General features: G+C 70.0%; 60 protein-coding genes and 1 tRNA gene (1 of these 61 only partly in view). 31 read left to right on the top strand and 30 right to left on the bottom strand.

Going from position 1 to position 54,924, the window contains the following annotated elements; translation table 11 throughout:
* The first annotated feature begins 7 nt into the window (after positions 1-7).
* Positions 8-736, top strand: a complete 729-nt coding sequence (locus FK268_RS14805; protein WP_146435356.1) for a lytic transglycosylase domain-containing protein — start codon at positions 8-10, stop codon at positions 734-736.
* 3 nt (positions 737-739) lie between these two features.
* Here FK268_RS14805 and FK268_RS14800 read toward each other — a convergent pair whose 3' ends face one another.
* From FK268_RS14800 to FK268_RS24255, 5 genes are all read right to left on the bottom strand, one after another.
* On the bottom strand, positions 740-1,039 hold the full coding sequence (locus FK268_RS14800; RefSeq protein ID WP_146435354.1) for a MerR family transcriptional regulator: 300 nt from the start codon (positions 1,037-1,039) through the stop codon (positions 740-742).
* A 143-nt stretch (positions 1,040-1,182) separates the two neighbouring features.
* Positions 1,183-1,521 (bottom strand): hypothetical protein, encoded by a 339-nt coding sequence (locus FK268_RS14795; RefSeq protein ID WP_146435352.1) that lies wholly within the window; start codon positions 1,519-1,521, stop codon positions 1,183-1,185.
* A gap of 57 nt (positions 1,522-1,578) precedes the next feature.
* Positions 1,579-2,475 carry a DoxX family membrane protein gene (locus FK268_RS14790; protein ID WP_146435350.1) on the bottom strand — a complete coding sequence of 299 codons (897 nt, stop codon included), beginning with the start codon at positions 2,473-2,475 and terminating at the stop codon, positions 1,579-1,581.
* 35 nt (positions 2,476-2,510) lie between these two features.
* Positions 2,511-2,720 carry a CsbD family protein gene (locus FK268_RS14785; RefSeq protein WP_068524371.1) on the bottom strand — a complete coding sequence of 70 codons (210 nt, stop codon included), beginning with the start codon at positions 2,718-2,720 and terminating at the stop codon, positions 2,511-2,513.
* A 54-nt stretch (positions 2,721-2,774) separates the two neighbouring features.
* Entirely contained in the window at positions 2,775-2,948 is a 174-nt protein-coding gene (locus tag FK268_RS24255) for a hypothetical protein (protein WP_158636124.1), read from the bottom strand.
* 287 nt (positions 2,949-3,235) lie between these two features.
* Here FK268_RS24255 and FK268_RS14780 point away from each other — a divergent pair, with 287 nt between their 5' ends.
* The 4 genes from FK268_RS14780 to FK268_RS14765 all read left to right on the top strand — a co-directional run bounded on the left by FK268_RS14780 (position 3,236) and on the right by FK268_RS14765 (position 5,769).
* Positions 3,236-3,451 carry a hypothetical protein gene (locus FK268_RS14780; RefSeq protein ID WP_146435348.1) on the top strand — a complete coding sequence of 72 codons (216 nt, stop codon included), beginning with the start codon at positions 3,236-3,238 and terminating at the stop codon, positions 3,449-3,451.
* A gap of 110 nt (positions 3,452-3,561) precedes the next feature.
* Positions 3,562-4,005, top strand: coding sequence for a pyrimidine dimer DNA glycosylase/endonuclease V (locus tag FK268_RS14775; protein WP_146435346.1), 444 nt, complete (start codon positions 3,562-3,564; stop codon positions 4,003-4,005).
* Between the two features lie 132 nt (positions 4,006-4,137).
* On the top strand, positions 4,138-4,524 hold the full coding sequence (locus tag FK268_RS14770) for a hypothetical protein (RefSeq protein ID WP_146435344.1): 387 nt from the start codon (positions 4,138-4,140) through the stop codon (positions 4,522-4,524).
* A gap of 339 nt (positions 4,525-4,863) precedes the next feature.
* A complete protein-coding gene (locus FK268_RS14765) occupies positions 4,864-5,769 on the top strand; it encodes a DUF1254 domain-containing protein (protein ID WP_438695996.1) in 906 nt (301 codons plus the stop codon).
* A gap of 18 nt (positions 5,770-5,787) precedes the next feature.
* Here the strand turns inward: FK268_RS14765 and FK268_RS14760 are convergent.
* A tRNA-Gln gene (locus FK268_RS14760) sits at positions 5,788-5,859 on the bottom strand.
* Positions 5,860-5,987: 128 nt separating this feature from the next.
* Between FK268_RS14760 and glmU the strand changes: the two genes are divergently transcribed.
* The 5 genes from glmU to FK268_RS14735 all read left to right on the top strand — a co-directional run bounded on the left by glmU (position 5,988) and on the right by FK268_RS14735 (position 11,038).
* The gene (gene glmU, locus FK268_RS14755) at positions 5,988-7,439 is read left to right on the top strand and encodes a bifunctional UDP-N-acetylglucosamine diphosphorylase/glucosamine-1-phosphate N-acetyltransferase GlmU (RefSeq protein WP_146435340.1); all 1,452 of its coding nucleotides are present in this window, start codon (positions 5,988-5,990) and stop codon (positions 7,437-7,439) included.
* Positions 7,436-8,413: a ribose-phosphate diphosphokinase gene (locus FK268_RS14750; RefSeq protein WP_146435338.1), complete on the top strand. Its 978-nt coding sequence runs from the start codon at positions 7,436-7,438 to the stop codon at positions 8,411-8,413. The genes glmU and FK268_RS14750 overlap by 4 nt, the downstream gene beginning before the upstream one ends.
* A gap of 74 nt (positions 8,414-8,487) precedes the next feature.
* Positions 8,488-8,829, top strand: coding sequence for an arsenate reductase (glutaredoxin) (gene arsC, locus FK268_RS14745; RefSeq protein ID WP_146435336.1), 342 nt, complete (start codon positions 8,488-8,490; stop codon positions 8,827-8,829).
* A gap of 9 nt (positions 8,830-8,838) precedes the next feature.
* Complete coding sequence (locus FK268_RS14740) at positions 8,839-9,726, top strand: LysR family transcriptional regulator (RefSeq protein ID WP_146435334.1); 888 nt, start codon at positions 8,839-8,841, stop codon at positions 9,724-9,726.
* A gap of 133 nt (positions 9,727-9,859) precedes the next feature.
* A complete protein-coding gene (locus FK268_RS14735) occupies positions 9,860-11,038 on the top strand; it encodes an NAD-dependent formate dehydrogenase (protein WP_146435332.1) in 1,179 nt (392 codons plus the stop codon).
* 33 nt (positions 11,039-11,071) lie between these two features.
* On the opposite strand, the gene FK268_RS14730 is transcribed toward FK268_RS14735, so the two are convergent.
* Both FK268_RS14730 and FK268_RS14725 read right to left on the bottom strand, forming a co-directional pair.
* Complete coding sequence (locus tag FK268_RS14730; protein WP_146435870.1) at positions 11,072-12,100, bottom strand: FUSC family protein; 1,029 nt, start codon at positions 12,098-12,100, stop codon at positions 11,072-11,074.
* Positions 12,101-12,124: 24 nt separating this feature from the next.
* Complete coding sequence (locus FK268_RS14725; protein ID WP_146435331.1) at positions 12,125-12,316, bottom strand: hypothetical protein; 192 nt, start codon at positions 12,314-12,316, stop codon at positions 12,125-12,127.
* Positions 12,317-12,472: 156 nt separating this feature from the next.
* Between FK268_RS14725 and FK268_RS14720 the strand changes: the two genes are divergently transcribed.
* The 4 genes from FK268_RS14720 to FK268_RS24250 all read left to right on the top strand — a co-directional run bounded on the left by FK268_RS14720 (position 12,473) and on the right by FK268_RS24250 (position 17,130).
* A complete protein-coding gene (locus FK268_RS14720; protein ID WP_438695995.1) occupies positions 12,473-13,489 on the top strand; it encodes a Dyp-type peroxidase in 1,017 nt (338 codons plus the stop codon).
* 3 nt (positions 13,490-13,492) lie between these two features.
* Positions 13,493-14,287 (top strand): family 1 encapsulin nanocompartment shell protein, encoded by a 795-nt coding sequence (locus FK268_RS14715; RefSeq protein WP_146435329.1) that lies wholly within the window; start codon positions 13,493-13,495, stop codon positions 14,285-14,287.
* Between the two features lie 46 nt (positions 14,288-14,333).
* Positions 14,334-16,871 carry an ATP-dependent Clp protease ATP-binding subunit gene (locus tag FK268_RS14710; protein WP_146435327.1) on the top strand — a complete coding sequence of 846 codons (2,538 nt, stop codon included), beginning with the start codon at positions 14,334-14,336 and terminating at the stop codon, positions 16,869-16,871.
* Between the two features lie 97 nt (positions 16,872-16,968).
* Positions 16,969-17,130, top strand: a complete 162-nt coding sequence (locus FK268_RS24250) for a hypothetical protein (RefSeq protein ID WP_158636123.1) — start codon at positions 16,969-16,971, stop codon at positions 17,128-17,130.
* On the opposite strand, the gene FK268_RS14705 is transcribed toward FK268_RS24250, so the two are convergent.
* The 4 genes from FK268_RS14705 to FK268_RS14690 all read right to left on the bottom strand — a co-directional run bounded on the left by FK268_RS14705 (position 17,127) and on the right by FK268_RS14690 (position 20,692).
* A complete protein-coding gene (locus FK268_RS14705) occupies positions 17,127-18,329 on the bottom strand; it encodes a GGDEF domain-containing protein (RefSeq protein ID WP_146435325.1) in 1,203 nt (400 codons plus the stop codon). The genes FK268_RS24250 and FK268_RS14705 overlap by 4 nt on opposite strands.
* A 128-nt stretch (positions 18,330-18,457) precedes the next feature.
* Entirely contained in the window at positions 18,458-19,291 is an 834-nt protein-coding gene (locus FK268_RS14700) for a dienelactone hydrolase family protein (protein ID WP_231707089.1), read from the bottom strand.
* A 62-nt stretch (positions 19,292-19,353) separates the two neighbouring features.
* A complete protein-coding gene (locus tag FK268_RS14695; protein ID WP_146435321.1) occupies positions 19,354-20,172 on the bottom strand; it encodes an LLM class F420-dependent oxidoreductase in 819 nt (272 codons plus the stop codon).
* A gap of 37 nt (positions 20,173-20,209) precedes the next feature.
* Positions 20,210-20,692, bottom strand: coding sequence for a limonene-1,2-epoxide hydrolase family protein (locus tag FK268_RS14690; protein WP_158636122.1), 483 nt, complete (start codon positions 20,690-20,692; stop codon positions 20,210-20,212).
* A 200-nt stretch (positions 20,693-20,892) separates the two neighbouring features.
* Here FK268_RS14690 and FK268_RS14685 point away from each other — a divergent pair, with 200 nt between their 5' ends.
* From FK268_RS14685 to FK268_RS14670, 4 genes are read left to right on the top strand one after another with little or no spacing between them, the layout of a single operon-like run.
* Entirely contained in the window at positions 20,893-21,489 is a 597-nt protein-coding gene (locus tag FK268_RS14685; RefSeq protein ID WP_146435317.1) for a 50S ribosomal protein L25/general stress protein Ctc, read from the top strand.
* 4 nt (positions 21,490-21,493) lie between these two features.
* Positions 21,494-22,072, top strand: a complete 579-nt coding sequence (gene pth / locus FK268_RS14680) for an aminoacyl-tRNA hydrolase (protein WP_146435316.1) — start codon at positions 21,494-21,496, stop codon at positions 22,070-22,072.
* Positions 22,069-22,611, top strand: coding sequence for a GNAT family N-acetyltransferase (locus tag FK268_RS14675; RefSeq protein WP_146435314.1), 543 nt, complete (start codon positions 22,069-22,071; stop codon positions 22,609-22,611). Before pth ends, FK268_RS14675 begins: the two co-directional genes overlap by 4 nt.
* 43 nt (positions 22,612-22,654) lie before the next feature.
* Entirely contained in the window at positions 22,655-24,259 is a 1,605-nt protein-coding gene (locus FK268_RS14670; protein ID WP_231707088.1) for a peptide chain release factor 3, read from the top strand.
* A 30-nt stretch (positions 24,260-24,289) separates the two neighbouring features.
* On the opposite strand, the gene FK268_RS14665 is transcribed toward FK268_RS14670, so the two are convergent.
* The 3 genes from FK268_RS14665 to FK268_RS14655 form a co-directional block, all read right to left on the bottom strand.
* Positions 24,290-24,622 carry a hypothetical protein gene (locus FK268_RS14665; protein ID WP_146435312.1) on the bottom strand — a complete coding sequence of 111 codons (333 nt, stop codon included), beginning with the start codon at positions 24,620-24,622 and terminating at the stop codon, positions 24,290-24,292.
* Positions 24,623-24,736: 114 nt separating this feature from the next.
* The gene (locus FK268_RS14660; protein WP_146435309.1) at positions 24,737-25,327 is read right to left on the bottom strand and encodes an HD domain-containing protein; all 591 of its coding nucleotides are present in this window, start codon (positions 25,325-25,327) and stop codon (positions 24,737-24,739) included.
* Between the two features lie 131 nt (positions 25,328-25,458).
* A complete protein-coding gene (locus FK268_RS14655) occupies positions 25,459-26,070 on the bottom strand; it encodes a TetR/AcrR family transcriptional regulator (protein ID WP_146435308.1) in 612 nt (203 codons plus the stop codon).
* 50 nt (positions 26,071-26,120) lie between these two features.
* Here FK268_RS14655 and FK268_RS14650 point away from each other — a divergent pair, with 50 nt between their 5' ends.
* Entirely contained in the window at positions 26,121-26,564 is a 444-nt protein-coding gene (locus FK268_RS14650; RefSeq protein WP_231707087.1) for a PaaI family thioesterase, read from the top strand.
* 12 nt (positions 26,565-26,576) lie between these two features.
* Here the strand turns inward: FK268_RS14650 and FK268_RS14645 are convergent, their stop codons facing one another.
* From FK268_RS14645 to FK268_RS14635, 3 genes are all read right to left on the bottom strand, one after another.
* Positions 26,577-27,221 carry a LysE family translocator gene (locus FK268_RS14645; RefSeq protein WP_205124491.1) on the bottom strand — a complete coding sequence of 215 codons (645 nt, stop codon included), beginning with the start codon at positions 27,219-27,221 and terminating at the stop codon, positions 26,577-26,579.
* A 151-nt stretch (positions 27,222-27,372) separates the two neighbouring features.
* Entirely contained in the window at positions 27,373-27,678 is a 306-nt protein-coding gene (locus FK268_RS14640) for a hypothetical protein (protein ID WP_166443484.1), read from the bottom strand.
* Positions 27,679-27,680: 2 nt separating this feature from the next.
* The gene (locus FK268_RS14635) at positions 27,681-28,208 is read right to left on the bottom strand and encodes a DUF6790 family protein (RefSeq protein WP_146435304.1); all 528 of its coding nucleotides are present in this window, start codon (positions 28,206-28,208) and stop codon (positions 27,681-27,683) included.
* A gap of 55 nt (positions 28,209-28,263) precedes the next feature.
* Here FK268_RS14635 and FK268_RS14630 point away from each other — a divergent pair, with 55 nt between their 5' ends.
* Positions 28,264-28,701, top strand: coding sequence for a MarR family winged helix-turn-helix transcriptional regulator (locus tag FK268_RS14630; RefSeq protein ID WP_146435303.1), 438 nt, complete (start codon positions 28,264-28,266; stop codon positions 28,699-28,701).
* Between the two features lie 126 nt (positions 28,702-28,827).
* Here FK268_RS14630 and FK268_RS14625 read toward each other — a convergent pair whose 3' ends face one another.
* On the bottom strand, positions 28,828-29,829 hold the full coding sequence (locus FK268_RS14625; RefSeq protein WP_146435301.1) for an enoyl-CoA hydratase/isomerase family protein: 1,002 nt from the start codon (positions 29,827-29,829) through the stop codon (positions 28,828-28,830).
* A 74-nt stretch (positions 29,830-29,903) separates the two neighbouring features.
* Between FK268_RS14625 and FK268_RS14620 the strand changes: the two genes are divergently transcribed.
* On the top strand, positions 29,904-31,706 hold the full coding sequence (locus FK268_RS14620) for an ABC-F family ATP-binding cassette domain-containing protein (protein WP_146435299.1): 1,803 nt from the start codon (positions 29,904-29,906) through the stop codon (positions 31,704-31,706).
* Positions 31,707-31,766: 60 nt separating this feature from the next.
* Here the strand turns inward: FK268_RS14620 and FK268_RS14615 are convergent, their stop codons facing one another.
* From FK268_RS14615 to FK268_RS14605, 3 genes are all read right to left on the bottom strand, one after another.
* Complete coding sequence (locus FK268_RS14615) at positions 31,767-32,534, bottom strand: MIP/aquaporin family protein (RefSeq protein WP_146435297.1); 768 nt, start codon at positions 32,532-32,534, stop codon at positions 31,767-31,769.
* A gap of 161 nt (positions 32,535-32,695) precedes the next feature.
* Positions 32,696-35,152, bottom strand: coding sequence for a heavy metal translocating P-type ATPase (locus FK268_RS14610; protein WP_158636121.1), 2,457 nt, complete (start codon positions 35,150-35,152; stop codon positions 32,696-32,698).
* A 28-nt stretch (positions 35,153-35,180) separates the two neighbouring features.
* Positions 35,181-36,131, bottom strand: a complete 951-nt coding sequence (locus FK268_RS14605) for a DUF8832 domain-containing protein (protein WP_438695994.1) — start codon at positions 36,129-36,131, stop codon at positions 35,181-35,183.
* 422 nt (positions 36,132-36,553) lie between these two features.
* Here FK268_RS14605 and FK268_RS14600 point away from each other — a divergent pair, with 422 nt between their 5' ends.
* Positions 36,554-36,988, top strand: coding sequence for a hypothetical protein (locus FK268_RS14600; protein ID WP_146435293.1), 435 nt, complete (start codon positions 36,554-36,556; stop codon positions 36,986-36,988).
* 17 nt (positions 36,989-37,005) lie between these two features.
* Here FK268_RS14600 and FK268_RS14595 read toward each other — a convergent pair whose 3' ends face one another.
* The 4 genes from FK268_RS14595 to FK268_RS14580 all read right to left on the bottom strand — a co-directional run bounded on the left by FK268_RS14595 (position 37,006) and on the right by FK268_RS14580 (position 41,277).
* The gene (locus tag FK268_RS14595; protein ID WP_146435291.1) at positions 37,006-37,920 is read right to left on the bottom strand and encodes a 4-(cytidine 5'-diphospho)-2-C-methyl-D-erythritol kinase; all 915 of its coding nucleotides are present in this window, start codon (positions 37,918-37,920) and stop codon (positions 37,006-37,008) included.
* Between the two features lie 10 nt (positions 37,921-37,930).
* Positions 37,931-38,824, bottom strand: a complete 894-nt coding sequence (gene rsmA, locus FK268_RS14590) for a 16S rRNA (adenine(1518)-N(6)/adenine(1519)-N(6))-dimethyltransferase RsmA (protein WP_146435289.1) — start codon at positions 38,822-38,824, stop codon at positions 37,931-37,933.
* Between the two features lie 18 nt (positions 38,825-38,842).
* Entirely contained in the window at positions 38,843-40,321 is a 1,479-nt protein-coding gene (locus FK268_RS25225; RefSeq protein ID WP_146435287.1) for a resuscitation-promoting factor, read from the bottom strand.
* A 107-nt stretch (positions 40,322-40,428) separates the two neighbouring features.
* Positions 40,429-41,277, bottom strand: a complete 849-nt coding sequence (locus FK268_RS14580; RefSeq protein ID WP_146435285.1) for a TatD family hydrolase — start codon at positions 41,275-41,277, stop codon at positions 40,429-40,431.
* A gap of 118 nt (positions 41,278-41,395) precedes the next feature.
* Here FK268_RS14580 and FK268_RS14575 point away from each other — a divergent pair, with 118 nt between their 5' ends.
* Both FK268_RS14575 and FK268_RS14570 read left to right on the top strand, forming a co-directional pair.
* A complete protein-coding gene (locus FK268_RS14575; RefSeq protein WP_146435283.1) occupies positions 41,396-42,571 on the top strand; it encodes a DUF7373 family lipoprotein in 1,176 nt (391 codons plus the stop codon).
* Positions 42,572-42,585: 14 nt separating this feature from the next.
* Positions 42,586-43,728, top strand: coding sequence for a DUF7373 family lipoprotein (locus FK268_RS14570; protein WP_146435281.1), 1,143 nt, complete (start codon positions 42,586-42,588; stop codon positions 43,726-43,728).
* A 26-nt stretch (positions 43,729-43,754) separates the two neighbouring features.
* Here FK268_RS14570 and metG read toward each other — a convergent pair whose 3' ends face one another.
* Positions 43,755-45,308 carry a methionine--tRNA ligase gene (metG, locus tag FK268_RS14565; protein WP_146435279.1) on the bottom strand — a complete coding sequence of 518 codons (1,554 nt, stop codon included), beginning with the start codon at positions 45,306-45,308 and terminating at the stop codon, positions 43,755-43,757.
* 185 nt (positions 45,309-45,493) lie between these two features.
* Here metG and FK268_RS14560 point away from each other — a divergent pair, with 185 nt between their 5' ends.
* The gene (locus tag FK268_RS14560) at positions 45,494-46,132 is read left to right on the top strand and encodes a rhomboid family intramembrane serine protease (RefSeq protein WP_146435277.1); all 639 of its coding nucleotides are present in this window, start codon (positions 45,494-45,496) and stop codon (positions 46,130-46,132) included.
* Here the strand turns inward: FK268_RS14560 and FK268_RS14555 are convergent.
* A complete protein-coding gene (locus tag FK268_RS14555; RefSeq protein ID WP_146435275.1) occupies positions 46,089-46,361 on the bottom strand; it encodes a hypothetical protein in 273 nt (90 codons plus the stop codon). The genes FK268_RS14560 and FK268_RS14555 overlap by 44 nt on opposite strands.
* Positions 46,362-46,526: 165 nt before the next feature.
* On the opposite strand from FK268_RS14555, the gene FK268_RS14550 reads away from it, so the two are divergent.
* Both FK268_RS14550 and FK268_RS24775 read left to right on the top strand, forming a co-directional pair.
* On the top strand, positions 46,527-47,645 hold the full coding sequence (locus FK268_RS14550) for an aminodeoxychorismate synthase component I (protein ID WP_146435273.1): 1,119 nt from the start codon (positions 46,527-46,529) through the stop codon (positions 47,643-47,645).
* Between the two features lie 35 nt (positions 47,646-47,680).
* The gene (locus tag FK268_RS24775) at positions 47,681-48,175 is read left to right on the top strand and encodes a hypothetical protein (protein WP_193560287.1); all 495 of its coding nucleotides are present in this window, start codon (positions 47,681-47,683) and stop codon (positions 48,173-48,175) included.
* Here FK268_RS24775 and rsmI read toward each other — a convergent pair.
* Complete coding sequence (gene rsmI / locus FK268_RS14540) at positions 48,148-48,990, bottom strand: 16S rRNA (cytidine(1402)-2'-O)-methyltransferase (RefSeq protein ID WP_269434230.1); 843 nt, start codon at positions 48,988-48,990, stop codon at positions 48,148-48,150. The two genes, FK268_RS24775 and rsmI, sit on opposite strands and share 28 nt — an antisense overlap.
* Positions 48,991-49,005: 15 nt before the next feature.
* Between rsmI and FK268_RS14535 the strand changes: the two genes are divergently transcribed.
* A complete protein-coding gene (locus FK268_RS14535; RefSeq protein WP_146435272.1) occupies positions 49,006-50,607 on the top strand; it encodes a dolichyl-phosphate-mannose--protein mannosyltransferase in 1,602 nt (533 codons plus the stop codon).
* A 15-nt stretch (positions 50,608-50,622) separates the two neighbouring features.
* Here the strand turns inward: FK268_RS14535 and FK268_RS14530 are convergent, their stop codons facing one another.
* Entirely contained in the window at positions 50,623-51,837 is a 1,215-nt protein-coding gene (locus FK268_RS14530; protein WP_146435270.1) for an MFS transporter, read from the bottom strand.
* Between the two features lie 92 nt (positions 51,838-51,929).
* Here FK268_RS14530 and FK268_RS14525 point away from each other — a divergent pair, with 92 nt between their 5' ends.
* The 3 genes in view from FK268_RS14525 to kdpB are tightly spaced (each overlapping or abutting the next) and all read left to right on the top strand, a layout consistent with a single transcriptional unit that may run on beyond the window.
* On the top strand, positions 51,930-52,019 hold the full coding sequence (locus FK268_RS14525) for a potassium-transporting ATPase subunit F (protein ID WP_074850389.1): 90 nt from the start codon (positions 51,930-51,932) through the stop codon (positions 52,017-52,019).
* Positions 52,019-53,677 carry a potassium-transporting ATPase subunit KdpA gene (gene kdpA / locus FK268_RS14520; protein WP_146435268.1) on the top strand — a complete coding sequence of 553 codons (1,659 nt, stop codon included), beginning with the start codon at positions 52,019-52,021 and terminating at the stop codon, positions 53,675-53,677. The genes FK268_RS14525 and kdpA overlap by 1 nt, the downstream gene beginning before the upstream one ends.
* A protein-coding gene (kdpB, locus tag FK268_RS14515) for a potassium-transporting ATPase subunit KdpB (RefSeq protein WP_205124483.1) crosses the window boundary here: on the top strand, positions 53,674-54,924 show its 5' portion. The gene runs 864 nt beyond the window's last position; only the first 1,251 of its 2,115 coding nucleotides appear in the window; it begins with the start codon at positions 53,674-53,676; the stop codon falls past the right edge of the window. The genes kdpA and kdpB overlap by 4 nt, the downstream gene beginning before the upstream one ends.

Here is a 54,924-nt window from a genome sequence, read left to right as displayed (position 1 = left end):
CACGATCATGGTCAGTTCCCGCCTGCGCACCGTAGTCGCCGTCGGCATCGCGTCGACGGTGCTCGCGGGTTGCGGTGCGCTCGAACCGCGCCCCGAGATCCCGCAGGGCATCCCACCCGGCGCGGGCGCGCCCGTGCCCTTGATCAACGTGAACGGCCCCGGCCGCACCGCGGATCTGCTGCGCGATTGGGCCACGCCGATCAGCGTGGCGACCGGCATCCCGGTGATCTCCCTCGAGGCCTACGGCAACGCTGCTGAGGCGCTGCGCCAGCGCACACCCGAGTGCGGCATCACCTGGACCACACTGGCGGGGATCGCCTTCATCGAGAGCAAGCACGGCACCTATCACGGCGCGACGGTCGCCCCGAACGGCAAGGTCTCCCCGCCCATTCGTGGCGTACCGCTGGACGGGACGAACGGGAACCAGGAGATCCTGGCGACCGGCACCGATCCGCACCGGCCCAACGCCAAGTACGACGCCGCGATGGGCCCCTTCCAGTTCATCCCCGAGACCTGGCAACGGTTCGGCGTGGACGCCAACGGCGACGGCCAGGCGGACCCGGACAACATCGACGACGCCGCGATGACGGCGGCGCGCTACCTCTGCGTCTCGGGCAAGGACCTGACGACGGCGAAGGGCTGGGAGAAGGCCGTCATGGTCTACAACCAGTCCCGCAAATACGTCCTGGACGTGCGCGACGCGGCGGCCGCGTACTCGGTGAACGTTCAGCCCTGACGACTACTCGCCGTTCCGGCAGAGCTCCAGCTGCTTCCGCAGGTCGGCGCATTCGTCCTCGAGCGCGAGGATCCGCTCGACGCCCGGCAGGTTGATCCCGGTGGCGACGAGCTCGGTGATCCGGCGGATGCGGTCGATGTCGTTCTCGCTGTAACGACGGGTACCACCGGCGGTGCGCTGCGGCCGGATCAGGTTCCGACGCTCGTAGAGCCGGAGCGTCTGCAATCCGACCTGCGACAGTTCGGATGCGACGGAGATGCTGTAGACGCCGAGGTCGGAGCGTACGCGATGCACCTGAGTCATCGCACTCCTCCTTCTCGCATCGGGTCGGACACCGTCGCCTGTGCCGACAAGGGGTGAAAACCTGCTCTTCCCACTATAGATCCTCGGAGCTCGGCGACGTCCCAACCCCGCCGCCCCCACGGAACGGATCCGCGGGGACGGCGTCAGCTGTGCGGGACCTCGGTCACCGGCGGAAGGTCCGCGACCGCGGCGTCATAGGCGTCGATCAGCCATGCCGCCGACCGGTCCGCGATCAACACGGACGCGCCGTCGTCCATCGCGCCGTCGAAGAACCTGACCCGCCACGGAGCGCCGGCGTCGTCGTCGGCGAGACCGGTCACCGAGTCGGTATTCGTCGCCAACAGGTACCGCCCGAGCTCGAAATCGACCCGCAACGCGTACTGCCCGTTGATGTTCTCGACCCGCGCCGAGCGCTCCGTCGACACCTCCAGCGCATGCAGGGCATCGGTGTACCGCCCGGTGAACTCTGGCCTACGGGGCACGGGCGACTCGCTTCTCTCGACCTGCCACGGCCGGGGTCTCGGCCGGGCGTTCCAAGATTACGTGACCGCCCTCTTGCCCTCCGCGGCCGCGGCGTTCGCGGCCGCGCGTGCGCGCTCGGCGAACACGGGCGCCTTGCGCCGGACCGTGCGGGCGGCCGCGGTGGCATCGTCAGCCGCCTCCGCGCCGAACGCCTGCAGCCGTTCGCTCGCGGCGCTCAACTGATCGGAGCCCTTCTCGGCCGCGTCGGCCAGAACCGGGCGCGCCCGATCAGCGGCCTCGCTCAGCACCGGCGTGACCTTCTCCACCACGTCGTTGATGGCCGGCGCCGCCTTGTCGACCGCACCCGCGACGGCGGGCTTCGCCTTATCGACGGCACCTGCGATCGCCGGCTTCGCCCTGTCGACCGCGGCGGCGCCGTACTCGTGAGCGGCATGCGCGCGGTCCTGCCACGTGGGCGCATCGTCGTGCGAACCGATCGCCGAGGTGACCTCGGTGACGCGGTCGGACGCCCGCTCAGCGGCGCGACGGGCGCGCCAGGTGAGGCCCGGCCGCCCCTCCGTATCGAAGCCCGCGATGAGCAGACCGCCGAGTAGCGAGAGGTTCTTCACGAAGTGCAGCTGCTGCTCGCGCCGCACGTCGGGGTCGCTCTGCTCCCAGAACGGGTGATCGAGGACCGTCGTCGGCACGAGCGTCCCGGCGAGCGCGAGCGATGCCGCGCGGGGAACGCGACCCGCGGCGAGCAGCAGACCGCCCCCGAGCTGGATGCCGGAGGTGATCCGCACCCAGGTCCGGGCGCTCGTCGGCACCACCGCTGAATCCGGCAGCGCCTCGGTCGCCTTGTGCACCAGTGGTGCGACGGTGTCCGCCTTACGCCCCGGGTCGCTCGTCAGACCGGTGTACCCGGTGTAGACGAAGACCGATCCGAGTAGGGGTCGTGCGATACGTCGAATCATGTCCAGTTCCCATCGTCGTCGAGGTCGGAGATCGATCAGTTGCCCGAGAGCTTGTCCTTCACCTCGTCGACGCCTTCCTTGACCTTGTCGGCGGCGCCGGCGATCTTGTCCTTGATCGAGGCCTCGGCCTGGTCGCCGCGCCCCTCCTCCTTGAGCTGCGGGTCGTCGAAGGCGGTGCCGACGGTCTCCTTGGCCCGGCCCTTGATGTCCTGTGCCTTGTTCTTGGCGTCATCGGTGAAGCTCATCGTGCTCTCCTTCGAGTCGGGGATTGCAGTGCGTTGCTCGACGGCCGATTCGCATCAGCCGATCGGGGCGGTCGCCAGGTGCATGAGGAGCGGAACCATGAGGCCCAGCATCAGCACCAGCAGCGCCACGATCACGACACCACCGCGAGGGTGGAGGACAAGCGGCGGAGCCGCGTCCACGGAACGAGGAGGAACCCTGGTCATCGAGGTGACTCGGTCATCGTTCATCTCTTGCTCCGATCCGAAAATCTATGTCGCTTCGAACAGATTTCACGTTATGAGTGAGAATGATTCCTGTCAACAGCTGGGACAGAAAAGATGCCCAACAGACCGTGACACCATGGATGACCTGGCGGTTCCCGGCACTGTGGGCGTCGTCACATACGATTCCGGCGTCGCACATCACAACGTCGCCGGAAGAACACGGCCCTCGCAAGGGCGCCCGCCACCACGCCCGCAGCGAACCGGCATCGCGCTGACATCGGATCCCCAGGTTCCCGGCGCATCGTCGAACCATGAACATCAGCCGAAAGACTCTCGCCACAGCCGCATTCCTCGCCGCGACCACCTTCGCCTTCACTCCGGCCATCGCAGCCGCGGACGTCCCGTCGATGTACGACTCGTGCAGTTCCACCCAGGAGGGACAACGCATCACCACGCCCAACGGAGACACCCTCGAATGCGTGGGGGTGGACACGGGCACGGGCTACGACTGGGAGGCACCGAACTAGAGACCTGATCGCCTCGCTTCCTCCGCGGCGCGATCCTGCCGAGGCGCGGGCCGTCGGAACATCGCGGCGGCCCGCGCCTGCCGCCCGGCGCAGCGGGATAGCCTGGAGCCATGCGCATCTGGTCGGTACACCCCCGCTACCTGGACCGGCAAGCGCTGATCGCGTGCTGGCGGGAGACGCTCCTCGCGCAGGCCGTCCTCGCCGGGCGGACGAAGGGGTACACGCAGCACCCTCAGCTCGAGCGGTTCCGCGCGACGCCGGAGCCCCTCGCCGCTGTGGGCGCGTACCTCGCCGCACTCGCCGACGAGGCGGACGCGCGCGGCTACACGTTCGACCGCACGCGCATCGACGAGCCGGACGCGGCCGTCGCCCGGATCGACGTCGCCGACGGGCAACTCGACCTCGAGTGGGCGCACCTCACCGCCAAACTCACGGCCCGCAGCCCCGATGTCGCGGAGCGATGGCGCGCCGTCGAGCGGCCCGAACCGCATACGAGTTTCCGGACCGTTCCCGGTCCGGTGGCCTCATGGGAGCGCGCGCAACCGCTGCCATGACTGCGGCGGGGCGATTCGCGACCGTCACAGCGCCGCTTCGGTTCACGACTGGGACACGATGACGATATTCGCTCGGCATCGTCGTCGGTGTTGCACAGATCGTGCGACCGACCAACGACGAGGAGTCACATCATGCGATCGAGTTTCACGCGACGGAATCGGATCATGACGGGGATCGCGGGTTCCGCGGTCGCCGCAGGCGCCCTGCTCGGTGGATTCGCCGCCGCGGGTGCCGCGAGCGCCGACCCCGGCTTCGACCCCGCCAACGCGCCGAGCTGCCTCGAGCTCGTCAACAGGGACGGTTCGACGAACAAGGCACTCGAGCAGAGCGATCGGTTCAAGAACGGCTGCAAGCCGGTCGACATCTACGCGCCAGGGATGACGCTCGCCCAGCGCAAGGCCTTCGTGAACCAGGAATCGCCGAACTACGCGCGGATCATCGCCGACCTCAACGCCAAGTTCGATGCCGCCGGCAACCCGAAGAGCGGCGGCTACCCCGTGCAGGCGTGGGACAAGTGAACACACGTGCCGATCAGTGAGCGGTACGCCGCGCACTGACCGCCGGGCGGGGTGTCGGGAAGTGGTCCGATACCCCGTTCGGCTTCTTCTCGCCATTGCGACACCCGATCGGCGGAACACGGAGTAGCGTCCGGCAACATGACTAAGCGCTTAGTTTCCCAGCTCGCTCGTGTGGGTGCCCTCGCTCTCAGTGCGATGCTGATCGCGAGCGGATGCTCCACCGAACCCTCGTCCTCGGCCCCAGGCGCCACGTCTGCGACGGCGAGTACCACGCGGTACCCACTGGGCACGCCGATCGTCGTCACTCCACACAACTTCGCTCGCGCGGAGACCGATCGCATGTTCGCCCGGCTGTCCAGCCGCCAGGGGATCGGGGCCATCGAGCATTCCCGCTCCCTGACCTCGATCGACAAGCAGGACGTCATCCGGATGAACCGGGACACGCTCTACTCGAACGCGGTCGTCGATCTCGATGCGGGACCGGCCACCGTGCGACTGCCGGATCCGGGGGGACGATTCATGTCCATGGCGGTGATCGACGAGGACCACTACATCCCGATCCCGCTGGCGTACGGCGCCGGCGAATACACCATCAGCCGCGACCGGGTGAGCACCCGCTATGCCGCGATCATCGTGCGGATCTTCGTCGACCCCAACAGTCCCGACGATCAGAAGGCCGCGAACCAGCTCCAGGATCGGATCTCGCTGGAGCAGAAGTCGCGCGGGGTGTTCGAGGCTCCCCAGTGGGACAAGGCGTCACAGGACAGGGTGCGCACGGCCCTCCTCGGCCTCGCCGCCACGATCACGGACACCCGGAAGATGTTCGGTCCGCGGAACGAGGTCGATGAACTCGACCATCTCCTCGGCGTCGCCGCGGGGTGGGGCGGCAACCCCGCGAAGGACGCGACCTACTTCCGCGTCGCCGTGCCCGATGACTCGGGGCGCACTGCGTACCGGATGCGACTCGCGAAGGAGGTGCCCGCCGACGCCTTCTGGTCGGTGAGCGTCTACAACGCTCAGGGGTACTTCGACAAGAATCCCCGCGATGCGTACACGATCAACAACGTCACCGCCGCGCGCAACCCCGATGGATCGGTCGACGTCCAGTACGGCGCCTGCGAGAACGGCGCACCCAACTGCCTCCCGATCGGTCCGGGATGGAACGTGACCCTGCGCCTGTACCGGCCGCGCGAGAGCGCCCTCGACGGGGCGTGGCGCCCGCCGTCTCTCGAACCGCTCGGCTGACGGCGCCCGTCGTATCTGCTCTCCCGCCAGGACTCGAACCTGAAATGTCTGAACCAAAATCAGAAGTGTTGCCGATTACACCACGGGAGACCGGGCCCGAACCGTCCGGAACCGTCGCCCAGCATTGTGCCACGGACTCCCCGGCGGGGTGGCTCTCGTAGGATTGCGCCGACGCTCGACGCGAACGCACGACACGGCACGAGACCTCAGGAGCAGCGATGGCGAACGGTACAGCGGTGGTGATCCTCGCCGCAGGCGCGGGAACGCGAATGCGATCGAAGACCCCGAAGGTGCTGCACGCGATCGCGGGACGCACCCTGCTGGCCCACGCGCTGCACGCCGCAGCGGGCACGAAGCCCGATCACCTGGTGGTCGTGGTGGGCCACGACCGGGACCGGGTGTCCGAGGCCGCCCTCGCCACGGCGAGCGTGCTCGATCACGAGATCCTCGTGGCCGTGCAGGAGGAACAGCGTGGCACCGGCGACGCCGTGCAGGCGGGCCTGCGCGTACTCCCGGACGACTTCGCCGGCACCGTCGTCGTGACCGCCGCGGACGTCCCGCTCCTGGACACCCCGTCGCTGACCGCGCTGCTGGCGACGCACACCGCCGGCGAGGGCGCCGCCGTCACCGTGCTGACCACCGCCGTCACCGATCCGACCGGGTACGGCCGCGTGCTGCGCACGCAGGACGGCCAGGTCACGCAGATCGTCGAGCAGAAGGACGCGACGCCGGAGCAGCTCGCCATCACGGAGATCAACTCCGGCGTCTACGCCTTCGACCACGCGCAGCTCGTCGCCGCGCTCGCGCAGCTGCGCCCCGACAACTCGCAGGGCGAGCTGTATCTCACCGACGTCATCGGCATCGCCCGGGCGGCGGGCCAGCTGGTGCGTGGCGATCACGTGGACGACGAGATGCTCGTGGCCGGCTGCAACGACCGCATCCAGCTCTCCCAGCTCGGCCGCGAGCTGAACCGGCGCATCGTCGAGCGGCACCAGCTGGGCGGCGTCACCGTCGTCGATCCGGAGAGCACCTACATCGACGCCGATGTCGAGATCGCCCCCGACGTCGTGATCCACCCGGGCACGCACCTGCGCGGCGCCACCGTGATCGCCGAGGACGCGGTGATCGGGCCGGACACGACCCTCGTCGACACCGAGGTCGGCACCGGCGCGACGGTCCTGCGCAGCGAGGTGCACCTCTCGGTGATCCGCGAGAACGCCACCGTCGGGCCCTTCAGCTACCTGCGGCCGAACACGGACCTCGGACCGAAGGGGAAGATCGGCGCGTTCGCCGAGACGAAGAACGCGCAGATCGGGGCGGGCAGCAAGATCCCGCACCTGAGCTACATCGGCGACGCGACCATCGGCGAGGGCAGCAACATCGGGTGCGCCACCGTGACCGTGAATTACGACGGGGTGAACAAACATCGAACGGTGATCGGCGACCACGTGCGCATCGGATCCGACACGATGCTCATCGCGCCGGTGGAGGTCGGCGACGGCGCGTACAGCGGAGCGGGTACCGTGATCAAGCGCGACGTGCCGCCGGGAGCCCTGGCGGTCTCCGCCGCGGATCAGCGGAACATCGAGGAATGGGTCCTGCACCGGCGTCCGGGCACGAGCTCGGCCGAGGCGGCCCAGCAGGCTATCGCGAGGATTGACGAGCAGTGAGCAACTGGATCGATAACCAGAAGAACCTGATGCTGTTCTCGGGGCGTGCCCACCCCGAGCTGGCGCAGCAGGTCGCCGACGAGCTCGGTGTGCAGGTCACCCCGCAGACGGCACGCGATTTCGCCAACGGCGAGATCTTCGTGCGCTTCGAGGAGTCCGTGCGCGGCAGTGACGCCTTCGTCCTGCAGAGCGCGCCCTATCCGGTCAATCAGTGGATCATGGAGACGCTGATCATGATCGACGCGCTCAAGCGCGGCTCGGCGAAGCGGATCACGGCGATCCTGCCGTTCTACCCGTACGCGCGGCAGGACAAGAAGCACCGCGGCCGCGAGCCGATCTCGGCCCGCCTGGTCGCGGACCTGTTCAAGACCGCGGGCGCCGACCGCATCATCACCGTCGATCTGCACACCGACCAGATCCAGGGCTTCTTCGACGGTCCCGTCGATCACATGCACGCACAGACGATCCTCACCGACTACGTGCGCGAGCACTACGGCACCGAGAACATGGTGGTCGTCTCCCCGGACGCCGGCCGCGTCAAGGTGGGCGAGAAGTGGGCCGACGCCCTCGACGGTGCGCCGCTGGCCTTCGTCCACAAGACCCGCGACCCGAACGTCGCGAACCAGGTCAAGAGCAACCGCGTCGTCGGTGACGTCGCCGGCCGCACCTGCGTCCTGATCGACGACATGATCGACACCGGCGGCACCATCGCCGGCGCCGTGGGCGTGCTCAAGGAGGCCGGCGCGAAGGACGTGATCATCGCGACCACGCACGGCGTCTTCTCCGAGCCCGCCACCGAGCGCTTGGCCAACTGCGGCGCGCGCGAGGTGATCGCCACCAACACGCTGCCGATCCCCCCGGAGAAGCACTTCGAGAACCTCACCGTGCTGCCGATCGCGCCGCTGCTGGCCCGCACCATCCGCGAGGTCTTCGAGAACGGCTCCGTGACGAGCCTGTTCAACGGCAACGCCTAGAACCGCACGAAGGGCGGCGGCGACGGGGCCTCCCGTCGCCGCCGCCTTCGTCGTTCCGGACTAGATTGGCGGGTATGGACGCGACGATCTACCACAACCCGAAGTGCAGCAAGTCCCGTCAGGCGCTCGGCCGCCTGCAGGACGCGGGTGCGACGGTGACGGTGGTCAAGTACCTCGACCAGGTCCCGTCGAAGGCCGAGCTGAAGAAGCTGATCGACGACGCCGGGCTCACCGTCCGGCAGGCCGTCCGGACGCGTGAGGCGGAGTACAAGGAGCTCGGCCTCGCCGACGTATCGGACGACGCCCTGCTCGACGCGATGGTCGCGCACCCGCGGCTCATCGAGCGCCCCTTCGTGGTCACGGCCAAGGGCACCCGCATGGCCCGCCCCACCGAGGCGATCGACGAGATCCTGTAGCGGTCGCCGATGCTCTTCCGGCAGCTCGAGTACTTCGTCGCCCTCGCGCGCGAGCAGCACTTCGCGCGGGCCGCGAGCGCCTGCTACGTCTCGCAGCCGGCGCTGTCCGAGGCGATCCGCAAGCTCGAGCACGAGCTCAAGGTGCCGCTCGTGCTGCGCGGTGGCTCGTTCGAGGGCCTGACGCCCGAGGGCGAACGCCTCGTGCCCTGGGCGCGGCGCATCCTCGCCGATCGCGACGCCCTCGAGCACGAGGTCACCGCCCTGCGCACCGGTCTCACCGGGGAGCTGAACCTCGGCGTCATCCCGGCCGCGGCCACCTCCGCCGCACTCCTCACCGACCCGTTCTGCACCGCCCACCCACTCGTCCGCATCCGGGTGTGGGCTGGACTGCGCTCCGCCGACGTGGTCTCACGGATCCGCCGCTTCGAGCTCGACGCCGGCATCGTCTACCCCGACGGCGTCGACGTCGACGGGCTGTCCGTGACGCCGCTCTACACCGACCGGCTCGCACTCATCGCCCGCGAGGACCTGCTGCCCGACGGTGACGGCCCCGTCACCTGGGCGGACGCCGCGCAGCTGCCGATGTGCCTGCTGCACGAGGGCATGCACGGGCGGGACCTCGTCGACACGGCGGCCCGCGCGCACGGGGTGCGGCTCTCGCCCCGGCTGGAGGCGGACTCCGTCGCGACGCTCCTCGCGATGGTCGGCGCCGGACGATGGGCGTCGATCGTGCCGCGCGCGTGGATCGCGACGTACCGCGCACCGTCGGGCACGCGGACCGTGGAGTTGGAAGGAACTGAGGAACTCGCCACCTCCGTGGCCCTGGTGCGCGGCGCAGGCGAGCCGGAATCGGTCCTCGCACGCGCCCTCGCGGAGAGCGCGCGGCGCCCCGACTGAGCCCCGGCCTGCGGTGATCGGCGCCGCCTATCGGGCGAGCGGAGACCCGTATTGGACGTGACTCCCGGAACGCGCGAAGGTGGATACCGAGGGACGAAATCCATTCTCCCCCTCGCCCATTCAAGGAGTGATCATGGCGAAGATCCTGTGTGTCCTGTACCCCGACCCGGTGACGGGCTACCCGCCCGAGTACGCCCGCGACTCCATCCCGCTGATCGAGGCCTACCCCGGCGGCCAGAGCATCCCCTCCCCCGCAGCCATCGACTTCACGCCCGGCGAGCTGCTCGGTTGCGTGTCCGGTGAGCTGGGGCTGCGGAAGTACCTGGAAGCCGCCGGCCACGAGCTCGTCGTCACGTCCGAGAAGGACGGCCCCGAGTTCGAGCGGCACCTGGCCGAGGCCGAGGTGGTCATCTCGCAGCCCTTCTGGCCCGCGTACCTCTCCGCCGAGCGGATCGCGAAGGCCCCCAACCTCAAGCTCGCGCTCACCGCCGGCATCGGCTCGGACCACGTCGATCTGGACGCCGCCATCAAGGCCGGGATCACCGTCGCCGAGGTCACCTACAGCAACTCGATCAGCGTCGCCGAGCACGCCGTGATGCAGATCCTCACGCTGGTCCGCAACTTCGTGCCCTCCTACAAGTGGGTCATCGAGGGCGGGTGGAACATCGCCGACTGCGTCGAGCGCGCCTACGATCTCGAGGGTATGGATGTCGGCATCATCGCCGCGGGCCGCATCGGCCAGGCCGTGATGCGCCGCCTCGCGCCCTTCGGCGTGCGGCTGCACTACTTCGACACCCGCCGCCTGCCGCTGGAGCTCGAACAGGAGCTGAATCTGACCTACCACGACTCGGTCGAGTCGCTGGTGCGCTCGGTGGACGTGGTCGACATCCACGCGCCGCTGCACCCGAAGACCTATCACATGTTCGACGCCGAGCTGCTGGCCACGATGCGCCGCGGCAGCTACATCGTCAACACCGCGCGCGCCGAGATCGTGGTCCGCGACGACGTCGTCGCCGCGCTCGAGTCGGGGCGGCTCGCGGGCTACGCCGGCGACGTGTGGTTCCCGCAGCCGCCGGCCGTCGACCACCCGTGGCGCACCATGCCGCACCACGCGATGACCCCGCACGTCTCCGGCACCACGCTCTCCGCGCAGGCCCGGTACGCCGCGGGTACCCGCGAGATCCTCGAGGACTTCTTCGCGGGCTCCCCGATCCGCGACGAGTACCTCATCGTGGACGGCGGGGCGCTGGCGGGCGTGGGCGCCAGCTCCTACACGGCCGACGGTTCCGCCAGCCCGGGCGCGCAGGCCTGATCGCCGACGGTGCGGTCCCGGCCCGGCGTCGGCTCAGCCGCGCCGCTCGGCCGGGCTCCGCACCAGGAGCGCGACGGCCACGCCCACGACCACGCCGATCACCGTGTCGACGCCGCGGTAGAGCAGCAACCGCATCGGATCGGTCGGCGCGGCCAACTCCGTCATCAGCATGATCAGCGGGGTGAAGAAGCCGATCGCGACGGCGTAGTGCCGCGCCATGTACAGCTCGGTCGGGAACAGCAGCGCGATCGCCACGAGCGCCAGCGCCGTGGGCCCGGGGTCGAGCGCCAACAGCGCAGCGGCCACCGCGAGCCCGACGAAGGTCCCGATGGTGCGGTGGGTCGCGCGGGTGATCACCAGGCCCGCCTCCGCGTCGGAGGGCCGGCCCGCGTCGATCACCGCGAGCGGGACGGCGGCGGCAGCCATCGCCCAGTTCGCGTGATCGACGCCGATCAGCACGCCGGCGCCGCCCGCGAGGCCGACGGCGAGGGCGTAGCGCAGTGCGTGGATCCCGACGCCCGGCGCGGGGCGGCGCAGGACCATCGCGATGCCGTCCCACCAGGGCCTGCCCCGGAACGGGTCGGGCCTGCCGATCGCGCCGACCACGATCGCGAAGACCACCGTCGCGGCGCAGATCGCGAGCGCCTGCCAGGGCGGAGCGAGCCCCGCGGGCAGCGTGGCGGTGGCGCCCATCGCGAACAGGAAGAAGAACGGCCCGGCGGGGCGCAGCCGCACCGCATCGGACAGGACGGAGCAAACGGTGGCGAAGACGACGCCGACGGCGACGAGCACCCAGGGCGGCGCCTGATGGTGCGCGAGCGTGATGCCGAGGGCCTCACCCGCGATCAACAGGCCACCGGCCTGCACCTGGTGCACGATCCGCGGCCGACCCGACTCGCCGCGCCCGTACATGCCCGCGAAGGCGCCGAACTCGGCGTACACCAGCAGCTCCGGACGACCCCACGCGATCAGCGCCAGGCCGGGAACGAGGAGTGCGATCGCGACTCTGAGCGCGTGCCCGCTGTCGCGCAGGTCGGGTCGGTACCGATCGGGGACGCGCATCCGCTCCGGACGGCCCACGCGGGATTATGCGTACGCGGCGAGCACTGCGCCGAGGACGGCGCAGACGGCGGCGCCGCTGACGGCACCGGCCGCCAGGAGTGCGTTGGTCGTGTAGGTGGCGTCCGAGGCGGGGCGGCGCGGCGTCGAGATCACGCACGCGGCGGCCACGCCCGCCAGCGCTGCCAGTGCCAGTACCACCACTGCGATCCACGTCATGGTCGACTCCCTCCGGTCCCGTGAACAACGCCCATTACCGTCGAACCGGTATCGACGTCCTGTGCTCGGACCATCATCGCACGCGCGGCATTTCGAGTCCCGATGCACCGATCGTTCTTACTCCGTCACACCGTCCAGACCTGAGTTAGGGTGAAAATCGTGGTCCCGAATCAAGTTGTGATCTCGCCGTTGACCCACGCCGCGATGTTCGTCGTGGTGACGATCGAACAGGGCCGGGAGAGCGACGTCCACGACGCTCTCGACAACCTCTCCGGTCTCACCCGATCAGTCGGCTTCCGCTACCCCGAGAAGCATCTGTCGCTGACGACCTCCTTCGGCTCCGATGCCTGGGACCGGTTGTTCTCCGGCCCCAAGCCGCGGGGTCTGCACCCGTTCGTCGCGCTCGACGGTCCGCGGCACAGCGCACCGTCGACCCCGGGCGACGTGCTGTTCCACGTCAAGGCGAGCACCCTCGACATGTGTTTCGAACTGTCCTGGCGGATCCTCGACTCACTCGGGGACGCGGTCACCGTTGTCGACGAGGTGCACGGCTTCCGCTTCTTCGACAACCGCGACCTGCTCGGTTTCGTCGACGGCACCGAGAACCCCGAGGGCGCCGCCGCGGTGACCGCCACCGCGGTGGGCGACGAGGATCCCGATTTCGCCGGCGGCAGTTACGTGCACGTGCAGAAGTACCTGCACGACATGTCCGCCTGGCGCGCGCTCTCCGTGGAGGAGCAGGAGCGCGTGATCGGTCGTACCAAACTCGAGGACATCGAGATGGACGACGATGTGAAGCCCCCGAATTCGCACATCGCGCTCAATGTCATCGAAGACGAGAACGGTGAGCAGCTGCAGATCCTGCGGCAGAACATGCCCTTCGGCGAACTCGGCACGAGCGAGTTCGGTACCTACTTCATCGGCTACTCCCGCGACCCCGGCGTCACGGAGCAGATGCTGCGCAACATGTTCCTCGGCGATCCGGCGGGCAACACCGACCGGATCCTCGACTTCTCCACGGCGCACACGGGCTGCCTGTTCTTCACCCCGACGGGCGACTGGCTCGACGCACCGCCCGATCTCCCGACCGCCGCGCCGGCGGAAACGACCGGAACGACCCCCTCCGCCCCCGCCGACGGCTCGCTCGGCATCGGCGGCCTCAAAGAAGGGTAAGCCATGAACAACCTGCACCGTCACCTCGCGCCGGTCACCCCCGAGGCCTGGAAGGAGATCGAGACCGAGGCCTCCCGCACCTTCAAGCGGAACATCGCCGGCCGCCGCGTGGTCGACGTCTCCGGCCCCGACGGCCCCGAAGCCGCCGCGGTCGGCACCGGCCGCCTGCTCCCCGTCGACGGGCCCGCGGCGGGCGTGCAGGCGCGGCTGCGCGAGAGCCGTCCGCTCGTGCGCCTGCGGGTTCCCTTCACCGTCTCGCGGGACGCGATCGACTCCGTGGAGCGCGGCGCGCAGGACGCCGATTGGGATCCGGTGAAGGAGGCGGCCAAGCAGCTCGCCTACGCGGAGGACCGGGCCGTCTTCGAGGGCTACGCCGCCGCCTCGATCGAGGGGCTGCGCGCCTCGTCGTCGAACAAGGCGATCGCCCTCCCGACCGATCCGGTCGATGTGCCGGACGCCGTGGCCAGCGCGCTCGAGGACCTGCGCCTGGCGGGCGTCGACGGCCCGTACTCCGTCCTGCTCTCCGCCGAGGTGTACACCTCGATCAGCGAGACCACCGACCACGGCTACCCGATCCGCGAACAGCTCAAGCGCCTGGTGGACGGCGAGATCATCTGGGCACCGGCCATCGACGGCGGCTTCGTGCTCACCACCCGCGGCGGCGATTACGAGCTGCGCCTGGGCACCGACGTCGAGATCGGCTACCTCAGCCACGACCCCGACACCGTGCAGCTGTACCTGCAGGAGACCTTCACGTTCCTCTCCTACACCGCGGAGGCATCCGTCCCGCTGTCCTGAGGCCGCACCCGCGGCCACCTTCCGAGAACCGGAGAAAGGCAATCCCATGAGTGAACTCGACGGCGTCTTCGACGACATCTTCCAGCGGTTCTTCGGAAACTCGGTGGGCCGACCCGCGACCGCCCGGGTGGACCTCAACCGCCTCCTCAACGAACAGGCGAAGAGCCTGCTCGCCGAGGCGCAGGTGGCCGCGTCCGACTGGGACAACCCGGAGATCACCCCCGAGCACCTGCTGTACGCCGCGGCGATGAACGAGCCCACCCGCGACGTGATAGCCCGGCTCAAACTGGATCCGGACACGGTGGCCGCCGCGATGCGGGCCGCCGCGCAGGCGAGCTCGAACCCGGCCGCGATGGACGGCGCGCCCTCGCTCAGTCCCGCCTCGCGGCGCGCCCTGCGGGTGGCCCAGCAGCACGCCGCGCAGAACGGCCAGTCCTACGTCGGCCCCGAGCACATCCTGCTCGGCATCGCCGACAATCCCGACACGGTTGCCGCGCAGGCGCTCTCCGGTGGCGGCATCGCCGCCGGCCAGACCCCGGGCAAGGCGGGGAAGGCCGGCAAGGCGGGCGCAGCGGGCCAGGCCCCGCAGCAGGAGAGCTCGACGCCGACGCTCGACGAGTACGGCCGTGACCTCACCGCCGAGGCGCGCGCCGGGAAGGTCGACCCGGTCGTGGGCCGTGCCGAGGAGATCGAGCAGACCATCGAGATCCTCTCCCGCCGCCGCAAGAACAACCCCGTCCTCATCGGTGACCCCGGCGTCGGCAAGACCGCGATCGTCGAGGGCCTGGCGCAGCGGATCGTCAACGACGACGTGCCGAAGACACTCGCCGGTCGCCGCGTCGTGGCACTGGACGTGAGCTCCATGGTCGCGGGCAGCAAGTACCGCGGCGAGTTCGAGGAACGCCTGACCAAGGTGCTCGACGAGGTGCGCGAGCACTCGGACGAGCTGGTGGTCTTCATCGACGAGTTGCACACGATCATCGGCGCGGGCGGTGGCGGCGAGGGATCCATGGACGCCGGCAACATGCTCAAGCCCGCACTGGCGCGCGGCGAACTGCACGCCATCGGCGCCACCACGATCGACGAGTACCGCAAGTACATCGAGAAGGACGCGGCTCTCGAGCGCCGTTTCCAGCCGGTGATGGTCAGCGAGCCGTCGGTGGACGACACGATCGAGATCCTGCGCGGCCTCATCGACGTCTACGAGGAGCACCACCAGGTGCGCTACGAGGACGCCGCCCTGGTAGCCGCTGCGGAACTCTCGGACCGGTACATCACGGATCGGTTCATGCCGGACAAGGCGATCGACCTCGTCGACCAGGCCGGCGCTCGGGTCCGGCTGCGCACCAAGACCTCCGACGCGGACACCCGTTCGATCGAGGACGAACTGGCGGCACTGCGCCGCGAGAAGGACAGCGCCGTCGAGGGTGAGGATTACAAGGCCGCCGACGAGCTCAAGGAGAAGATCGCCGACGCCGAGGAGCGGCTCGCAGCCGCGGGTGGCGGCGAGGCCGAGCCCGAGGTCACCGTCGTCGACATCGCCGAGGTGGTTTCGCGCCGCACCGGAATCCCCGTCGCGGACTTGACCTCCGAGGAGCGGGAGAAGCTCCTGCGCCTCGAGGACGACCTGCACGACCGTGTGATCGGGCAGGACGAAGCGGTCCTCGCCGTCGCCGAAGCCGTGCGCCGTGCGCGCGCCGGGCTCAAGGATCCGAGCCGGCCGATCGGCTCCTTCCTGTTCCTCGGCCCGACGGGCGTCGGTAAGACGGAGCTCGCGAAGGCCCTGGCCGCCACCGTCTTCGGCGACGAGGACCGGCTGATCCGGTTCGATATGAGCGAGTTCCAGGAGAAGCACACCGTCTCGCGGCTCGTGGGCGCGCCTCCGGGCTACGTGGGATACGAGGAGGCCGGCCAGCTCACCGACAAGGTGCGGCGCCAGCCCTACTCGGTGATCCTGTTCGACGAGGTCGAGAAGGCTCACCCGGACGTCTTCAACGTGCTGCTGCAGTTGCTGGACGACGGCCGGGTGACCGATGCCCAGGGCCGCACCGTCGATTTCAAGAACACCATCGTGATCCTGACGTCGAACATCGGCGCCGACCTGATCCTCGACGCGCCGGACGACGACTTCGAGTCCGTGATCCCGAAGGTCAAGGACCGGCTGCACGCGCACTTCCGCCCCGAGTTCCTCAACCGGATCGACGACACGGTGATCTTCCACCGCCTGGACAAGGCGCAGCTGCGGAACATCGTCGAGTTGATCCTCGACGGCACACGGCGGCTGCTCCGCGCTCAGGACGTGGAGCTCGACGTCACGGCGAAGGCCGAGGACTGGCTGGCCGACGAGGGCTTCCAGCCCCAGTTCGGCGCCCGCCCCCTGCGCCGCACCGTGCAGAAGGAGCTCGATAACCGGCTCTCGTCGATGCTGCTGCGTGGCGATGTCCGCGAGGGCGACACCGTACGGGTGGACGCCGACGACGAGGGACTCGTCCTGTCGGTCGTCGAGAAGCGCGCCGACGGCTCCGTGTCCGAGGGCTCCCTGCCCGCGGACGACCCGAAGGAACCGGAGAAGGAGAAGGCATGAGCAACAAGAACGCTCGGGAAGAAGAGATCGAGCACGAGGAGAAGCGCAAGCAGGAGGAGCGCGACCGCCTCGAGCGCGAGGAGAAGGAGCGACTGGAATGAGCACACCGAACGATCCCGACCTCTCGGCACTGGCGGAGACGCCGGCCGAGGCGGCGGCGGAGGCGAAGCAGGCCGAGCTCGACGCCCGGGAGTCCGTGGGCGCGGATCTCGATGACGACGGCGACGCAGTCATCGCCGAGGAGGAGGGCCTCGCCTAGTCCCGAGCCGCGTCCGGTGGCACCGCCCGACGTCCGGTCCGCAACGGATCGGACGTCGGCTCGGGGCGATGGACGGTGACTCGTTCTCCCCCTCCCTCCTTGCTGCTCCGCAACGCCTCGTCCGCGAGCACGACGAGCGCGGAGAAGAACCGTCCGCGGTGATCGAAGGTGTGTAAGGGCCCGGCGCTCGACATCTCCGCCGAGGCGATCCCGGCACTGATCGACACCCGCTCCCCGTTGGCCAGCGTGGGGAGTCTCCGTTGGGCGTCGGCGAGAGTCTGCTCGAGTTCGTGACCGGACAGTGAGGACGTGATCGCGAACTCGTCGCCCCCGATTCTGGCGACCAGCGAATCCGGTGAGGCGGAGCGCCGCAGCGCGGTCGCCACCGCCCTCAAGGCGGCGTCTCCGGCCAGGTGCCCGTACACGTCGTTGACGAGTTTGAACCGGTCGACGTCGATGATGCAGACGGATATGCGTCCCCTGCTCGATCGCATCACCTCGTCGACCGCGTCGCGGAAGCCGGTTCGATTGAGCAGCCCGGTCATCGCGTCCGTCGACGATGCCGTGAGGCTGGCGCGGATCAGCTGCTTGATCTGCCAGGTGTACAGGTAGTTGAGGACGACGACACCGCCGATGCCGAGGATGCTGACCGCGACCTGCGCACTCACCGCGAGCGGCGTTGCGGCGTACACCTGCACCACGCGGACTCCCAGGCAGATGATGACGATGCTCGACAGGGCGAGATGCAGCGCGAGCGTGCGCGTGGTCAGGAAGTGCGCCGCGTAGGCACCGACGGTGGCGAACAGCACCGTGCCCGCCAATCCGGCCGCCGGGCTGTTGTAGAGCATCAGAATGCTCGTGACCACGATGTCCGCGTACAGGACGAAGAGCGTGCTGATCATCTTCCGTCGCGGGCACGGATTCCACCACAACGAGGTGATCGGGAGGCGACTGACGGCGAAGGCCGCCGGCACGCCGGACAAGCACAGAGCGCCGAGCGCGACGGCCCGAGCCGTCGAACCACCTGCGCCTTCGGGCGTGAAGATCATCACGCCCCCGAAGAGCCCGACGCAGAGCGTGAATCCCGCCACGGAGTATCGCCAGACGAAATCACTGACGACGGCGTGGCGCCGGAGGCGGTTGAACGCCAGGCCCAGCTCATCGTCGGCGCGGCCGGCACTGTCCCCTGGGATCTCCATAGTGACGCCGAGGGTAGCAAAGGTAAATGCTTGGTAATGGAACGTAAAACTAGCCTTGACCGTTATGTGAAGGTCCGCTTGATCAGCGCATATCCGCCCCGAAGGCCCGCACCGCAGGCCGCGTCTCGCTAGACCAGGGTGTCGCGGAAGAGCTGGATCACGTCGTCGAGGGCCTGGCGAGTGGGCTGACCGGGCTCGTCGATGAGGTGCTCGGTGAGCACGGAGTGCGGCGGGGTCAGGGCGCCGGGGTTGGCGTCGGCGTCGTCGATCTCGACGGCGATGAAACCGTCGCCCAGCTGCTCGCGGAGGAAGTCGAAGCGCTCGCCCGGCACCATGAAGTCGCCCTTGAAGCGCAGGCCCATGACCTTGAGGCCCTGCTTGGCGCACCGCACCTTGACGGTGTCGAGGTCCTGCGGGGAGATGTCGATGGTGCGGCCGGTGCCGGGGATGGGGCGGAAGGGCAGCGAGGGCTGGCTGAGGACGGGTGCCAGCATCACGTCGTCGACGGCCATGCCGAGCGCGAAGCCGCCGGTGAAGCACATCCCCACGGCGCCGACGCCCTTGCCGCCGCAACGCTCGTGCTCCTGCCGCGCGAGGGCGCGCAGCCATGTGACCACCGGCGACGACTTGCCCGTGGCGAGAATCGTGAACTCGCGACTCACGCACAGCGAGCCGGCGAGCTTCGCCATGCTCTTCGCCGTTCCGGCGTAGCCGATCGCCTTGGGGTTGGCGGCGTCGAGCCCCGGGGTGCCGAACAGGTGCGGCAGCACCGCGGTGAAGCCGGCATCGACGACCTTCCGGGCGAAATCCAGCACCTTCGGGGTGATGCCGGGGATCTCGGCGATGACGATCACCGCGGGGCCGGAGCCCTTGCGGTAGACGTCGTGCGTGACACCGGCGTCCGTGAAGGACTCCTGGGAGAAGTCGGCGAGGTTGGCAGCGGCTACGGCTTTGAGATCCACGCCACCATCGTGCCTCACCGTCCGCTCGGGCGCCGCTCGACCGGGGACAGGGAGCGCGGCGGTCAGCGCAGGCGCGTCGCCACGGCCTCCAGGGCGGGCCACGGATCGTCGCCGAGCGCCTGCACCGCGACGTGATCGGCGCCCGCGTCGAGGTGTGCTCGCACGCCCGCCGCGATCGCGTCGCCGTCGCCGTGCACGGCCAGGACGTCCACCAGACGATCACTGCCGGGCCGCTCGAGGTCGGCATCGTCGAAACCGAGCCGCCGCAGGTTGGCGACGTAGTTCCGCAGCCGGAGGTAGAAGTCGACGGTGGCACGGCCCACCTCGCGCCCGCGGGCCTCGTCCTCGTCGAGGACCACCTTCTGCTCGGGCGCGAGCAGCACCCCGTCGCCGAGGATCTCGCGCGCACTTCGCGTGTGCTCGGGCGAGGTCAGGTACGGATGCGCTCCCGCCGTCCGATCGGCCGCCAGGCGCAGAACCTTCGGCCCGAGTGCCGCGAGCACCGTCTGCTCCTTCGGCACGCCCTCCGCGGCGAGCACGTCCAGGTAGTCGACGAGAGCCTGGTACGGGGTGCGGTAGTCGGCGGTGGCTTCACGGTGGCCGGCGCCGATACCGAGCACGAACCGGCCGGGGAACTTCGCCTCGAGTCGATGGAAGGCCGCTGCCGCGGAACGCGCATCGTCCTGCCAGATATTGAGGATCCCGGTGGCGACCACGAGATGCTCCGTGGCGTCGAGCAGCGGATCGGCCACAGCCAGGTCACCGCCGGGCGAACCGCCCAGCCACAGCGTGCCGTAGCCGAGTTCCTCTCCTCGTGCCGCGAAGGCACCGTCGACCTGCGTGGCGCCGCGCCAGATTCCCAACCTGCCCAGAGTCGTCATGGCCGGTGCAACACCGCGCGCGGCGCGATCCTTCCCCTCAGATCACGGCGCGCGGAAGGGTGGGCCGAGCCGGCGCGTAGAAGACGCCCGCGACCGCTCGGGCCGCGGCGCGCGCCACCACCGCCGTGTCGACGTCATCGCGCCAGGCCACGATCCGGCCACCGTCGACCTCGAAGACGCCCCGGACCTGGAACTGGAGCCGGAGCGGTCCGTAGACCAGCGCGGTCACGCGCTCGGTGACGGCGATGGCTCGGCCGGTCTGCTCCGAGGCCAGGAGCACGGCCTGCATCGCCACGCGCGTCCGCGCGTGCCAGCGGAAGTGACGGACGATCGCGGCGCGCCCGCGCAGAGGCCGGCCTCCGGTCCGCCGGTACACGACGTTCTTCGCCAGCAGGTGCTCGGCGATCTCGTAGTCGCCGCTGCCCAGGGCATCGACGAAGCGCTCCGCGACGTCCTGCGGAGACCACAGCGGGGCGTTGTTCACGGTGTCGATGGTGCCCATGGGGCGTGGACGCCGCACGAACTGGACATGACGTAACGGCGAAGCTTCGATTTCACTCCTGAGCGGGGCGTTCGGTAGACTTCCCGGCGACCTTCTCGGCGAGGGCGGCTCCGGCCGCCGTGATCGACGCGAACGGCACTTCTCCCGCGGATCCGCGAGGCGCAGTGCGGACCGCCTCGGCATCGTCGAGGCCGATACACCGCACTTGAAGGAACATCATGTCCGACACCAACAAGCTCGTCGCCACCGTCCGCACCGAGTTCGGCAAGGGCGCCGCCCGCCGCGCCCGCCGCGACGGCCTCGTCCCCGTGGTCCTCTACGGCCACGGCACCGAGCCGCAGCACTTCACCGTGGTCGCCCGCGACTTCGCGGCCATCCTCCGTAAGGACGGCACCAACGCCGTGCTGAACCTGGACATCGACGGCAAGGAGCAGCTCGCGCTGACCAAGCAGGTCGTCGTGCACCCCCTGCGCAACTACATCGAGCACACCGACCTGCTCGTCATCAAGAAGGGCGAGAAGGTCATCGTCTCCGTGCCCGTCATCGTCGAGGGCGAGCCCGCCGGCGGTACCCAGGTCGCGCAGGACCTCAACGAGGTCGAGATCGAGGCCGACGCGCTGAACATCCCCGAGAACATCGTCTTCAACGTGCACAACCTCGAGGCCGGCACCCAGATCACCGCGGGCCAGCTCGAGGTGCCCGCGGGTGCCGCCCTGGTCACCGACGCCGAGGCGCTGGTCATCAACATCACGGAGATCGCCGCCGCGAAGACCGACGAGGACGAGGCCGAGGCCGCCGACGAGGCTGCTGAGTAATTCGATGACCGACCGGCCACTCATCGTCGTGGGGCTGGGTAACCCCGGCGAGAAGTACGCCGGCACCCGGCACAACATCGGCTTCGACGTGGTCGACGAGCTCGCATCGCGCGCCCGCACCTCCTTCTCCCGACACAAGAAGTCGGGGGCGGAGGTCGCGGGCGCGCGGCTCGTCGGCCGCCAGGTCTACCTGGCGAAGCCGCAGTCCTTCATGAACCTCTCCGGCGAGCCCGTGGGCGCGCTGGCGCGGTTCTACTCCGTGGAGCCCACCGACGTCATCGCCGTACACGACGAGCTGGACATCGACTTCGGCCTGGTCCGGCTCAAGCGCGGCGGCGGCGAGGGTGGGCACAACGGGCTCAAGTCCCTGACCTCGCATCTGGGCACACGCGACTACCTGCGCGTGCGCGCCGGGATCGGGCGTCCGCCGGGCCGCCAGGACCCCGCGGACTACGTGCTCAAGCCCTTCGCCAAGGCGGAGAAGAGCGAGGTCCCGTTGCTGGTGGAGAACGCCGCGGACGCCGTCGAGCTCCTGATCCGCGACGGCCTCGAAGCCGCGCAGAACACCGTCCACGCCTGGTGATCACCTTCCGACGGGTCACGCGGGCGGACTTCGGTCTGCTCGCGTCGTGGCTCGCGGAGCCGCACAATCGACGATGGTGGAACCACGAGACCTTCCCCGAGGCGATCGAGCGTGACTTCGGGCCGTCCGTCGACCGCCTCGAGCCCTCCCAGGACTGGCTCGGGCTCGACGGCAACGGGGTCCCGTTCGGGCTGATCCAGCGGCAACGGTGGGTCGACTACTCGGACGAGCCCGAGACCACGGCGGTCGATTCGGTGGTCTCGCTCGGTCCCGCCGACTGGGGCGTCGACTACTTGATCGGCTCCCCCGCCTCGACCGGCCGCGGGCTCGGCACGGCCATGATCGCGGCGATGTGCGCGACGATCTTCTCCGACCTGGACGGCGAGCGCGTCGTCGTGGCCGTCGCGGCGGGCAACCGCCGATCGTGGCGCGCCCTGGAGCGCGCCGGTTTCACCCTCGTGGGCCATGTCGACATCCCGCCCGACAACCCCGTCGACCCGCCGGACCACGTGGTCTACGCGCTTTCCCGTCCCGCCTGACCGCGACACGGTCTACCTGCGGATACGGGTACACTGGTTCCTCGTGAGTTCCATTGCCGACGAGGTCTCCCGCCGCCGCACCTTCGCCATCATCAGCCACCCCGACGCGGGTAAGTCGACGATGACGGAGGCTCTGGCGCTGCACGCCCGGGTGATCAACGAGGCCGGCGCGATCCACGGCAAGGCGGGCCGCAAGTCCACCGTCTCCGACTGGATGGAGATGGAGAAGGCCCGCGGCATCTCGGTGAGCTCGACGGCGCTGCAGTTCAACTACACGTCCTCCGAGGCTTCTCCCGACGAGGAACCGTCGGTGATCAACCTCGTCGACACTCCCGGCCACGCCGACTTCTCCGAGGACACCTACCGCGTACTGACGGCCGTCGACGCGGCTGTGATGCTCATCGACGCCGCGAAGGGCCTGGAGCCGCAGACGCTCAAGCTCTTCCAGGTGTGCCGACACCGCGGCATCCCCGTGATCACCGTGATCAACAAGTGGGACCGTCCCGGCCGCACGCCGCTGGAACTGCTCGACGAGATCTCCGAGCGGATCGGCCTGACCCCCACTCCCCTGTTCTGGCCCGTCGGGATCGCGGGCGACTTCCGCGGCCTGCGCGATGTGCGCAAGGACGAGTACGTGCACTTCACCCGCACGGCCGGCGGCGCGAAGATCGCTCCGGAGGAGCACCTTTCGACCGATGCCGCGCTCGACCGCGAGGGCGACGTCTGGGCCGAGGCGGTCGAGGAGACCGAGCTCATGACCGAGATGGGGCAGAGTCACGACCAGGAGATGTTCCTGGCCGGCCAGACCTCGCCGGTGATCTTCACCTCCGCGATCCTCAATTTCGGTGTGCGGCAACTACTGGAGGCACTGGTCGAGCTGGCACCCGCACCGCACTCGAGGACCGCGATCGACGATTCCGAGCGCGAGGTGACAGACCCGTTCAGTGCCGTGGTCTTCAAGGTGCAGGCCGGCATGGACTCCGCGCACCGGGACCGCCTGGCTTTCATGCGCATCGTCTCCGGCGAGTTCGAGCGCGGCATGGTCGTGCAGCACGCGCAGACCGGCAAGCCCTTCGCGACGAAGTACGCGATGACGGTGGTCGGCCGCGACCGCGAGACCGTCGAGACGGCCTACCCCGGCGACGTGGTGGGCCTCGTCAATGCCAATGCCCTCTCGCCCGGCGACACGCTGTACGACGGCGCCAAGGTCCAGTTCCCGCCGATCCCGTCGTTCGCGCCGGAGCATTTCGCCGTGGTCCGCGCCGATTCCGCCGGCAAGTACAAGCAGTTCCGCAAGGGGATCGAGCAACTCGGCACCGAGGGCGTGGTCCAGTTGCTGCGCAACGACGTCCGTGGCGACGCCTCCCCCGTGATGGCCGCGGTGGGCCCGATGCAGTTCGAGGTGGTGGTCGCCCGGATGAAGACGGAGTTCAACGTCGACGTGCAGGTCGAGCACCTCGGCTACTCCGTCGCGCGCCGGACGGACTCCGCGAGTGCGGACGAGCTGAACCGGCAGCGCGGTGTGGAGGTCTTCGAGCGCAACGACGGCGCGCTGCTGGCCCTGTTCTCGGACAAGTGGCGGCTGCAATACATCGAGAAGGAGCACCCGTCGCTCACGCTCGAACCGCTGGTGGCTGCGGCGGACTGACCGTCGTCGCGCGCGGTCGGAACGACTCGGTCAGAACGCCGGGCTGTCGGCGCCCGGGGCGTCCCGCGGATGGTCGCCGGGATCGATGGGCGCCGCGGATGACGGGCCGGTGTCCCCCGTCGACGGCGAGTCCGGGTTCATGTTCCCCGGCCACAGGGCCGAACCGGTCGGCACGTTCCAGTGGTTGGCGCCGCCGCCGGGCGTGACCCCGGGTCGGACCACGGACGGACTGACCACGTGGTCGCTCGGCTCCGCCGAGGCGGGCCCCGCGACGAAGAGGGCGGCGCCTGCTCCGGCGACGATCAGGCCCGCGGCGAGCCGTCGGGCGAGGGTGGTGGCAACTGGCCTTCGCTTCTTCTCCATACCCCGACGGTACCGACGAATTTTCACGAAATCGACTGTGCACATGACTCTCTCATGAAACCGACACAAACGTGGAATCTTCACCGAAGGCGCGGTGCATCCGTCGCGAATCCTTCACATCGCCGTGCTCAGCGCATCCCGCGGTCCAGCGCTCCGGTCGAGCGGATTGAGCAGGACCGGCAGGGCGATGCCGGCCCACCACATCGCGGCAGCGATCGATCGGGGACGCACGCGCGCCTCCTCGCGGATCGCGGCGAGGAACACTCGGGAGAATTCGCCGCGGGGCGCGCTCTCGCACACCGCTCGAACGAATTCGCGGTCCAACTCGCCGAGCCGGTAGCCGGCCACGTCGAGGTGTGCCGCGTCATGCAAGGCGATCGCCAGCGGTTCCGTATCAGCCACAGGATCGAAATGCCGCTCAATGGCGTTCGCGATCCTCTCGGCGGCCGGGCCGTACACGAGCGTTCGCGCGGCGTCGGCGCCGAGGACGGCGAAGCATCCGGCAGCCGGATCCGCGGCGCCGCCGAGGTGCACGTCGTGCAGCATGCAGGCGACAAAGAACTCTTCCGCATCGATCGATGTGCCCGCGGCCGCCGCGAAGGCACGACCCCAGTGGTAGCAGCGAACGCTGTGTTCGAGTACCGCCGGCGTAAGACGTTCCCTCGCAAGCCGCGCCGCTTCGATGCACACCTCCGTCTCGGGCACCCCGGCCCTGAACCGACCGCGTCCGAGTGCACCGCGGGGGCCCCGTGCCGCGCGCGGCACCTCCGCTGCCGCCGCGCGCAGTGCCCTCCCGGACAGCACGACTCGCTCGACGAAGCTCAGCTCTCCCCTGGTCATCGCACTACTCCGATCGCCGCGGAACACCGGTCTCGCGCGCGGCCGATGAGGCGATCCGCCTCCGCGGTGTCGATCAATCCGCGCGCTGCGAGCGCGAGCAGGCCGTTGATGCCGGCCCAGCACTGGATCACCTCGGCGCGCGCCACATCCGAGGGCTCGCCGACGGCGACGATCACCGTCTCCAAGGCCCTGCCGAGATACCCGCGGACCTCGGCGCGCGCCGCCCGCACCGTTTCCGACTCCTCGCCCTGCACATCGGTGAGGCCGAGCAGTCGGAACGCGATCGGCTCGCGGCGGTGGAAGTCGAGGTACTCGTCGAAGGCACGGCGGGCGGCATCGGACCCCGTCGTCCCTGCGACGGCGGCGGCCATGGCGACCACGTGCTCTCGCCCCACCCTGCACGCCAGCACGGCGTACAGGTCCGCCTTCCCGCCGGGGAAGTTCGAGTAGATGCTGGTCAACGCGACATCCGCACGGGCGGCCAGCTCATCGACGGAGGTGCCGCGATAGCCGCCCGGCCGGGCGAAGAGTTCGCCCGCGGCGTCCAACAGCGCGGCCCGTGTGCGCCGGCGGCGCTTGTCGGAGGGTTCCGTCAACAGCGATTCCATGGCACTATCCTAGTCATACTTCGTTTTCATAGTTCGATTAGGAGAACCCAGTGACCGTCTCACCCGATCAGCTCCCGACCGACGTCGCCGACGGCTCGGAGATCATGCGGCAGTTCGTCCCCGCGTCGCCGTTCGTGGCACTCCTCGGCGTACAGATCGAAGACATCTCCGACGGCGCCGCCACCCTGCTCGTGCCCTACCGACCGGAGCTCACGACGGTCGGCACGATGATGCACGGCGGTCTCATCGCCGCCGCGGCGGACATCGGTGTCATGGTCGCGGCATGGGCGGGACGGCCGGTGCCCGACAAGCTCCGCGGCGTCACCGCATCCCTGTCGCTGAACTTCATCGCACCCCTCATGGAGGACGGGCTGCGGGTGCGGGCACACCGTCTATCCACCGGACGGAAGACGAGTCACGTGCGGTGCGAGATGTACTCGCAGACCGACGACGTGCTGGTCGCCAGCGCGACAGGCACCTACCAGGTCGGCTGACACGAGCAACGGTCAGACGTGGGCGCGCTGCGGGACCTCACGAGCGAGTAGCAGAGCGACGGCACCGAGCATCGTGCCGGTGACCCGGCGCTGCCACACCGCCCACTCGGGGCGACGCGCGATGATCGCCGCCACCGCGCCGGCGGCGATCACGATCGCGGCGTTGACCAGCATCGACACCGTGATCTGCACGCCGCCGAGAACGAAGCCCTGCGCGGCTGTGCGGCCACGCGTGGGGTCGATGAACTGCGGGATCAACGCCAGGTACATGATCGCCGCCTTCGGGTTGAGCAGGTTGGTGACGAGCCCCATCCGGAACAGCTTCGCGTTCGAATCCCGCGGCAGGTCCGTGGTCTCGAACAGCCCACGCCCTCCGGGACGCAGCGCCTGGAAGGCCAGGTACCCGAGGTACAGCGCACCGGCGGCCTTGAACCCCATGAACAGCCACGGCACCGCGACGAAGACGACGGCGAGGCCCACGTTCGCCAGGGTGAGGTAGACGACGAAGCCCACACCTGTTCCCGCCAGCGAGATCAGCCCGGCCGCGCGCCCCTGGCCGATGCTGCGGGAAACGAGGTAGATCATGTTCGATCCCGGCGTGAGCACCATGGCCAACGCCGTCACCACCATTCCCGCCACCGCGGCCCATGAAACGATCATGAGACCCATCCTCGCGAGCAACCGGTATTGCCGTACATAGCCAGTTGAGTGTGACTGGCCTCGGCTCGTCCAGCACGCGGGGACGTCCGATCGTCATGAGCGGTCACAGTTTCAAAGCCACTCGCACCGCACCCGGTCGACGCGGCCCTCAGAAGGAGACGGGGAAAAGCTCCGTGCGGGCGATCACGCGATCGCGTTCGCCGGCGAGCGCGAGGCGGCGCGGATCCGCGAGATAGCGGGCGAGCGATTCCTGACTCGAGAATCGGTACAGCTGAACCTCGTTCGGCGCACCATCGACCCCCTCCCCGATCGCGCGTTGCACGACCGTACCGCCGTGTTCCGGCAGCAGGGCGAGTACCGCATCCTCATACGCGGTGAGAGCATCCGCGAGGCCAGTGCGCGCCCACAACAGGCAGCACAGCTGCACCCTTCCGGCATCCGTCGATTCGGCCACGGCTACACCGTAGCGCCGACGGGCCGGAAGGCCGGGCCGGACGATGCGCCTCGACGGTCGACAAGAGCCAGGACGATGATGAAGGCCGGGACTAGGATGTCGACGAAGAGGATGCCGCCGGTGTTGCCCAGCTGGTGATCGCCGTGGGCGAACCACTGATCGAGGTGCCCGAAGGCCGCGCCCCATAGGAAGATCGCGTAGCCGATGCCGTAGAAGAGACGGAACTCCCGATGGCGGAACACTAAGACGATGGCCATCGCCGCGAAGCCGAGATTGGTGAAGGCGATCTCGAACTGGAAGGGATTGCCAGCCGGGAAGCCGATCTCGTTCGCCATGGTGTCCGGAACGAGTAGGAAGAAGACCCCCACCCAGGCCGCCCCCAGGCCGGCGGCGAAGAGCACGGCCCGCTGCCAGATCTCGAGGCGTTCGCCGGGCCGGCGGGCCGAGCGGAAGGCGGCCCAGACCACTGCGGCGATCGGGAAGATCAGCGGGGTGGAGGTGTGAATGAGGTACTGCGTGGATGCGGTCATGCTTCAGTCTTAACACGTTAATATTAACTGGTCAAGACTCCGGTAGGCTGAGATCATGAACGAACCCGATGAGGGACTGGGCGATGTGCTGAACCACATCACGATGCTGCTGGGCGTCGTGACGCGCGAGTACGGAGCACCCGGTGCGCTGAGCTACAGCAGAATGAGACTCCTGGGCACGCTCGAGGAGGTGCAGCCCGCGACCCAGCACGAACTGGCGCAGGCGATGCTGGTCTCCGACGCGGCCGTGAGCCGCATGCTGACCGCGCTCGTACCGGAGGGTCTGGTCACCGTCGAACCCGATCCCGAGCACGCCCGGCGGCGCCTCGTGCGGCTCACGGACAAGGGCGCACAACAGTTCCACGCGTCGAGCACCGACTACGCGGCCCAACTCCGAGAGGCCCTCTCCGCGAGGGATTTCCCCTACGAGCGCTACCTGCGCGACAGCATCGCGCTGCGCGACTTCCTCGCCACCGCGGCCGGCCGAGGCTGATCCACGGCGCCCCCTAGCGGGAGGCGCAGCACCTCCGCGCGTCGTTCATTCCCTCCGTCCATGGACATGGGGGAGGCGGCCGCCCCGCTAGGGCGGGCCACGAGCGCAGCGAGCTGAGCGCGGCCGTCAGGAGCCGAGCAGAGCCTCGATCTCGGACTCGTCGACGTCGTTCATCGATGCGGGCGAGAACTTCGGATCGCGGGTCTTGTCGACGAGGACCGCGCGGATGCCCTCGACGAAGTCGGGGCGGCGGATCAGGCGCGCGCCCACCACGGCCTCCTCGGCGAGGCACTGAGCGAGAGTGCGCGTGCGCGACTGCTGGATCAGATCGAAGGTGACGAAGACCGACGTGGGGCAGGCTGTGGCGAGCTGCTCGCGAGCCGTGTCCGCCCACGCTCCGGAGGTGGTTGCGAGGCCCGCGAGGATCTCGGTCACCGAGTCGCGCCCGAAGACATCGGCGATCTCCTCGAGCGGCAGCGTCGCCGCGGGGGCGGCGTCGCCGAAGCGGGCGAGCACGCCGTCGAGCTCCTCCCCGGCGAGCAGGGCGGCCTTGACGTCCGGCATGGCCGACGAGGGTACGAAGTGCGTTGCGAGCCCGACGGCGAGCGCATCACCCGCGCCGAGGCGCGCGGCGGTCATGCCCATGAGCTCGCCCACGCCCTTCGGCAGGCGGCCGAGGATGTGGGTGGCACCCACATCGGGAAGGAAACCGATCGCGACCTCGGGCATCGCGATGAGCGCCTTCTCCGAGACAACGCGGTGCGATCCGTGGATCGAAACACCCACGCCGCCACCCATGTTCACGCCGTCGATGAGAGCGATCACCGGCTTGGGGAACTCCGCGAGGCGCAGGTTCATGTCGTACTCGTCGCGGAAGAACGGGGTGAAGTCCTCCCCCGCCACCACCTGGTCACGGATGGCGCGGATATCGCCGCCCGCGCAGTACGCCTTGGGCGAGGCGGAGGTGATGAGCACGCGGGCCACGGCATCGTCGGCCTCCCAGGCCTGCAGCGCGGCGTCGATGGCGGCCACCATGCCCGAGGTGAGCGCGTTGAGCGCCTTCGGACGGTTCAGCTCGATGTGCCCGGTGCCCCCGGCCACGGTGGTGACGATCTCGGCGTCGCTCACGACTCACTCCTCGACGATTACTCGGATATCCGACTAAATCAGTATGCCAGGCACCCGCGTAATCTGGACGGGCGATGGCGAATCTTCTCGGCGCGGATGCGCTGCACCTCGAGTACCCGACCAAAACGGTCTTCGATTCGGTGTCCCTCGGCGTGAACGAGGGCGACCGGATCGGCATCGTCGGCCGCAACGGCGACGGCAAGTCCAGCCTGCTGGGCATGCTCGCCGGCACCCGCGAGCCCGACTCGGGCCGCGTGACCCGACGGGGCGGTGTCCGGGTGGGCGTGCTCACCCAGACCGACTTGTTCGACGACGAGGACACGATCGGCCATGCGGTCGTCGGCGACACCCCCGAGCACGTCTGGGCCGGCGATCCGAAGGTGCGCGACATCCTCGCGGGCCTGCTCACCGATCTCCCCTGGGACGCGCGCCTCGGCGAGCTGTCCGGCGGCCAGCGCCGCCGCGTGCAGTTGGCGCAGCTCCTCGCGGGTGAGCACGACGTGCTGATCCTCGACGAGCCGACCAACCACCTGGACGTCGAGGCGATCGAGTGGCTGGCCGGCCACCTCAAGACCCGGTGGCCCGCGAACCAGGGCGGCCTGCTCATGGTGACGCACGACCGGTGGATCCTCGACGAGGTGTGCACAGCGACGTGGGAGGTGCACGACCGCATCGTGGAGCCCTTCGAGGGTGGCTACGCGGCGTACATCCTGCAGCGCGTGGAGCGCGACCGGCAGGCCGCGTCGATCGAGCAGAAGCGGCAGAACCTCGCGCGCAAGGAGCTGGCCTGGCTGCGGCGCGGCGCCCCCGCCCGCACGAGCAAGCCGAAGTTCCGCATCGATGCGGCTAACGCGCTGATCTCCGACGTCCCCGAGATCCGCGACAAGACCGAGTTGCAGTCGCTCGCCGTCTCGCGGCTGGGCAAGGACGTCGTCGACATCCTCGACGTGGGCGTGGCGTACGGCGACAAGCAGGTGCTCAGCGACATCGAGTGGCGCATCGCGCCCGGCGAGCGCACCGGCATCCTGGGCGTCAACGGGGCCGGTAAGTCGACGCTGCTCGGCCTGATCGACGGGGCCGTGCAGCCCACGACGGGCACCGTCAAGCGCGGCAAGACCGTCAAGGTCCAGACGCTGACCCAGCGGCTCGACGAGCTCGAACAGCACTGGGAGGATCCGGTGCGCGTGGTGCTGGCGAACCTCGCCACGAGCTTCACCGTGGGCAGCGGCTCCAAGGCGCAGGAGCTCACCCCGTCCCAGCTGTTCGAGCGGCTCGGCTTCGCGAGTGCGCAGCTCTCGACACCGGTCAAGGACCTCTCCGGTGGGCAGAAGCGCCGTCTCCAGTTGCTGCTCATCCTGCTGGATTCGCCGAACGTGCTGATCCTCGACGAGCCGACCAACGACCTCGACACCGACATGCTGGCCGCGATGGAGGACCTCCTCGACTCCTGGCCCGGCACGCTGATCGTGGTCAGCCACGACCGGTACTTCCTCGAGCGCGTCACCGATCAGCAGTACGCCATCCTCGACCGCCGCCTTCGGCACCTGCCCGGTGGCGTCGACGAGTACCTCGCACTGCGACGTGCGCAGCACGGCGCGGTGGCCGCGGCCACCGCCGCGACGGCCGCGTCGGCCTCCGCGGAGTCCGGCCTCAGTGGCGCGGAACTGCGCGCGGCGCAGAAGGAGGTCTCCGCCGTCGAGCGCCGGATGACCAAGCTCACCGACCAGATCGCCAAGGCGAAACTCGCTCTCGCCGACCACGATCAGGGCGACTACGCGGGTCTCGCCGAGGAGATGAAGAAGATCTCGGCCCTCGAGGACGAACTGGCGGAGCAGGAAATGCGCTGGCTCGAACTCAGCGAGGCACTGGACGGGTAGTCACACCACGCGTCGCCGCCCCATCGGGTTCCTCTCGTCCGGATGGGATTCGGCGGAGCGTCAGCCCGCGTACACGCCCGCGGTCAGGCCGGCGATCACCGCGCCGATCAGCGGACCGACGACGGGTACCCACGCGTACGACCAATCGCTGCCGCCCTTGTCCTTGATCGGGAGGACGGCATGGGCGATACGCGGCCCCAGATCGCGCGCGGGGTTGATCGCGTAGCCGGTCGGACCGCCGAGCGAGACACCGATGCCGACGACGACGAGCGCAACGGCCAGCGGACCGAGACCCGACGGCGTGCGGCCGAGCAGCAGCACGGCGAGCACCAGGACGAAGGTCGCGACGGCCTCCGTGAGGACGTTGTGCGGATACGAACGGATCGCAGGGCCCGTGGCGAAGACACCGAGTTTCGCGCCGGGGTCGTGCTCCTCGTCGAAGTGCTGCCGGTAGGCGAGCCAGGCGGCGACGGCGCCGAGGAAGGCGCCGAGCAGCTGGGCCCCGAAGTAGACGGCGGTGGACGCGGCCGTGATCGGGATCCCGGGGGCGTACTCGGAGCCGCCGCTGACCAGTATTCCGACGGTGACCGCGGGGTTGAGGTGTGCGCCCGACTTGTAGGCCGTGTAGACGCCCGCGAAGACCGCGAGCCCCCAGCCGAAGCCGATCATCAGGAAGTTCGCGTTGCCGCCCTTCGCCCTCGGCAGGCTCGCATTGGCGACCACGCCGCAACCCAACAGCAGCATGACGGCGGTGCCGAGCAGTTCTGAGGTGAACGCCGTGGCCAGGCTCGGTGCTGTCGGGGTCGCGAGCAGCGCGGTGACGGTCATCGATCGCCCGGTTCCGAGCCGCGGATCCGCCGGTGCCGTGGCGCCATCATGCCCCCGATCGTCGTTCTTGCGATCGCATCAGCATGCCAGTGGTCGGCCCGTTTCTCCAGCACTTCCGGTCCGCGCGCCCGTCGGCGCGCGGACCGGAAGACGGGTCCGGCTCAGGCGAGGTTCGCCGCGTACCGCGCCGGGTCCGCGTCGAACTTCGGCGCGCATGCGGGGCAGCAGAAGAAGTACCGCTCGCCGTCGTAGTCCCGGAACAGGCCCGCTGCCTCCGCGGTGGACTTGACGACAGGGTTGCCGACCATCACCGGGCAGGTGGTCGTCGCGTCGACGGGCGCCGGCGAGGCCTCACCCGAACGCGCAGTACCGCGGAAGCCGCGCAGGCGCAGGCTGTTCCCGACGACGAAGACACTGGAGAAGGCCATCGCCGCACCGGCGAGCATCGGGTTCAGCATGCCGAGCGCCGCCACCGGAATGGCCGCGACGTTGTACGCGAACGCCCAGAACAGGTTCGTCTTGATGGTCCGGAGTGTGCTGCGGGACAGTCGTATCGCGTCGACGGCGGCACGCAGGTCTCCGCGGACCAGGGTGATGTCGGCCGCCTCGATCGCGACGTCAGTGCCCGTGCCCATCGCCAGGCCCAGGTCGGCGGCGGCGAGCGCGGGGGCGTCATTGACCCCGTCGCCGACCATCGCGACGACGCGGCCCTGCGCGTGTAGGCGGGTCACCACGTCGACCTTGTCCTGCGGCATGACCTCCGCGATCACCTCGTCGATGCCCACCTGGGCGGCGATGTGCCGTGCGGCGGCCGCGTTGTCGCCGGTGAGCAGCACCGGCGTCAGGCCCAGCTCGCGCAGTTCCCGGATCGCCTGCGCGCTCGTCGGTTTGACGGTGTCGGAGACCACGAGGATTCCTCGCGCCGCGCCGTCCCACCCGACGGCGACCACTGTCGCGCCCTGCGCCTCGGCGACGGCCTTCGTCGCGGCCAGCCCGTCGGACAGGTGCAGCGCCCAATCGGCGAGCAGCGACTCGCGGCCGACGATCACACCGTGTCCGTCGACGACGCCCTGCACGCCCTGGCCCTCGATGTTCGCGAAACCGTCCACGGGCGAGAGCGTTCCGACCTTGTCAGCGGCTCCCTTGGCGATGGCCTGCGCGATCGGGTGCTCCGAGGCGTACTCCAGGGCACCGGCGTAGCGCAGCACATCGATCGGATCGACGCCGCTCTCGGTGATCACGTCGACCAGGGTCATCCGCCCGCTGGTCACCGTGCCGGTCTTGTCGAGAACGACGGTGTCGACGCGACGGGTCGATTCGAGCACCTCGGGCCCCTTGATGAGCACGCCCAACTGCGCGCCCCGGCCGGTGCCGACGAGCAGCGCCGTCGGCGTCGCGAGTCCCAGCGCGCACGGGCAGGCGATCACGAGGACCGCCACCGCGGCGGTGAACGCCGCCGAGACGGGGAAGCCCGCGCCGAGCCACCCGCCCAGGGTGATCGCGGCGATCGCGATGACGATGGGCACGAAGACGCCGGAGATCCGGTCGGCGAGACGCTGCACCTCCGCCTTGCCGGTCTGCGCGTCCTCGACGAGCCGCGCCATCTGCGCGAGCTGCGTCTCCGAGCCGACGCGGGTGGCGCGCACCACCAGTCGACCGCCCGCGTTGACCGTGGCACCGGTGACCGCATCACCGGGACCGACCTCGACGGGGACCGATTCGCCGGTGAGCATGGAGGCGTCGACGGCGGAGGTACCGGAGACGACCACGCCGTCGGTCGCGATCTTCTCGCCCGGCCGCACGACGAACTCGTCGCCCGCACGCAGCTCGTCGACGGCGATCCTCACCTCGGCGCCGTCCCGCAGGACGGCGACTTCTTTCGCACCCAGTTCGAGCAGGGCACGCAGCGCGGCTCCCGCCTGTCGCTTGGAGCGCTTCTCGAAGTAGCGCCCGGCCAGGATGAACACGGTGACGCCGGCGGCCACCTCCAGGTAGATGTTGGCGGCACCGTCGGACGGCGCGAGGGTGAGGCTGAACGGGTGCTTCATCCCGGGCTCGCCGGCCGTGCCCAGGAAGAGCGCGTACAACGACCACAGGAACGCCGACAGCGTGCCCATCGAGATCAGGGTGTCCATCGTCGCCGTGCCGTGCTTCAGGTTCGCCCACGCCGCCCGGTGGAAGGGCCACGCGGACCACAGGATCACCGGAGAGGCCAGCGCGAGGGAGGCCCACTGCCAGTACGTGAACTGCAGCGCCGGGACCATCGCCATCGCGATCACCGGCACGCCGAGCACGACGGCGCCGAGCAGCCTGGTGCGCAGAGAAGCCAGTTCCGCATCGGCCGGGTTCTCCTGCCCGCCTCCGTCGTTCGACGGTGCCGATGCCCTCGACGGTGTCGCGGAGTAGCCGGTCGCGACGACCTCGTCGACGATGCGCTGCGGATCCATCCCCTCGGGCGCGACGACCTTCGCCTTCTCGGTGGCGTAGTTCACGGTGGCGCTCACGCCCTCGATCTTGTTGAGGCGCCGCTCGATCCGGTTCGCGCACGAAGCGCAGGTCATGCCCCCGATGTCCAGTTCGATGTGTGCGCCACCGGAATCCGTGCCGGGTGTGCTCATGGTCCGATCCTCCTCGTCCCGTGTGTGGTCAGTGCCCGCTGTGGCCGTCGGCCGTGGGCGTGGAAGCAGGTGTCGCAGCGGCGGGTCCGGTCCTGGCCGCGGCATCGACGACGAAGCCCGCGGTGCGCACCACCCCGTCGACCTGGAAGTCCAGGTAGAGCAGGTAGCGGCCCGCGGTGGGGACCTGCGTCCGGAAGGCGACAGCCGGCCCGCCGGTCTCCGCCGGCTTCGGCGCGGCGCCCTCGGGGTGCACGTGCAGGAACGCGAGATCACCCTGCCGCAGGGCGACGAGGTGACCGAAGGCGCCGAGGTAGGGCTGCAGCGCGGTGACGGGCTCGCCGTCGCGGGTCACGCGTAGCGTGACCGGGCTCGAGGCACCGGCGACGAGGTCACCGTCGAGGGTCACGGTGAAGCCGTCCACCTGAGCGGTGCGCGACGGCGCGGGATCGACGGGCGTGTAACCACCGGCGACCTCGACGGTGCGCGAGAGGGTGACCGGCGAACCGGTCGCGGGCGCGAAATCCGCGTACAACCGGTAGGTTCCGCCCTCCACCCAGCTCCACGGCAGCGACCAGACACCGGTGGCGCGATCGAGAACCGGATGCACGTGGCGGAACTGCGAGCCGTCGGCACGGACCGCGATGAGGTGCAGGTCCTTCTCGTGGGTCGTGGTGTAGTCGACGACGGGAGCGCCCGCCGCGTTCTCGATCCGGAAGCGGAGTGTCCCGGGCTCACCGGCGACGGCGGGAGCTCCGACCGGCGCGAAGGACATGCCCTCCGCACTCATCGAGAGCCCCGGAAGCGCCGCCGGGGCCGCCTGAGCAGGGGCGCCGCCGTGCTCGCCGTGGCTCCGGCCGGCCTGCGCGTTCCACTGGCCGACGACGCTCTCCGGCACGACGGGGCCCGCGATGCCGTAGGCACCACCGAAGGCCACCACGAGGCCGGCGCCGTAGACCGCCAGCGTGGCCGCCGGACCCAGCCCTCGACGATCCACTCGCGTGCCGTCCATGGTTCCTCCTCAGTTCTCGGGTACCCCAGGCGGGTATCTGTACCGAATGTATACCCCTAGGGGGTATCGCGCAAGCCCCGCTGCACGCCTGGGTGCGGACGGTGTCGATCGAACACAATCTGGGCGACGAAGTCTGTCCGTCCCGCACAACACAGAAGGGAATTCGGACAGACAATCCACCGGCGATCGTCTGAATCCGCAGTACGAGTTACGTTTACCAGATCGACTGAAAGCTATTGCAATAGAGTATTTTTGAGAAACGCACTGGCCGATCGGACAGTGTTTCGCACCACACGGACCGCGATTCTCGGCGCCGCCGGAAAAGTGAAGCATCGTCGGATAGCTTCTCCCCGTGCCATTCCGCACGCCGCCTCGAAAGGACTCGAGAATCCATGAACCGTCTCCGGATCGCCTCCGCTGCCGCCGCCATAGCGGCGGGCACCGCCCTCCTGCTGCCCGGCGCAGCCTTCGCCGCTCCGCACGGGACGGCCCCCACACCGCAGCCAATTCCCACGCCGGCAGCGAAGCCCGCACCCGCCGTGAAGTCGGCCGCCGCGGCGAAGCCCGCGCCCTCTGCGCCTGCGCCGAAGGCCGCTGCGCCAGTCGATCCGCTCACCGGATTCGTCTGCACCGTCATCGGGTTCATCCCCGGTGGTCTACAGACCGTGCAGTCCACTCTCCAGACGGTGGGCACCGCGGAGAAGGAGCTGGTGGCCGGCGCGCGACAGATCGCCCCTGGCGCGGCGGATGCCTACACCGCCTTCCGCGCCCCGATCGACCAGCAGATCACCGGGTTGCTGACCTCCTGCGCCGGCGGGGCGAAGTAGCCGCTGAGTCCGGGCTCCTACGGAACGACGGTGGCGCCCGGCACCGGGCCGGAGGCGACGCGCACCGTCCGGCAGACGCCTGCGCCGGCGAGCTCGGTACCCACGTCGACGGCATCGTCGGCGCTCGCGCAGAGGAAGGCACAGGTGGGGCCGCTGCCGGAGACGATGCCCGCGAGCGCGCCCGCCTCCATCCCCGCCCGCAGAGTGCGGCGCAGTCCCGGCTGCAAGGACAGCGCGGCGGCCTGCAGGTCGTTGGCGAGCAGCGGCGCGAGCCGGTGCGGATCGCCGGACGCCACCGCGGCCAGCAACTCGTCGGGGCTGCCCGCGCGCGGCGGATCGCCGGCCTCGCGCAGCCGGTCCAGCTCGTGGTAGACCGCCGGCGTGCTCAGGCCCTCCCGGGCCAGCGCGAGGGTCCAGTGGAACTCGCCCCGTGCCAGCGCGGGGATCAACCGCTCGCCGCGGCCGGTACCGAGCGCGGTGTGCCCGTGCAGCGAGAAGGGCACGTCGGAGCCGAGCGCCGCCGCCACCTCGTCGAGCTCGTCACGGCCGATGTCCAGGCCCCAGAGCGTCGCCGCGCCGAGGAGCGCGGCGGCCGCGTCCGCGGAACCGCCGGCCATGCCACCGGCGACAGGAATGCCCTTGGCGATGTCGATGCGCATGTTCGGGTCCCGCCCGTACCGGTCGGCCAGCGCGACGACGGCGCGCGCGGCCAGGTTGGACGGGTCCGTCGGCACGTCCCGAACACCCTCGCCCGTGACGTGCAGCGTCAGCGTGTCGGCGGGCGTGAGGGTCACATCGTCGTGCAGCGACAGGGCCTGGAAGACGGTCACGAGCTCGTGGAAGCCGTCGGGCCGCACGTCACCCACCCCGAGGTGGAGGTTCACCTTGGCGGGCGCCCGCACGGTCAGAGGGGTCGGTACCACGGAAAGCACGCGGTCCAGACTACGGTGCCGAGGCCGCGGGCCGGACGGAGGCGAGCTTGGCGAACTGCTCGACCGACAGCTTCTCACCCCGTTCCCGGGGATCGATACCCGCGGCGACCAGCAGTTCCTCCGCGGCCGCGGGCGAACCCGCCCACGTCGCCAGCGCGGCCCGCAGGGTTTTGCGGCGCTGTGCGAAGGCCGCGTCGACCGCGGCCCAGAGCCGCGCGCGGTCGACGTCGAGCCGCCCGTCGGGCTCGTGCAGATCGATGCGGACCAGGCCCGATTCGACGTTGGGCTCGGGCCAGAACACCGCCCGCCCGACGGTGCCGGCCTTGCGCACGCGCCCGTAGTAGGCCGCCTTCACCGACGGGACGCCGTACACCCGGGAGCCCGGTGCCGCGGCGAGCCGATCGGCCACCTCGAGCTGCACCATCACCAGCACCGTCCGCAGGGTGGGCACCTCGGCGAGCAGGTGCAGCAGCACGGGGACCGAGACGTTGTACGGGAGGTTCGCGACGAGGACGGTCGGAGCGCCCGCGGCGCAGACCTGCGCGCCGGTGACCTTGAGCGCGTCCTCGCCGATCACGGTGAGATTCCCGGCCAGCTCGGGCGCGCGCTCCGCCACCGTCTTCGGGAGTTGTTCCGCGAGAACGGGGTCGATCTCGATCGCCGTGACCGAGGCGGCGGCGTCGAGCAGCGCAAGGGTGAGCGATCCCAGGCCCGGCCCGACCTCGAGAGCGATGTCGTCGGGGCGCACGTCGGCCGCGGCGACGATCTTGCGGACCGTGTTCGGGTCGTGCACGAAGTTCTGGCCCAGCGTCTTCGTGGGACGAACGGACAACTGCCCGGCCAGCGCGCGGATCTCCGCGGGGCCGAGCAGTCGTGCCTGATTCTTGAATTCGGCGCCGGTCACCGGTGTGACTCTACCGAGCTACTCCGAGTTGCCGGACAGGCCGAGCTTCGCGGAGCACGTCGGCCACGCGCCCCAGCCCTGCGCCTTCAGCGTCTTGCGTGCGATGTCGATCTGCTCCTCGCGGGTGGCGAGGTCGGCGCGCGGCGCGTACTTGCCGCCGCCGAAGGCCAGCCAGGTCTGCGCCGTGAACTGGACGCCGCCGTAGAACGAGTTGCCCGTGTTGATCGCCCAGTTGCCGGTGGACTCGCACATCACGAGCTTGTCCCAGACCGAGCCGGCGGGAACGAACGGCGCGCCCGGGGCGGTGCCCACGGCGGTGACGCCCGCGACGCCCGCGTCGAGGACCTTGGAGCCGACCTTCTCGCGGGAGACGACCTTGCCGTCCACCACGTGCTCGCGGTACTGGACCTCCTGCGTGCCGGGCTTGCCCGGGTCCCTGATCTCGGTCTTGCCGTTGATCAGCTTCGGATCGTCGATCTTCTTCGGCGGCGCCGTGTACGGCTCGGTGACCGTGACGTCCGCGGTGCGGTTCCGGTTGACCGTGATGGTCATGCCGGGGGTCACCGGGGTGTTGGCGCTGGGCTTGACAGTGTCCTGCTGGATCAGCGGGACACCCATCTTCGCGAGGTACTCGCCGACGGTACGCCCGGCGGCGTTGGCGGCGACCTTGCCGCCGGCGTCGAGCACGGTCGCGGCGACGGGGGTGACCACCGAGACGGCGGCACCGTCCAGCGGGACCTGCGCGTCGAGCGGGACGGAGACGAAGTTCTTGGCATCGCCGAGGCCGGCCGAGGCCAGGGCGGCGCCCATCGTCAGGTCGGTGGTCTTGACGGTGCGGACCGTGCCGTTGACGTTGACCGCGACGTCGCGGGCGTGCTGCACGGTGATCTGCTCGCCGGGCTTGACCGAGCCGCCGAGCGCGGGGACGACCTTGTCCGCGGTGCTCGCGCTGATGCCCGCGGAGTCCAGGATCGACTTCACCGAGCGGCTCATCGTCGAGACGTCGCGGACCTGACCGTCGACGGTGACGGTGAAGTCCTGGTACAGCGCGGCGGCGGTCCCACCGGAGGCCATCAGGGCCACGAGCATCGCGCCGGTGACGGCGCGGACGGGGGTGTTCTCCAGACGTGCGGACAGACCGTCGAGGGCGCGGGGCTTGCCGCCGCCGTCCGCCTCGGGCTGCGCAGCGGGCTCGGCCTCCACGACGGGCTCCGCGACCTCGGGATGCGCCGCGGCGTACTCGGCCTCCGCCGCCAGCGCGACGCTCTCGGCCTCCTCGACCGCGTCGTCACCGAAGACCTCGGCCTCGAGCTCGAGGATCTCGGGATCGACCACGAGGTCCACCGTCTTGCCGTCGAGATCGTTGAAGCGCGAGAAGACGCGGTTCACGTCGAACTCGGCCGTGCGCTCCCCGGTGGCGGCGAAGGCACCGCGGCGCGAATGCTGGGTGGGCTGATCCACCGTGGTGGTGTTGTCGTCTGCGTCGAGCTCAGGCACTGGTGACTTCCCATGGGTGGACTGCAAGGTGTGGCTGACGGCGACGTTTCGGTCGCCGTTACATCACAGTACGGTAACGGAGAAGTGGGGACCGTGCCAGCTTCTGTTCATTTCGCGCCCGCGAATGTGGCGCCGAACACTCTGTCCGCCGTCGCGGTAGTGGCCGCAGCGATCTGCTCAGGAGCGACTCCTCGCAGGTCAGCGAGGTATCGCGCGGTGTACGGAATGCAGTACGACTCGTTGGGGGTACCCCGGTACGGGTGGGGTGTGAGATATGGCGCATCGGTCTCGACGAGCAGTTGATCGTCGGGGACGAGCCGCGCCGCCTCCTGCAGGTCCGTTGCATTCGTGAACGTGACCGTGCCCGAGAAGCTCAGGACGTAGCCACGATCGACGCACTCGCGCGCCATCGCCGCGTCGCCGGAGAAGCAGTGGAAGATCACCGTCTCGGGCGCACCGAAGCGCTCCAGGTCCGCCAGGATGTCGGCGTCGGCCTCCCGGTTGTGGATCATCAGCGGCTTGCCCAACCGCTTCGCCAGGTCGATGTGCCACTCGAAGGCCGCATGCTGCTGTGCGGGCGTCGCCACGTCCTCCCGCTTGCCCAGCCAGTACCAGTCCAGCCCCGTCTCCCCGATCGCCACGCACCGCGGATCGGATGCCAGACGCTCGAGTTCCTGCGGCGCGCCGTCGACCTCGAGCTGGTGGGCGTCGGTCGGATGCAGCGCGACGGCGGCGAAGACGCGCTCGTCCCACCGGGACGCGTCGATGACGTAGCGGGCCTGCTCGAGATCGCACGCGACGGTGACCACGCGGCCGACGCCGACGGACGCGGAACGGTCGAGCAGCTCCCGCACCGCCTCGGGCGTGCGCGCGCGGCATCCGTCGAGGTGCGTGTGCGCGTCGACGAGGCCGGACAGCGGCTCGGGCAGCGGAGGCGGCGGCTTCTTCTTACCCATGCCCTCATTGTTCCGGTAGTCGCCGCACCGGGTTCGCCCGGACCATGTTTAATCCACCGTTAAGCGGCCACGAAGGCTCGCGTGATGTGCTCGCCCCCGGCACACCAGAGGAGAACGCATGAAGAAGTCGATCCTGTCCGCAGCCCTCGTGGGCGGCACCGCGCTGCTCGCCGCGTGCAGCACCACCGCGGGCGACCCCGTCGCCGGGCCCTCGTCGGCGTCGACGACCGCGTCGGTCGCCGCGGGCACGTCCGCCGGCCCCGCCGTCCCGGTGCCCGCGGGACTCGACACGGGCGCCTACCCGACGAAGGCCCGCACGATCACCGTCTCCGCGAACCGGTCGTGGGTGGCCGAGGGGAACCGGATGGGCGACGAGGCGTTGATCCAGGCGAACGAGGTCGACCCGCGCCTGACGATCGGCGGCGCGAGCCTGCGCTCGTACCCCATCGTCGAGGCGGCCGGACTGAACACCCGCGTCCCCGACGCCACCGCCGCCGCCTTCGCCGCCAACGGCTTCCGGGTGGGGATGACCACCACCCGCGGCGACGCCCTCAAGAACCCCGGCGTCGCGGTGCGGATCGGTCTGTACCGGTTCGACTCCGCCGAGGCCGCGAAGAAGGCGATCGACGCGGTGCGCAGCGCGACCGCGGGCGCACGGCCCGTCGCGATCACCGTCGACGGAGCCCCCGACGTGCTCGCGTCCGAGTTCAAGCCCGGCACCGTCGACTCCTACGTCGCGCAGGGGGCGATCGTCGTCAACGTCAGCGGCACCGGCCCCAGCACGGATCAGGGCGCACAGTTCGTGACGAAGGCCCTCGGCCTGGAACTGCCCAAGCTCAAGGGCTTCACGCCCACTCCCGTCGACAAGATCCAGACGGTCGACATCGACAAGGACGGCATCGTTTCCCGGACCCTGCCGCAGCCCGATTCGTCGGACGCCTCGCTGTTCGAGAACTGGTACGACCTGGCGGGCTACAAGCACCGCGTGCAGGACATCGGCAACCTGACCACTGTCACCGCCGCCGGCATCGACCTCGTCGGCCAGGCCGGCAGCGTCGTCTACCGCACCCGGGACGCGGCCGCCGCCACCACGATGGTGCAGACGGCCGCGAGCAAGAACCCGGCCGTGGCCGGCATTCCGCAGCTGCCTTCGGTCAAGTGCATGACCGGCGGCGACCGCACCTACTGCTGGATTCCCGTGGGCCGCTACGTCGCATCGGTCGACGACACCGACGCCGGACTGGCCCGCCAGAAGGCGGCGGCACAGTTCACCATCCTCGCCACCACGCCGTAGCCCGAGGGGACACGATGAACAAGACCGTCCTGTCGGCGATCGTGGTCGGTGCCGCCGTCGTGCTCGCGGCCTGCGACTCGACCGTGCCCGGGACGCCGACCGCCGCGTCGAGCGCGCCCGCGATACCGGCCGGCCTCGACGTCGGCAGCAATCCGACGACCCTGCGCGACATCCCGCCCTCGTCGACCGACGGCGGCTGGATCATCGAGGGCAACAGGATGGGCGGCGCCCTGATCCAGGTCTCCGACGTCGACCCCCGGCTCACCATCGGCGGGATCGCGCTGCGGTCCTACCCCGTCCTGAACGGACTCGACCTCAGCAAGCGCGTCCCCGATGCGACGGCGTCGGCGTTCAGCATCAACGGCATGCGCGTCGGCATGACCACGACGCGCGGCGACAAGCTCGAGAACCCGAGCGTGGCGCTGCGCGTGGGCCTGTACCGGTTCGACGACCCGTCGACCGCCGCGCGGGCACTCGAGGCGGTCAAGAAGGGGGCCGGCGCGCAACGGCAGATCGCCGGGATCGACGGGGTGTTCGCGACGGAGTTCACCCCCGGAACCGTCGACTCCTACCGGGCCGAGGGATCCTTCGTGATCAACGTCAGCGGCACCGCACCGACCACCGGCGAGGCGGTCGGCCTCGTCTCGAAGGCGTACTCGCTGCAGGTGCCCGCGGTGACGCGGTTCCAGCCGACGCCCTCCGGTTCGGTCAGGGACCTGCCCAGCGACGACAAGGGCATTCTGGCCCGCACCCTGTACGAGGCGAATCCGCCGGTCGCAGCCAAGGAGATCGCGAACAACTACTACGACCTCGCCGGCCTACTGCTGCGGATCGAGGACATCTCCTACGCGGACGTCTACCGCCGGGCGGGAGTCGACGCCGTCGGGCAGGGCAAGACGGTCGTCTACCGCACGCGGGACGCGGAAGCGGCGACGACGCTGGCCGCGGCCCGGCGCGGACGGGCGTCCACCACGAAGCAGGACGCCGCAGGCCCCGCCGGCGTCCCGGGGCTCCAGTGCAGCAAGTACCTCGACGACGGGACCTTCGGCTGCACCGGCCACGTGGGGCGCTTCATGTACACGCTGTCGGCCGATTCGCTGCTCGCGATGCAGCAGGCGGCCGCGGCGCAGTACACGATCCTCGCGAAGAATCCCTGACCAGCGCTCGGGCCCGGCCCGGCGGGCTACTCCGCCGGCTCGGGCTCGACGTAGCGCGGGAAGACGCCCTGCGGCTTGGGCAGCGCGGTGCCGGGCACCAGCCGCGTGCCGACGGCCTCGAAGGTCCGCCGATCCTTCGGCTGCTCCAGCAGGGTCAGCAGTTCCTCGGCCGACTCCGGCATCACCGGCTGCAGCAGCAGCGCGACCTGGCGGACCACCTCGGCGGTGACGTACAGCACCGTGCCCATACGGTCAGGGTCGCTCGCCTTGAGCTTCCACGGCTCCTGCGCGGAGAAGTACCTGTTCGTCTCGGCGAGCACCTCCCAGATCGACTCCAGGTACAGGTGCAGGGCCTGATCGCCGACGTGCCGGCGGGAGGTCTCGAGCAGGCCGTCGGCGCGGGCGAGCAACGCCTCGTCGTCGCGCGTGAACGGCCCCGGTGTGGGCACCGTGCCCGCGCAGTTCTTGTTGATCATCGACAATGAGCGCTGCGCGAGGTTGCCGAGCTCGTTGGCCAGGTCGGCGTTGATCCGGCCCACGATCGCCTCGTGGCTGTAGCTGCCGTCCTGGCCGAAGCTGACCTCGCGGAGCAGGAAGAAACGCAGCGCGTCGAGGCCGTACTCGGCGATGAGGGCGTGCGGATCGACGACGTTGCCGACCGACTTGCTCATCTTCTCGCCCTTGTTGAACAGGAAGCCGTGGGCGAAGACGCGCTCGGGCAGCTCGATGCCCGCGCTCATCAGGAACGCCGGCCAGAAGACCGCGTGGAAGCGGATGATGTCCTTGCCGATGATCTGGAGCTTCGGCGGCCAGAACGTGCGGAACTGCTCCGACTCGGTGTCCGGGTAGCCGGCGCCGGTGAGGTAGTTGGTCAGCGCGTCGACCCACACGTACATCACGTGGTCCGGATCGCCCGGGACCGGCACGCCCCAGTCGAAGGTGTCGCGGCTGATCGAGAGGTCCTTGAGGCCGCCCTTGATGAAGCTGACGATCTCGTTGCGGCGCGTCGCGGGCTCGAGGTAGCCGCCCTCACGGTCCAGCAGTGCGAGCAGCCGGTCCTGGTAGGCGGACAGCTTGAAGAAGTAGGACGCCTCCTCGGTCCACTCGACCTCGGTGCCGGTGTCGGTGGAGACGCGGGTGCCGTCCTCGGTGACGGTGGTCTCGTCCTCGGCGTAGTAGGCCTCGTCGCGCACGGAGTACCAGCCCGAGTACTTGCCCAGGTAGATGTCGCCCGCGTCGACCATCTTCTGCCAGATCGCCTTCGACGCCTCGTAGTGGTCGGCGTCCGTGGTGCGGATGAAGCGGTCGAAGGTCGAGCCGACGGCCCGCTGCAGCGCCTCGAAGGCGGCGGCGTTGCGATCGGCGAGGGCCTTGGTCTCGATGCCCTCCTTGGCGGCGGTCTGCTGCATCTTCAGGCCGTGCTCGTCGGTGCCCGTCAGGAAGAAGACGTCGAATCCGTCGAGTCGCTGGAAGCGCGCGATCACGTCGGTGGCGATGTACTCGTAGGCGTGCCCGATGTGGGGCACGCCGTTCGGGTAGGCGATCGCCGTGGTGATGTAGAAAGCCTTGTCTGCAGCCATGATGGGCCCAGCTTATCGGTGCCTTCCCCGAATCCGGCAAGCACGTTTCGCGGGCTGTGCCGCTCGGTCCGGCCGCGCCCGTCCCGCCGCAGCGGCCGGATCTCCCACCTCCGAGGGATACCGCACGAGGCCCCGGAGCGGGCAGCATCCTCAGTGAACTGCAAGCGCACGATACGGATTCGGATATGACACTGAGCTTTCTCTACGGACTGCTGTTCCTCGCGACCTGGCGGATCCTCCGCCTCACCCCTCCCGCCGATCTCTCCGCCGACGCACGACGGCGATGGCTCTGGCCGGTCGCGATCATCGCGATCGTGATCGCGGGATCGGTGGCCGAACTCCTCCATCCGCGACTCGAACAGGCATGGGAGCGGTCCGCCGCGGCGATCGACCGAGGCGAGCTGTGGCGGCTGGTCACCTCGTATCTGGTGCAGGGCGGCGGCGTCTGGGGCATGGCCTTCAACCTGATCACCCTCGTGATCACGGCACTGCTCGCCGCGCAGGTGTTCGGGCGCGCGCTCGGCCCGGCGGTGTGGGTCGTCGGCGGCACCGTCGGGAATCTGCTCGCCCTCACGCTCGGCTTCCCCGACGGGGCGGGGAGCTCCCTGGCGACGATGACGCTCGCCGTCGCGGCGGCCGTGACAGCGGCACCCCTCGTCACGCGCTCCGGTCGGTTCGCCCTGGGTGTCCTGGCCGTCGTCGGGCCGGCGCTCGTAGTACTGCGCGACGAGCACGCGATAGCGGTCGTCCTCGGTGGGATCCTCGGAATCGTGCTCCTGGTCAGCCGGCGACCTCGGCGACAGGTACCGCGTCCAGCGCGATGACGGCGCCGGACTCGTCGAGCCGGAAGCGGGCGATGTCACGGCCGTAACGGACGTAGACCACGTCGTAGTCCACGCCGATGACCTCGGTGTCGACGGTCGGCAGCGCGGTGGCGGTACCCGCGTACTCGCCCTCCGCGTAGAACCGGACCTGGCTGCGCTCGCCGTGGGCGACATGCACCCAGGCCAGCCGTCCGCCGAGGTCCGTGCCGCCGTCGATCACCGGGTTCATCGCTCCTCCTCGTGGTTCGGGTGGCGGGCGGATCGGGTGGGAGAGATCCGCCGGCCACCTCGTACTCTTCCGCCTTCCGCCGCCCGGCACATCAGGCGAATTCCCTATTTCTCCCCGACATCCGTCCCCCATTCGGCGGATCCGGGCGCATGACAGGATGGCGCGGTGCAACCGGTCGAGATGCTGCGTGCTCTGCGGGAGCGCGGCCACCGTCCCGCTGCGCTGATCGGCTCATGGGGCGGGTACCGCGCCGTCATCGCCCCGGAGCCCGCGCTCCGGCCCGGCGACCGGCCCGACGGGGCACCGTGGCTCGGCATCGTCGGGTACCCGGACGCGACGGACGAGCCGCGGCTCGTCCCGGAGACCATCGGCGGCGACCCGGGCGTACTGCTGCTCCTGGACGCCAACGGTCACTGGACCTGCACCGATCCGTCTTTTCCGATCCCGCGGACGGCCCCCGCGCCGCGTTCGTGGGGTTCCGAGTGGACCGCGCCCGACCGGGACGATCACCGGGCTGCGGTCCTCGCCTGCCAGGAGGCGATCCGCGCGGGCGACGTCTACCAGGTGAACGTGTGCACCCGCTTCTCCGGCGCGCTGACCGGCGACCCGCTCGACCTGTTCGTGGACATCGCCGCCGCGACCCGGCCCGCGAAGGCGGCCTACCTCGAGGGCGACTGGGGCGCGATCGCGTCCTTCTCCCCCGAGACCTTCCTCACCGAGCGCGGTGGTCTTCTGGTCGAGCGCCCCATCAAGGGCACGCTGCCGCTGGACCACGCGCCGGAGGAGCTACGAGCGAGCGCCAAGGATGTCGCCGAGAACGTGATGATCGTCGACCTGGTGCGCAACGACCTGAGCCGGGTCGCGGTGACCGGCACCGTCCGGACACCGGAGCTGCTGCGGGTCGAGCCCGCGCCCGGCGTCTGGCACCTGGTCTCGACGGTGACCGCACGCCAGCGGCCCGGCATCTCCCGCGCCGAGCTGCTGGACGCCACCTTCCCGCCGGCCTCGGTCACGGGCACCCCGAAACTCGCCGCCCGCGAGCGCATCACGGCGTGGGAGCGGCACACCCGCGGCAGCTACTGCGGCGCCATCGGCATCGACCACCCGCTGACCGGACTGGACCTCAATGTCGCGATCCGCACCGTCGAAGCGCGAGACGGCGCGCTGCGGCTCGGCGTGGGCGGCGGGATCACCATCGACTCCGATCCCGATGCCGAGTGGCGCGAATGCCTAGACAAGGCGGCGTCGATCGTCGGCTTCCGCGGATCTCCCCCGCACGGGTGACGACGGCGCGCGCCGGGCGCTGACAGGCTCGGCGCATGATCGACCTCCGCTCCCCCGCGCTCCGCGGCTTCCTCGGGCTTCTCGCGGTGGCCTTCGTCGCCGGGCTCGCCTTCGGCGGCCACCTCTACACCCGCCGCGATCCGGAGATCGCCGGCTTCGTGCCCTGGACCGCGGCGTGGCCGCAGCACGCGGTGGTGGCCGTGGTGGGCGTGCTCCTCGTGCTCGCGATCCGGGCCCGACGGTGGCCTCCCCGCGCGCCCGCCCTCACCCCGGCAAGGCTGGTGCTCGCGGCGCCGCTGCTGTTCCTGCTGGTCTTCGCTGCTTTCCGGGCGGGCGTGCAGGTGCTGGCCGGGCTGGACCCGAACTTCACCGTCAACGCCTGGGGCGGCCCGACATATCTCGGAGCGATGGCGTGCCACTACCTCGACCTCGCCGTCGGCGGCATCGTCGTGGTGGGCGTGCTGCGCCTGATCCTGACCCGGCCGGTGACAGGGGCGCGGGATCAGCGGGCGGCGAGCGCCGCCTCGTAGAGCTCCCGCTTGGACGCACCGGTCTCGGCGGCGACCGCGGCGCACGCGTCCTTGAGACGTTCTCCGGCGTCGACGCGGCGCAGCACGGCGGCGACGTGGTCCTCCGGGTTCGCCGAGACGGCCGCGGCGCCCTCGACCACGACGGTGATCTCCCCGCGCACGCCGTCGGCGGCCCAGACGGCGAGCTCGCCCAGCGTGCCGCGCCGGACCTCCTCGTAGGTCTTCGTGAGCTCGCGACACACCGCGGCGCGACGATCGGTTCCGAGGACCTCCGCAGCGTCGGCGAGCGTCTCGGCCAGGCGGTGCGGCGACTCGAAGAAGACGGCCGCGCGACGTTCCGCGACCAGCTCGGTGAGCCAGGCCCGCCGGGCACCGGACTTGCGCGGGGCGAAACCGTCGAACAGGAATCGCTCGACGGGCAGCCCGGACAGGGCCAGCGCGGTGGTGACCGCCGACGGTCCGGGGAGGCAGGTGACCCGGTGCCCGGCCTCGACGACCGCCGCGACCAGGCGGTATCCGGGGTCGGAGACGGACGGCATGCCGGCATCGGTGATGAGGAGGACCGTCTCGCCCGCGTCGAGGGCGGCGAGGAGCTGCGGGATGCGGCCCTGCTCGTTGTGGTCGTAGAAGCTGAGGATGCGGCCCCGGGTCTCGACGTCCAGCGAAGCGGCCAGGGACCGGGCCCGACGGGTGTCCTCGGCGGCGATCACGTCGGCCTCGCCGAGTGCGGCGATCAACCGCGCGGTGGCGTCCCCCGGGTTGCCCATCGGCACCCCGGCGACGATCAGCACTCCGCTCGCGTCCTCAGATCCCACGGGTCACACCCTACGATGGGTCGCGTGACTGCTGTGGCAACGCCCGACGGGCGCACCGGGGACCGCGCGACGGTGAGCCCCGGGCCGACGCTCCCGCCGGCGGTGTTCGGCGCCACCGACCGCGCCTTCGGCTGGACCGTGACGCTGGTGCTGACCGCCGTCGCCGCGGCCACCCGCTTCTTCAACCTCGGCTATCCCAGCAACGCCGGGTTCATCGGCAATACGCCGGTGCAGACCCCCGTCTTCGACGAGAAGCACTACGCGCCGCAGGGCTGGCAGGTGCTCACGGGCGGCCAGTGGATCGAGGACAACCCTGCGTTCGGCCTGATCGTGCACCCGCCCGTGGGCAAATGGATGATCGCGATCGGCGAGTGGATGTTCGGCTACACCCCACTGGGCTGGCGATTCATGTCGGCGGTGTGCGGCACGCTGCTCGTCTTCATGGTGATCCGCGCAGCACGACGGCTGGCCCGGTCCACCCTGATCGGCGGGCTCGCGGGCCTGTTCCTGATCTGCGACGGCCTGACGATGGTCTCCTCGCGGGTCGCGCTGCTCGACATCTTCCTGGTCTTCTTCGGCTTCGCCGCGTTCGCGATGATCCTGGTCGACCGCGACCAGATGCGCGAGCGGCTGCACCGCGCGGCCGTCGAGGGACGGATCACCGATTCGCTGTACGGCCCGCGGCTGGGCTTCCGCTGGTGGCGGTTCTCCGCCGCGATCATGGTGGGCCTGGCCTGCGGCGTGAAGTGGTCGGGCATGTACTTCCTCATCGGGGTGCTGGCGCTCTCGCTCGCCTTCGACGTGGCCAACCGCCGGCAGTACGGCGTGATCCGGCCCTGGCGCGGGGTGCTGCTGCGCGACCTGATCCCGTCGGGGATGTCGCTGGCCGTGTTGCCGGTGCTCGTCTACCTGGGCACCTTCTGGGCCTGGTTCTCCTCGGAGACGGCGGTCTACCGGTACGCGGTGGGCAACCAGATCGGCGACAGCGGCCCGTTCGCGTGGGTACCCGCGGCGCTGCGCTCCCTGTTCTTCTACGAGACCACGATCCTCGACTTCCACGACAGCCTCACCAACTCCGCCGGCAATCACCATCCGTGGGAGTCGAAGCCCTGGACCTGGCCGATGGGCCTGCGGCCGATGCTCTACCACTACACCGCGGATCAGTCGGGCGGCATGTGCGGCGACGGTCCGTGCGTTCGCGCCGTGATGGCCGTCGGGACGCCGGCGCTCACCTGGATCGCGATCCCCGTGCTGCTGTGGGCGCTGTGGAAGATGTTCGTCACACGCGACTGGGCCTACGCCGCGCCCGTGACCATGTACTTCGCCACCTACCTGCCGTGGTTCCTCAACCTCGACCGGCAGATGTACTACTTCTACGCGCTGACCCTGATGCCCTTCCTGTGCATCATGATCGCGCTGATCTGCCGTGAGGTGCTGGGCCTCGACGGCCGCGCGAGGTTCTTCGGGTTCGAGCGGCTGCAGTTGGGCCGCTGGCTGGTGGTGCTCTACGCGACGATCGTGGTGCTCAACTTCGCGTGGCTGTGGCCGATCCTCACCGCGACACCCATCCCCATGTGGTGGTGGCGCTTGGAGCTCTGGCTGCCGAGCTGGCAGTAGCGGGGCACGGCACGCTCACGCCACGGGTACGACGGTGCGCGTCTCCCGCGCCAGCATCCATGCGATCGCGGCGACCACGCACAGCGCGGCGGTGACGGCGAAGGCCCAGGTGAAGCCGAGGTACTGGGCGATGGCGCCGGCCAGCAGCGGCCCGGAGATGGTGCCGGCGTCCTGCGCCATCTGATACGCCGAGAGCGCGCCGCCGCTGCGCCCCTTGCCCTGGAGCACGTCGGCGAGGGAGGCCTGCATCGTCGGCGCGACGAGGCCCGTCCCGACCCCGGCGACGACGGTGACGAGGAAGGCGACGAGCACCGAGTCGGTGAAGCCGAGCGCGATCGTGCCGACGGCGATGACGAGCATGCCGGTGACGATGAAGGGCCTGCGCCCGTACCGGTCGGACGCGCGGCCCGCGGGGAACATGGCGAGCACGTCGCCTGCGGCGTAGGCGGCCAACGCGTAGCCGGCGATCGCGGCGGGCTGGTCGAGTACGGCCGCGAAGAACAGCGGCAGCAGCGAGACCCGCATCGAGTAGACCCAGCCGAAGACGACCGACGTGAACAGCGCCGCCCGGTAGGCGGAGTCGGCGAGTGCCTCGCGCACCGTCGTGCCCGGTTCGGAGGAGGCCTCCGCCCGGCCCGCGAGATCGCTACCGCGCAGGGCGACACCCACGACGAGCGTCGCGACCACGAGCGCAATGGCGTAGACGACGAAGGGCACCCGCAGGCCGAAGCCGACCAGTGCGCCGCCCAGCAGCGGGCCGCAGATCCCGCCGAGCACGAAGCTCGACGAGTAGACGCCGCTCACCCGGCCGCGGATCTCAGCGGGCGCGATGCGGATCATCAGGCCCATCGCCGAGACGGTGAACATCACCGAGCCCACGCCGCCGAGCCCGCGCAACAGCATGAGTTGCCAGTAGCTCTGCGCGAAGGCCACCGCGAGCGTCGACGCCGCGACGATCAACAGGCCCGCCATGTAGATCCAACGCTCGCCGAAGGCCTTCACCAACGGGCCGGTCGCCGGGGCGAAGGCGAGCCGCATGATCGCGAAGGCGCTGACGACCGCTGAGGCGGCGCCGATGCCGACGTCGAAGGTGCGGGCGAAGGCGGGGAGCGCGGGCGCGACGACGCCGTAGCCGAGGGCGATCACGAAGCTGGCCGCCACGAGGACCCAGACCTCCGGCGGTACCCGCTGCGTCGTCTGCGCGGAGCCGGCTGCGGGTCGTTCAGTCACCGAAACATCATCCGCTAAGAACGCGTCAAGACCCGCATCGGGGGCGTTAAGGGGGCGTGAAAACGGCCGTTCCCGGTGGTCCAGTGGAGCCCATGGACATCTCCAACGCGCTGGCCCTGGCCGCGACGATCCTCACCCTGGCGTACCTCCTGTACGCCCTGCTCCGTCCGGAGCGCTTCTGATGAGCGGCACCCTCGCCGGCCTGCTGACGATCCTCACCCTGGTCGCGGCCCTGGCCATCGTCTACCGCCCGCTCGGTGACTACATGGCGCACGTCGTCACCACCCCGAAGCACTGGCGCGTCGAGCGCGTCGTCTACCGCCTCGTCGGTGCCGATCCGGAGGCCGAGCAGGGCTACCGCACGTACGCGGTCGCGGCGCTCGCATTCAGCGCGGTCAGCATCGTCGCGCTCACGATCCTGCTGCTCGTGCAGGGGTGGTTGCCCGGCGTCGAGCCGAAGCAGTGGCGCTTCGACGAGGCGCTCAACACCGCGATCTCCTTCGTCACCAACACCAACTGGCAGTGGTACTCGGGCGAGTCCGCGATGAACCTGATCGCGCAGGCGATCGGCCTCGCGGTCCAGAACTTCGTGTCCGCGGCCGTCGGCATCGCGGTGGCCGTGGCGCTGATCCGCGGCTTCATCCGCTCCCGCACCGACCGGCTGGGCAACTTCTGGGTGGACCTGACCCGCATCACCCTGCGGGTGCTGCTGCCGATCGCCGTCATCGGCGCTGTGATCCTCATGGCGCAGGGCGTGGTGCAGACGCTGTGGCAGCGCCACGAGATCGTCGGGCTCGACGGGCAGAAGCAGGTCCTCACCGGCGGCCTGGTCGCGAGCCAGGAGGTGATCAAGCTCCTCGGCACGAACGGTGGCGGCTACTTCAACGGGAACTCGGCGCACGCCTTCGAGAACCCGACGGCCGCGACCAACCTGTTCCAGGTCTTCCTCATCCTGCTGATCCCGGTCGCGATGCCGCGGATGCTGGGCAACCTCGTCGGGAACCACAAGCAGGGCTATGCCATCCTCGGCTCGATGACGATCATCTTCGCCGTCTCCACCGCGATCTCGATCGCCACCCAGCTGGGCGGCCAGGGCACCGCGTCGCGGGCCGCCGGTGGCGCCCTCGAGGGCCAGGAGCTGCGCTTCGGGCAGTGGGGCACGGGGCTGTTCGTCACCGCCACTACGAGCACGTCGACGGGGGCCGTGAACGCCGCGCACGACAGCCTCACTCCCGGCGCCGGCGGCGCCGCCCTGGTGAACATGCTGCTCGGCGAGATCAGCCCCGGCGGTGTGGGTTCCGGCCTCTACGGCATGCTCGTCATCGCCGTCCTCACCGTCTTCCTGTGCGGCCTCATGGTCGGCCGCACCCCCGAGTACCTGGGCAAGAAGATCGGCCGCCGGGAGATCACCCTCGCCGCGCTGTACATCCTCGTCATGCCCGCGCTCGTGCTGGTGGGCACCGCGGCCACGGTCGTCCAGGAGCAGGGCGTCGCCGCGATGACGAACGGCGGTGCGCACGGCCTGTCCGAGGTGCTCTACGCGTACGCCTCCGCTGCGAACAACAACGGCAGCGCCTTCGCAGGCCTGTCGGTGGACACCCCGTGGTTCAACTACACGCTGGGCGCGGCGATGCTGCTCGGCCGGTTCGCGCCGATGGTCGCGATCCTGGCCCTGGCCGGCGCGCTCGCCGAGCAGCACCCGGTGCCCGCCACCGCGGGCACCATCCCCACCCACCGCCCGCTGTTCGTGGGCCTCACCGTGGGCGTCGTGGTCCTGGTGGCCGGACTGACCTTCGTCCCCGCCCTCGCGCTCGCACCGATCTCGGAGGTCACCCAGTGACGAACACACTGACCGGTCACCCGGCACCGTCGGACCCGAAGGCGGTCACGCCCGCACCGAAGCGGCGCTCCGCGTTCTCGCTCGCCGAGCTCAGAACGGCACTGCCCCGCGCCGCGGCGAAGCTGGACCCGCGCACGCAGATCCGGCAGCCCGTCGTCTTCGTGGTGTGGATCGCGTCGGTGTACACCACCGCGCTGGCTCTTCTGAACCCGTCGGTGTTCGCGTGGTCCGTCGCCGTCTTCCTCTGGGCGACGGTGCTCTTCGCCAACCTCGCGGAGGCCGTCGCCGAGGGCCGCGGCCGCGCGCAGGCCGAGTCCCTCCGCAAGGCCAAGACGGAGACGGTCGCGCGGCTGCGCACCGCGACGGGCGAGAAGCAGGTCCCCGGCTCCGAACTGAAGGTCGGCGACCTCGTGATCGTCGACGCCGGCGAGGTCATCCCCGGCGACGGCGACGTGGTGGAAGGCATGGCCACCGTCGACGAGTCGGCGATCACCGGCGAGTCCGCCCCCGTCGTCCGCGAATCCGGCGGCGACCGCTGCGCCGTCACGGGCGGCACCCGCGTGCTCTCCGACCGCATCGTCGTCGAGATCAAGACCGAGCCCGGCAAGAGCTTCATCGACCGGATGATCGGCCTCGTCGAGGGCGCGAACCGGCAGAAGACGCCGAACGAGATCGCCCTGAACATCCTGCTCACGGTGCTCACGATCATCTTCCTGCTGGCCGTCGCGACGCTGCAGCCGATGGCGATCTACTCGGGTGGCGCGGTCGACGTGGTGGTGCTCGTGGCGCTGCTCGTCTGCCTCATCCCCACGACGATCGGCGCACTGCTCTCCGCGATCGGCATCGCCGGCATGGACCGGCTGGTGCAGCGCAACGTGATCGCCAAGTCCGGGCGCGCCGTCGAGGCCGCCGGCGACGTCTCGACGCTGCTGCTCGACAAGACCGGCACCATCACCTACGGCAACCGCCGGGCCACGTCCTTCCATCCCGTGGAAGGCGTCGACGAGCACACGCTGGCCGGGCACGCACTGCTCGCCTCGCTCGCCGACGAGACCCCCGAGGGGCGGTCCATCGTCGACCTGGCCACGACGCACGGCCACGAGGTCCCGACGGTGCGCCTCGGCACCGTCGTGCCGTTCACCGCGCAGACCCGCATGTCCGGCGTCGACCTGCCCGACGGCACCCGCATCCGCAAGGGCGCCTCGGCGGCCGTGCTGGCCTGGGTGGCCGCGGAGCACCACGGCGAG

Origin of the sequence: Tsukamurella sputi, from assembly GCF_007858445.1 — a bacterium.
In the GTDB taxonomy this organism is placed as follows: domain Bacteria; phylum Actinomycetota; class Actinomycetes; order Mycobacteriales; family Mycobacteriaceae; genus Tsukamurella; species Tsukamurella sputi.
Note: the sequence above shows the minus strand (reverse complement) of the source record. Positions and strands in the feature narration are given on the sequence as shown.

Bases quoted from the DNA above. Each gene is read 5' to 3' on its own strand.
- FK268_RS14805 (WP_146435356.1), top strand. From the start codon at position 8: ATGGTCAGTTCCCGCCTGCGCACCGTAGTCGCCGTCGGCATCGCGTCG.
- FK268_RS14800 (WP_146435354.1), bottom strand. From the start codon at position 1,039: ATGACTCAGGTGCATCGCGTACGCTCCGACCTCGGCGTCTACAGCATC.
- FK268_RS14790 (WP_146435350.1), bottom strand. From the start codon at position 2,475: ATGATTCGACGTATCGCACGACCCCTACTCGGATCGGTCTTCGTCTAC.
- FK268_RS14785 (WP_068524371.1), bottom strand. From the start codon at position 2,720: ATGAGCTTCACCGATGACGCCAAGAACAAGGCACAGGACATCAAGGGC.
- FK268_RS24255 (WP_158636124.1), bottom strand. From the start codon at position 2,948: ATGAACGATGACCGAGTCACCTCGATGACCAGGGTTCCTCCTCGTTCC.
- FK268_RS14780 (WP_146435348.1), top strand. From the start codon at position 3,236: ATGAACATCAGCCGAAAGACTCTCGCCACAGCCGCATTCCTCGCCGCG.
- FK268_RS14775 (WP_146435346.1), top strand. From the start codon at position 3,562: ATGCGCATCTGGTCGGTACACCCCCGCTACCTGGACCGGCAAGCGCTG.
- FK268_RS14770 (WP_146435344.1), top strand. From the start codon at position 4,138: ATGCGATCGAGTTTCACGCGACGGAATCGGATCATGACGGGGATCGCG.
- FK268_RS14765 (WP_438695996.1), top strand. From the start codon at position 4,864: ATGTTCGCCCGGCTGTCCAGCCGCCAGGGGATCGGGGCCATCGAGCAT.
- glmU (WP_146435340.1), top strand. From the start codon at position 5,988: ATGGCGAACGGTACAGCGGTGGTGATCCTCGCCGCAGGCGCGGGAACG.
- arsC (WP_146435336.1), top strand. From the start codon at position 8,488: ATGGACGCGACGATCTACCACAACCCGAAGTGCAGCAAGTCCCGTCAG.
- FK268_RS14740 (WP_146435334.1), top strand. From the start codon at position 8,839: ATGCTCTTCCGGCAGCTCGAGTACTTCGTCGCCCTCGCGCGCGAGCAG.
- FK268_RS14735 (WP_146435332.1), top strand. From the start codon at position 9,860: ATGGCGAAGATCCTGTGTGTCCTGTACCCCGACCCGGTGACGGGCTAC.
- FK268_RS14730 (WP_146435870.1), bottom strand. From the start codon at position 12,100: ATGCGCGTCCCCGATCGGTACCGACCCGACCTGCGCGACAGCGGGCAC.
- FK268_RS14725 (WP_146435331.1), bottom strand. From the start codon at position 12,316: ATGACGTGGATCGCAGTGGTGGTACTGGCACTGGCAGCGCTGGCGGGC.
- FK268_RS14715 (WP_146435329.1), top strand. From the start codon at position 13,493: ATGAACAACCTGCACCGTCACCTCGCGCCGGTCACCCCCGAGGCCTGG.
- FK268_RS14710 (WP_146435327.1), top strand. From the start codon at position 14,334: ATGAGTGAACTCGACGGCGTCTTCGACGACATCTTCCAGCGGTTCTTC.
- FK268_RS24250 (WP_158636123.1), top strand. From the start codon at position 16,969: ATGAGCACACCGAACGATCCCGACCTCTCGGCACTGGCGGAGACGCCG.
- FK268_RS14705 (WP_146435325.1), bottom strand. From the start codon at position 18,329: ATGGAGATCCCAGGGGACAGTGCCGGCCGCGCCGACGATGAGCTGGGC.
- FK268_RS14695 (WP_146435321.1), bottom strand. From the start codon at position 20,172: ATGACGACTCTGGGCAGGTTGGGAATCTGGCGCGGCGCCACGCAGGTC.
- FK268_RS14685 (WP_146435317.1), top strand. From the start codon at position 20,893: ATGTCCGACACCAACAAGCTCGTCGCCACCGTCCGCACCGAGTTCGGC.
- pth (WP_146435316.1), top strand. From the start codon at position 21,494: ATGACCGACCGGCCACTCATCGTCGTGGGGCTGGGTAACCCCGGCGAG.
- FK268_RS14665 (WP_146435312.1), bottom strand. From the start codon at position 24,622: ATGGAGAAGAAGCGAAGGCCAGTTGCCACCACCCTCGCCCGACGGCTC.
- FK268_RS14655 (WP_146435308.1), bottom strand. From the start codon at position 26,070: ATGGAATCGCTGTTGACGGAACCCTCCGACAAGCGCCGCCGGCGCACA.
- FK268_RS14635 (WP_146435304.1), bottom strand. From the start codon at position 28,208: ATGACCGCATCCACGCAGTACCTCATTCACACCTCCACCCCGCTGATC.
- FK268_RS14630 (WP_146435303.1), top strand. From the start codon at position 28,264: ATGAACGAACCCGATGAGGGACTGGGCGATGTGCTGAACCACATCACG.
- FK268_RS14620 (WP_146435299.1), top strand. From the start codon at position 29,904: ATGGCGAATCTTCTCGGCGCGGATGCGCTGCACCTCGAGTACCCGACC.
- FK268_RS14615 (WP_146435297.1), bottom strand. From the start codon at position 32,534: ATGACCGTCACCGCGCTGCTCGCGACCCCGACAGCACCGAGCCTGGCC.
- FK268_RS14610 (WP_158636121.1), bottom strand. From the start codon at position 35,152: ATGAGCACACCCGGCACGGATTCCGGTGGCGCACACATCGAACTGGAC.
- FK268_RS14600 (WP_146435293.1), top strand. From the start codon at position 36,554: ATGAACCGTCTCCGGATCGCCTCCGCTGCCGCCGCCATAGCGGCGGGC.
- FK268_RS14580 (WP_146435285.1), bottom strand. From the start codon at position 41,277: ATGGGTAAGAAGAAGCCGCCGCCTCCGCTGCCCGAGCCGCTGTCCGGC.
- FK268_RS14575 (WP_146435283.1), top strand. From the start codon at position 41,396: ATGAAGAAGTCGATCCTGTCCGCAGCCCTCGTGGGCGGCACCGCGCTG.
- FK268_RS14570 (WP_146435281.1), top strand. From the start codon at position 42,586: ATGAACAAGACCGTCCTGTCGGCGATCGTGGTCGGTGCCGCCGTCGTG.
- metG (WP_146435279.1), bottom strand. From the start codon at position 45,308: ATGGCTGCAGACAAGGCTTTCTACATCACCACGGCGATCGCCTACCCG.
- FK268_RS14560 (WP_146435277.1), top strand. From the start codon at position 45,494: ATGACACTGAGCTTTCTCTACGGACTGCTGTTCCTCGCGACCTGGCGG.
- FK268_RS14555 (WP_146435275.1), bottom strand. From the start codon at position 46,361: ATGAACCCGGTGATCGACGGCGGCACGGACCTCGGCGGACGGCTGGCC.
- FK268_RS24775 (WP_193560287.1), top strand. From the start codon at position 47,681: ATGATCGACCTCCGCTCCCCCGCGCTCCGCGGCTTCCTCGGGCTTCTC.
- FK268_RS14535 (WP_146435272.1), top strand. From the start codon at position 49,006: ATGGGTCGCGTGACTGCTGTGGCAACGCCCGACGGGCGCACCGGGGAC.
- FK268_RS14525 (WP_074850389.1), top strand. From the start codon at position 51,930: ATGGACATCTCCAACGCGCTGGCCCTGGCCGCGACGATCCTCACCCTG.
- kdpA (WP_146435268.1), top strand. From the start codon at position 52,019: ATGAGCGGCACCCTCGCCGGCCTGCTGACGATCCTCACCCTGGTCGCG.